Genomic DNA, 43,551 nt, shown 5'->3' with positions numbered 1-43,551 from the left:
ACTAAAATTTACCTTTCTATGAGGGTAGGTCAATTTTTGAAAAAGTAAAAAATGAAAATATTATATCTGATTTCCTGATAGTTATGCAACAAAACCATAAAAATCAGACTTTAGTCGGACAATAGTGCGAATAAATATTTAAGATTCAAACAATTACCTGGTAAAAAAAAATATTATAAATTACTTGACAAACCCAAATTAATGTCGTATATTTGTCGAGTAATTCAATGATAGCAACAATGGAAAAGCAACAGGTAAATAAGTTTAAGAATCTGATAGACGTAAACGACTATTTCCGTGATGAAGATATTTGCCGTAATTACTTGGCAAATTTAAGGTGGAACGGAAACCCTATTTGCCCTCATTGTGGACATGATAAGGCTTACGAATATCAGAACGGTAAACTTTACAAGTGTGCTAAATGCCGTCAGCAATTCACGGTTAAGGTCGGAACTATATTTGAGGATAGCAAAATACCCCTCAAAAAATGGTTTACAACGGTCTATCTGCTCACTTCTCATAAGAAAGGTATTAGTTCCCTACAATTAGGCAGAGACATTGGGGTAACGCAGAAAACGGCTTGGTTCATGTTGCACCGGATTAGGTATGCCATCAGAACAAAGTCTTTCAATGCACCAATGGGTGGTATTGTTGAAGCCGATGAAACTCTGATTGGCGGAAAGAAAGAAACAGGCACGATAGTAAAAAGACGGTAGGAACACAGGGCAGAAGTTTAGAAACCAAAACACCCGTATTCGGAATGGTTGAACGGGGCGGAAAGGTAAAAGCACAAAGGGTAAAAGATGTAAGGCAAAACACCCTGCAAGAGATCATTAAGCAACACCTGAAAGAGGGCAGTACTATTGTTACCGATGAATGGAAGGCTTATAAAAATATGCCGAATATATTTGAACATTTAACCGTTAATCATAAAGACGGTGTTTATGTTGATGGAATAGCACATACTAATACGATTGAAGGATTTTGGTCATTGTTCAAACGTGGTTATGTTGGCATATACCATTCTATGAGTGATAAACATTTGGATAAGTATTTGGATGAATTTGAGTTCCGGTATAATTCCAGAGAACTTGGCGAAACTGAAAGATTTGATGTATTTTTACAGGAGATTCAAGGAAGGTTGAAATATAAAACGCTTACGGCATGAAACAGCCAAAGAGAAAAAAGAAAATTCAGGAACCAATGATGAAACGGATAAATAAGCCGTTTGAAGAGGTTATGGAACGACTTGCAAAAACCGATTTGTCAGAGGTCAAGAAGTTAATTGAAAAGGATAAACCCACAAAGGATAAGGAGTAGTTGAAAAATGAAAGAAGGGTTTAATGAAAGAAGAATGTTTACGTGGGTTTGTTTAGTATATAGTTACCTATTAATATTACAGAAGGGGATTTAGGGGTAGGGGCTGGAACAATGGAACAATTAGTCGTATCTTTGTATAAATATCCACTACCATGTCACGCTCTATATTACTCTCCATGTTGCTGGCCTGCTTCACTTTTACAAATGCCCAGCATCTCAACGTTTTGATCAGTACTACTAATTACCCAAACGAGCCATCGATTATCATCAACCCGAAAAATACCAACCAACTTTACGGCGGAGCTAATATAGCCAGCTATTATTATTCCGATGATGCGGGTTTAACTTGGGAAGAAGGGACTATTTACTCTGCCCAGAACGGTGTCTGGGGCGACCCGGTAATGCTTTGCGACACAGCCGGGGCATTCTACTTTTTTCATCTCTCAAATCCTCCGCAGGGCTCCTGGATCGACCGGATTGTATGCCAGAAAACAGAAACTTTTGGCGGAGAGTGGAACGATGGCTCCTATATGGGCCTCAACGGGACCAAGGAGCAGGATAAGCACTGGGCTGCGGTTGACTGGAAAAACAACAACATTTATGTGACCTGGACGCAATTCGATTTATATGGCTCGGATAGTTCCGGCTATTTCAGCAATATCATGTTCTCGCGCTCGTATGATGCGGGTATGAGCTGGAGCCCGACGGTTCAGATCAACAAGGTTTCAGGCGACTGCGCTGACGACGACAATACAACGCAGGGAGCCGTGCCTGCCATTGGACCTGAAGGACAGATCTACGTGGCATGGGCCGGCCCGGCGGGTCTGGTTTTCGACCGGTCCCTCGACCAGGGAACCACATGGCTGGAAGAAGACATCTTCGTTTCGGACTTGCCGGGCGGATGGTGTTTTGATATTCCCGGCATTTCCCGGGCTAACGGATTTCCGGTTACCACTTGCGATACCAGTGGCGGACCTTACCGGGGTACCATCTACATTAACTGGAGCGACCAACGCAACGGTGATGACGATACCGATGTCTGGTTGGTCAAATCCACCGACGGGGGCAATACCTGGAGCCAGCGCGTCCGCGTTAATGACGATCCTCCCGGAAAACAGCAGTTCTTCAACTGGGTGGCCATCGACCAGACCAACGGCTATCTTTACTTCGTTTTTTATGACCGCCGTAATTATGACAACAACAATACCGATGTGTATATGGCCCGTTCTACAGACGGTGGAGAGACTTTTACGAATTTCCTGATCAGCGAAGAGCCTTTCTACCCTAACAGCGGCACTTTTTTCGGCGACTATACCAATGTGACTGCCCATAATAATGTGATCCGCCCGATCTGGACCCGATTACATAATAACCAGAGGAGCATCTGGACAGCAATCATCGACCCGACTGCTGTGGGTATTGAAGAAGAAATAAAGGACGCCATCCCGATCAGCATGGAACAAAGTTATCCTAACCCTTTTGCCGAATCCACCTGGATTTCTTTTAAACTGCACCAGGTTGCCCCGTTTTTTTTGGGAGTATACGACCAACTTGGCCGTGAGGTCGAAGTGCTTGTCAATCATGCCCAGCTTCAACCAGGAAAATATACCTACCAGTTCAATTCCTCCGGCATGAACCTTTCACCTGGCGTTTACCACTTCATGCTGGTCAGTAATGACGATGTGATGCGGCAAAAGATTGTCCTGGCAAGATAAACCTGGAATTTGGAAGGAAGATTCTTGTTGAAAGAACAAATAATCAGTAAATTTGATTTTTGTTTTCATATTCAGATTTTGATATATTTTAGATGATGTTAACTGTCAATGCAACTAAATATAATAAAGGCGACCTTTACATCGGCTTCGACCTGGGTTCAATTTCATTAAATACTGTCATTATCGACAGTGATGAAAATATCCTTGAAAATTACTATGATCATTGTCATGGACAACCTTTCCTTGTGCTCAGAAAGAGGTTGACTGATTTATTGTCGAGGTATGATACAGAACAGATCAAACAAATAGCAATTACCGGTTCGGGAGGAAAACTTGCGACACAACTCATAGGTGGGCAATTTATCAACGAGATCATAGCACAATCAAAATCCGTTTCGAAATTATATCCTGAAGTCCGGACCATTATTGAGATGGGGGGCGAAGATTCCAAGCTGATCTTAATGGAACATGGCAAGGAAAGAGAACATTCAAGTTTGTCGGATTTTACAATGAACAGCATATGTGCAGCGGGTACTGGCTCTTTCCTCGACCAACAGGCTAAACGTATCGGGGTTCCGATCGAGAAAGAATTCGGAGAACTGGCACTTAAATCAACAAACCCACCACATATAGCAGGGCGATGCAGCGTTTTTGCCAAAAGCGATATGATCCACCTGCAGCAAATCGCTACACCGGTGCACGATATCGTTGCCGGATTGTGCTTTGCTGTTGCCAGAAATTTCAAAAGTAACCTGGCAAAAGGTAAAGAGCTGGTCAAACCCATTATTTTTCAGGGTGGCGTTGCAGCAAATGCCGGTATGGTTCATGCGTTTAAAACTTTGCTAAACCTCAGTGAAGGTGAATTGACCATACCGGAATATTATGCTTCCATGGGGGCCCTTGGTGCAATTTTTTATGTCAGGGAGCACCCTCAGGATGATATGCTGTTCAGAGGGCTCAAAGACCTTGAAGAGTACCTTTTAAAAGCCAGTGGCAATGGCAAAGGAATGCCCAGGCTGGTTGAATCAACAGCGACCATCATGAAAGGTGTTACTTTCGACCTGAACGGGCAAGAAAAATATCCGGTTTACCTGGGGGTTGATGTCGGATCCCTGAGTACCAATGTTGTGTTAATCGATGATCAGAACCGTGTTGTTGCCCGGCGATACCTTCCTACTGCCAGCCGTCCGCTCGAAGCAATCAGGCAGGGCCTGACCGAAATATTTGAAGAGGTTGGCGATAAAGTTGAGGTGAAAGCTGCAGGTTCAACAGGCTCAGGCCGTTACCTTACCGGTGATTTTATTGGTGCAGATGTGATACAAAATGAGATCACAGCCCAGGCTACTGCTGCTATTGCCCATGATCCAGGTGTGGATACTATTTTCGAAATAGGCGGACAGGATTCAAAATATATCAGCATTGACAATGGGGTAGTGGTCGATTTTGAAATGAACAAAGTGTGTGCCGCAGGTACCGGCTCTTTCCTCGAAGAACAAGCCGAGAAACTTGATATAAATATCGTTGAGGAATTCGGGACGCTGGCGCTGAAGGCTGAAAATCCGACCTCACTGGGCTGCCGCTGTACCGTTTTTATTGAATCCGACCTGAATGCCAACCAGCAAAAAGGGGAGAAAAATGAAAACCTGGTTGGCGGGCTGGCCTATTCTATCGTCAACAATTATCTTCAGAAAGTCGTAGGCCGCAAAAGGATCGGTAATAAAATCTTTTTCCAGGGAGGTGTGACCAACAATAAAGGGGTTGTCGCGGCATTTGAGCAAATTACGGGCAAACCGATCATTATTCCTCCAAACTTCGATGTGACAGGCGCTATTGGCATGGCAATGCTGGCCAGGGATAAGGTCAAAGATACAGGGTCAACAAGATTTAAGGGCTTTGATGTGCGCAATGTGCCTTATAAACTCGATAAGTTTACATGCAAGGATAAAGATTGCAGCAACCTTTGTGAAATTAGAATGGTTAAGATTGAAGGCGAAAAGAGGCCTTTGTATTACGGTGGCAGATGCGAGAAATGGGAGGTTGACGACAGAAAGAAAAAAACAGACGACATTCCTAACTTATTTGTTGAACGTGAAAGTTTGCTCCTCGGCGATTACGATGAAAACAGAAATAAAGGTTCAATTTCAATTGGTATCCCCCGGGAATTGCTATTGTATTACCAGGAATTTCCTTTCTGGAGAACATTTTTTACTGAACTCGGATTCCAGGTTGTGCTTTCTAAACATACCGACAGGAAGCTTGTTTCCAAATCGCTTGAAATGCTTACATCAGAAACCTGTTTTCCGATCGAGGTTGTGCATGGACATATCATGGATCTGCTGGATAAAAAAGTGGATCATGTTTTCATACCTTTTGTCGTAAATAACAGGGCTGCTAAAAATAATCCTACTTCAAACTGCAACTGCCCGTGGATACAGTCTTATCCTTTTATGGTGAAGGCTGCATTGGCAAAACATCCCGATAAAGACAAACTACTCATCCCGACTTTTCATCCAAAATTCTTTGAGAAAGTATTCATCAAAGAAATGTCGGCATTTATGAAGCAGCAATTCGGTACAGACAGCAAAGCCGTGAAAAAAGCGCTCCTGCTTGCACGCGAAAAGCAAAATACTTTTGAAAATTCCCTTACTGTTCGTGGAAAGGAAGTTCTTGACAACCTCCCTGCCGATAAGGAAACAATGGTAATATTAGGCAGGCCTTATAATGCTGGTGACCCTGAATTGAGCCTCAGGCTTGTTGAAAAATTAATAAATCTGAATGTACTCCCAATTCCTTTGGATTTTCTTCCGCTTAATGACGAGTATATTTTCGACGATTTTCCGAATATGTATTGGCCCAGTGGCAGGAAAATACTTGCAGGTGCCAGAATGATAGCCAGGAATGATAAATTGTCTGGTGTTTATATCAGTAATTTCCGCTGTGGTCCCGACTCTTTCATTCAACACCTGGTATCTGAAGAATTAAAGGGAAAACCTACCTTACAAATCGAGATTGATGAACATTCGGCAGATGCGGGGCTTATTACCCGGCTTGAAGCATTCCTCGACAGTATCAGAAAAAAAGAAAAACAATCGTATTCGTATCAGAACAATATTTCTAAAAACTTTAAGCAGTCGACACCAACCGGCGACAGGGTATTGTACTGGCCATACATGCACGATGGCTCCTATATAGCAGCTGCCGCGGCACGAAGCTGCGGAATTGAGTCGTATGCCCTGCCTATGCAGACTCATGAGGACCTTGAGATCGGAAGGAAGTACACATCTTCAAAGGAATGTTTCCCGATGATTTGCACTACAGGCTCATTTATCAAGAAGTTGCAGGAACCCGGCACGGATGATAAGAAAATCAGCTTTTTTATGCCCGACCACAATGGCCCTTGCAGATTCGGACAGTACAACCAGTTACAGAAGGTGCTATTTGACCGTCTGGGCAGGAAAGATGTAAAAATCGTGTCTCCCTCCAATGATGGCTCGTATACCGACATAACACCGGGTAATGGTACCAAGTTCAGGTTTAATGCATGGAAGGGTTTTGTTGCTTTTGATATGATCCGCAAACTACAGCAGCAAATAAGACCCTATGAAAAAATAAAGGGAGAAACCGACAGGATTTATAATGAATCATTGGACAATATTGTCAGATGCATTGAAAATAACGCAAAAGGATTAGTTGATGTACTTGAAGCTGCAGGTAAGAAATTTGAGGCCATTGAGCGCCATAATATTCCACGTAAACCCATCGTTGTCATCGTTGGAGAAATTTTTATGAGGGATAACAAATTTTGCAGCGGAGATATTGTTAACAGACTGGAAACTGTGGGAGCGGAAACATTGATGTCCCCATTTTCGGAATGGTTCGTTTATTCGACATACAGATATACCCGCGACAGCAGATGGAAAGGTGATTACAAGGGCATACTGAAATCAAAAATACAGGAATTTTCGCAGCACGCTTCTTATAAAAAGCTTCTTCAATCGGTTGAAAATCTGATAGATGCAGATAAAGAGATATCACTCGAATCTATGTTAGAGCTAACTTCTCCTTACGTGCATAAAGATTATGACGGCGACCCGGTAATGGCTATCGGAAGTGCTTCTGCATTGGCTAAAAAAGGCGTATCCGGTATTTGCAATGTGCTGCCGTTTACCTGTATGCCAGGCACACTTATCTGTTCAATCTCCGATGTATTCAGGAAAGATCATAACAACATACCCTGGGTTGATTTTGCCTATGACGGACAAGATGATGCTTCGATTGAAACGAGGCTGCAGGCATTTATGTATCAGGTAAAGGAATATCAGCAGAAACTACTGGTACAGGCTTGAGGTTCGCCTCCTTTTTATGAAAATGCAATAATGTCTCCGGCAGGAAACATTATGAATTTATTTTGTTTCTCAGGTTATAATTAGTAATTTTGCGCCTCTTTTTTAATACTGACAGGATGGATTCAACTCTTCGAGGGATCATTGAAAAATTCAGGGATTATCTCTATAGTATGAATAGCAAGGCTGTCATCAGGTTAGATGAGATATCCTCAAAAACAGGCATACCAAAAGAAGTCTTGTTAAAATACGTTTCTGGCGAAGAAGAGCTGGTGGAAAAAGTACTCGATTTTGAACGTCACCGTTTCGAGGAGATATTTAAAATTCATGATTTCGAAGGGGTCAATGCCATCGATATCCTTCTTATCGTCAGCAAAGAGTTAGCAGAAAAGTTCATGGACATATCGCCTTCTGTAACCTTTGTCCTGAAAAATCATTTTCCTGACATTTATCAGCGACATTTCACACTCCGACGTGATTTTATCTATGAAAAGATCAAGATCAATCTGACCAAAGGCATCAATCAAGGGATGTACCGTGACGACCTCAGCATCGAGCTGGTAGCGCGTCTGTACCTCAGCAGACTGATCGACCTCCATAACCCTGATTTTTTCCCACCGGAGAAATTCTCTTTCGGCACCATCTTCAATGTCATGTTTGAAAACTTCATTCGAAGCATTGCAAAGCCGGAAGGCCTTGCATATTACGAAAAAAAGAAAAAGAACTTTAAGTTCGGAGATTGAAGCGGCAGAATTTCGAGGATTTTGAAGAACGTAAAAAGACTTTAAAAACTAAACTGGTAATGACATCAACACTTATTAAAACCGGATTGATTTTAATAACGGCTGTGTTCATTTCGGCCGGCACTTTTGGGCAAACCCTCTCGTTCAAGCTGAAGGAAGCGCAGGATTATGCGGTACAGAATAGCTACAAAGTAAAAAATGCCCAGTTTGACCTTGAAATGGCCCGAAAACAGGTTAAAGAGAACTTGTCATACGGCTTTCCCCAGGTCAGCGCAAGCGTAGATTATTCTTATTTTATTGCTTTGCCTACTTCGCTGATCCCTGCTGAATTTTTCCCTGATGGCCAACCAGGAGAGTTTATCGAGTTACAGTTCGGTTTAAAAAACAATTTAACAGGCGGAATCACCCTGAACCAGCTTATTTTCGACGGGCGCTATTTCATCGGACTGCAGTACGCTCAAATATTCGAGCAGTTGTCGATGGAAAGTCTCGAAAAATCGGAGGAAGATGTCAAACAAACCGTAACGCAGACTTATTACAATATCCTGGTAGGAGAAGAGGTACTGAAGATTCTTGATTCAACCCTGGTCATACTGGAAAAGACCCGTTATGAAACCGGAGAAATGTTTAGGGAAGGATTTGTGGAAAAAACGGATTATGATCAGTTTACTCTTACTGTGACAGATATTCAGAATTCCATCAATTCAGTACAACGGCAGAATGAGATCGGTTATAAGCTCCTGAATTACCAGATGGGGATTGATCTTGACCAACAGGTGATTCTGACGGAAACACTGGATGAACTGATCGGGAAGGCAAGTGTCGGCGCCTTGGTAGATCAGCAGTTTAATGTCGAGCAACACATTGATTACAGGTTGATTGCCAGCCAGGAAAAAATGAAAGTCCTTAGCTTAAAGAACGAAAGGGCAGCTTATTATCCCAGCCTGAAAGGCTTTTTGTTCCTCCAGGAGAACGCCCAGCGTAATGAGTTTAACTTTCTTGCCCCGGATGAGCCCTGGTTCCTGACATCCTCTACCGGTATTTCAATGCAGATCCCGATCTTATCAAGCGGTTTGCACAAGAGCAGGGTAAGCCAGGCCAAACTTGACCTGGAAAAGGTACAGAATATAAAGAAACAGGTTGCTGAAGGTCTGAACTTATCTATCACACAATCGAGGTCGGAATTCAGGACAGCGATGGAAAATTATATGAGAGAAAAGCAGAATGTTGATCTTTCCCTTGAAATATATAAGAAAACTCTCACTAAATATAATGAAGGAGCTGCGACCAGTGCTGAACTGACCCAGCAACATAACCAGTTCTTAGATTCCGAACGGAAATATTTCCAGATGGTTTTCAGTTTGCTTGATTCTAAAAACCGGCTTGATAAAGCATTAGGTAATTATTAATCAGTCATCATGATAAATTTTTTGAAAAAAATGAAATACGGGATATTAGCATTTTTTATTCTTATCCTGGCTTCCTGCAACAACCAGGAGACCGAACAATCGATCAGGGGCCAGATCACTGCTTATAGGAAAGATGCTGCTGAGCTGAACCAGAAAATCACGGAGTTGGAAAAAAAACTCAGCGCCATGAATTCTGGTGATAATAGCACCCAAAAGATCCTAGTAGAAGTGTCAGCGGTTTCGTTTGAGCCTTTCAACCATTATATAGAGGTCAGCGGCACAGCAGAAGCGGTAAAGGAAGCATTCATCTCACCGGAAGTAGCTGGCCAGGTAAGGGAGATTTATGTCAAAGAGGGTGATTATGTTGAAAAAGGCCAGTTGCTCGCTAAGCTTAATTCAGAGGTCAACGAAAGCAATATTGCTGAAATGGAATCGTCGCTGGAACTGGCTACGATTACCTGTGAAAAGCAAAAGAGACTCTGGGAAAAAGGTATCGGATCGGAGATACAGTATCTTAACGCGAAGAACAGCAAAGAATCGTTTGAGCAAAAGTTGGTAACCCTCCGGGCCCAGTTGGATATGGTAATGATCAAGTCGCCGGTGAGTGGTGTCGTGGATGAGATCTACCATAAGAAGGGAGAACTGGCCACACCCGGTTCCCAACTGATGCAGATTGTGAACCTGGATGACCTCTATATTAATGCTGATGTATCTGAGACTTACCTTGCCCAGGTGAATGAAGGCGCGATTGTGAAGGTAGAGTTCCCGGTTTATCCTGATATGAATTTAGAAGTTCCGATATACCGGAAAGGCAATGTCATCAATCCCAACAACCGCACTTTCACCGTTCAGCTCAAATTGAAAAATCCCGACCGTTTGTTAAAACCTAACATTCTTGCCATCATACATATTAATGATTTCTCCTCCGACTCAGCTGTGGTGATCACTTCAGCATTGATCAAGCAGGACATCACGGGCTCATATCTTTATATCATGGAGCAAACCAACGGTAAATGGATTGCAAAAAAGGTTTATGTAACACCGGGCAAATCATACCTGGATAAAACTATGGTGGTCAAAGGTCTTCAACCTGGCCAGCAGGTGATCGTCCAGGGATACAACCAGGTGTCCGACGGATCCGAAATATATGTTAAAACGAACAATGCTTCATAAGCGAAAGAGATTATTTCCTGCCAGTTTGGTCCTTGCCCTGATCCAAGCGGCAGGATTCATTTGGCCGGTAATGCCTTTACTGGCGCAAAAAGCAACCCAGGTCTATATTGAACATGCTGATTTTGCAAGACTTGGGACTGAAAACGGCAGAAAGTTCCGGCGCTTGATTGGCCATGCAGTCCTCCGCCAGGACAGTACTTATTTCTACTGTGACACGGCTTCCCTATTCGAAGAAAGCAACCTTCATGCGGTAGGAAATGTTCATATCAGCTACAGCGATTCAGTGCATCTTTACGGTGATTACCTGAACTATGATGGAAATACACGGATCGCCGTGCTTGATTCCAATGTCCGCATGATTGACAAACGAGCGACGCTTTATACCGATTACCTCGAATATGACCGGAACCTGGCTGTGGCTTGTTACTTTACCGGCGGGCGGATCGTGGATGCGGAGAATGTGCTTACCAGCAAAACAGGCCGGTATTTCACACAAACTTATGAATTCCAGTTCAGCGATTCAGTGGTTGTGGTCAACCCTGATTATACGATGTACTCGGATACCCTGCGCTATAATACCGAAACAGAAATAGTATTTATTGAGGGACCGACGAATATTTACGGCAAAGAAGACAAGATCTATTCAGAAAAAGGATGGTATGATACCCGCAAAAACCAGGCTGAACTTAACCGGAATAACCAGATTGTACACCTGGAACAGATACTCAAAAGCGACTGGATTTATTATGACCGGGAAAGGGAATACGGGAAAGCAAAGGGTAATGTCTGGGTGAAGGATACGGTGCAGAACATTATTCTGGAAGGCGGTATCAGCGAATTTTACAGGAGTGAAAAATATTCATACATTACCGACTCGGCCCGTGCCATTCTGATAGATCAGCGTGACTCGCTGTACATGCACGCCGACAGTTTTATCCTTGTTCTTGATTCAGCTGACAAGGCCAGGCTGTTATTCGCTCATCACCGTATGAAGTTTTTCAAGGGTGACCTGCAGGGGATGTGCGATTCACTCGTTTACCGGGTGGATGATTCTATTATTGCTTTATTACGGAAGCCGGTCCTTTGGTCAGAAGAAAATCAGCTTACCGCCGATTCCATGTGGTTGTATTTAAGCCATAACCGGATTGATTCGATGGTATTATTCAATATGGCTTTTATCATTTCACGCGACAGCTCCGAATCGTTTAATCAGATCAAAGGAAAACAGATGAGGGCCTATTTCAGGGACAACCAGCTTTACCTCATCAAGGTCCAGGGCAATGCAGAGACGATTTATTTCGTCAGGGAGGAAGATAAAGAAATGATCGGAATCAATAAATCCATTTCAAGCAACATGGCTATCATGCTGGAAGACAGGAAAATAAAAAAAATCCTTTACCTCACACAGCCTGAAGCCACTTTATACCCGGAAAAGGATGTAGTGAAAGAAGACAAATTCCTGAAGGATTTTAACTGGATCGAAGAGCAACGACCGGTGGACAGGCAAGGGATATTTATCTGGAAAGAATGATCAGAAAACCGAGACCCTGACGTAGCGTTTCGGATTCAGCCGGATATCCTCGATAAGCTGGTTCAGCTCAAAAGCAGATTTCTGCAGGTCCTTATACAATTGGTCGTTATTGATCAGCAGGCCCAGCGTCCCTTCTCCTTTATCTATGCGGGCCAAGACATTGGCCAGATCAGTAAAAGTATTATCAATATTCTGAATAACCCCTGAGATATTTGCATGCGCAAGCGTATCGCTTAAGGTAGCAAGATTGCCAAGGACACGGTTGATCTCGTCACTGTTATTATTGAGGTTCCTCGTGATCATGTCGATATTGTAAAGGATGCTCGACAAGCGGCCTGATTGAAGGAGAACAAGCGTATCGAGGTTTTGAGTCGTGTTTTCCAGGTTGCTGAAGGTGTGGCGTATACTCTTGATGCTGGCATTGAGATCTTCGATGGCATCCTTGTTAAAAATGCCCTGTACAGCTACAACCATAGTATCGATAGAAGACAGAAGGTCCTCGGCTTTCAGTTTCAATGGGAGGATCTGCTGGTTGACGGCATCTTTGAGGGTGGTCTCAACATCAGCATGAAGGGTATCGCCATTCCCGGCATAATCCGGCCCGGTGCCGAGCAGTATTTCAACGGCTTTGGACCCCATCAGGTCTTCACTGAAAATTCGGGCTGTAGAGTTTAAAGGTACCGGGAATTTATCCGTGAAAACAAGCTGAACGATGATATCTCCATCCAGGCTCGGATCAAAATATACCTTGCCAACCTGTCCGACTTTCACCCCATTGATATAAACAGGATTAGAAGGGTTCAGTCCGTTTACATGCTTATAAACAGCGATTATAACCCTTTCTTTATAAAGGATATTTTTATTCTTCAGGAAACTAAAGCCCCAGACCAGGATTGCTGTAACAAGAATAAAAAGAAAGCCGATTCTGAATTCCTTTGAAAATTTCAAACTGCCAACCTTTATTTCAGACAAATATAATTACTTTTTAATCACTTCAAGAGCTTTTTCCAAAGAAATACGCTCGTCTTTCTCAAAGCAAATAACAAATGCATCCTTATACTTTTTATTTTCTTTGATAAATTTCTGATGTTTGAGCGCATCTTCATAGGTCCTGAAATTGCCCGTAGAATATTTATACCAACTGTCCTGCCTATATTCCCGGATGTCTGGCAAATCCTTGTATTTTTTGGCATCGAAAACTTTTGGAGTGCGGGAAGAGGTGAACTGCACCCGGAAGTATATATCAGGTGGTTTAACGGCTTCCGGTTCCTTTAAATAGTCTTTGACAACCAGTGGGGCTTTGTTGTCTTTCCTTTCCATTTCTTCTTTATAATACTTGAAGGACCTGAAAATGGCTGAAGCAATATAGGCCTGTCCGTCTTCCGACATAAGGAAACGTTCATCTTCCGGGTTGGTGATAAATCCGGTTTCAACAAGCACACCTGGCATGGTAGTGCGGTAGAGGACGAGGAAGCCTGCCTGGAATACCCCCCTGTCTTTTCTCTTGACCCTTTCGCGGAATTGCCGCTGGATCTCGTCGGCCAGCATGGTGCTCTGATCCAGCGATGCATCCTGGAACATGGTCAGGGTAATATAATCTTCATCCTGGTTTGGATCGAATCCTTCATACATGTCGGCAAAATTCTCCTCGTTAAGAATAGCTGCATTCTCCAGTTTGGCTACTTCAAGGTTGGCTTCGCTTTTGTGGAGCCCCATGACATAAGTTTCCGTTCCGCTGGCAGATGAAGTTTTAGATGCATTGCAATGGATGGAGATGAATACATTTGCCTTGCTGTCGGTCGCGATTTTCGCCCGTTTGTACAACTCTATGAAAACATCGGTTTTACGTGTATAGATCACTTCAACGCCTGGGGTGTATTTCTCAATATATTCTCCTGTTTTCAGGGCGATGGCCAGAGCAATGTTCTTTTCACAGGAGTTTTGGCCAAGTGCCCCAGGGTCCTTGCCGCCATGCCCGGCGTCGATTACTACCCGGTGAACCTGGTATTGCGGATAAACTGGCAGAATGAAAACCAGGACCAGCAAGGGAACACCGAAAATATAACGTAGCTGCTTCACCTGTTCGATTAGTTTAAATATCTTTGAATTCAAAAACGGTATTATACTTGCAATAATTACAGTATTAGCCGTTATTATACAAATTTAGCCGGATAATTTGTTGGAGTATCACCTTGCCATTTAAATTATTAACAGCACCTTTGTTAAAACGGATCTTCCTGTTGACGATCTCGTTTTCGCTAGTGGCACTCACAGATGCCCGCAGCATGGGAAAGGTATACTCGTCATCGATAAGAGAAACCCCGTTTTGTCAACTTATACCCGATACCATCACAGCCAGCCTCGCTGACACATTAGTGATTGACAGCCTTGCCGCCGGCGGTTCAAAAGAGGCTTTGGATGCCAAAGTGGATTACAAGGCAAAGGATTCCACCCTTTTCGATCTGGTCAATAAGAAAGTCTTCCTGTATGGCGATGCTGTTATAAATTATAGTGACATCAACCTACAGGCGGCTTTTATCGAAATAAATTTTGAAAAAAATGAAGTCTACGCTACAGGTATGCCTGATTCCACAGGAAAAGAGGTCGGAGTCCCTGTCTTCAAACAAGGAGATCAAAGCTTCAAATCCCGGGTCATCCGTTATAATTTCAGGTCGAAAAAGGGCTTCATCAGTAAAGTCATAACTGAAGACGGAAGCGGTTACCTGCACGGGGAAACTGTAAAGAAGATGGGAGATGATATTATCAATATTTCCAAAGGCTCATACACGACCTGTAACCTGGAAGATCACCCCCATTTTGAGTTCAGGTATAATAGATCGATGGTGATCCCCAAGAAACGCATTGTAACCGGGCCTGTATACCTGGTTGTCGAAGATGTCCCAACCCCGCTGATGCTACCATTTGGCTGGTTTCCAAATAAACAGGGGCAACGTTCGGGGATCCTCCTCCCGACTTTCGGCGAATCTGCTAACCGTGGTTTTTATTTTGAGGGGGGCGGATATTATCTTTTTATCAGCGATTACCTTGATTTTAAGGTGACTGGAGATATATATACTTTAGGTAGCTGGACTCTGAGACCCAGTTTCAATTATAAAAAACGCTATAAATATTCCGGTTCAGCGAGTTTTACCTACGCCATCACTGTCAGCGGGGTGAAAGAAGCCCCCAATTACACCCGGAAGCGCGACTTTGCCTTAAGGTGGAACCACAAGCAGGATCCCAAGGCGAGGCCCAGGAGCACCTTCAGTGCCGACGTCAATATCGTCTCCTCCACTTTAAATAAATACAACCCTTCAACCACACAGGATTACCTTTCGAACACCTTCAGGTCGAGTGTGGCTTACCAGACTAATTTCGGCGGCAAATTCTATCTGACAGTGAATGCTGCGCATGATCAGAACACTTTGACGCATATCGTGAATGTAACCCTTCCGGAACTGACTTTTTCGATTAACCGGTTCAATCCGTTCAGTTCGCCTAAAAGGGTCGGCCGCACCAGATGGTACCATATTATCACGATGAATTATAACCTGAATGCAAGAAACACGGTAACTGCACTTGATTCGGTTATATTAACTTCCGCGGCGCTCAATTTGATGAAAAACGGCATCCAGCATACTTTTCCCATTTCCAGCCCGGTCAAGCTGTTGAAATATTTCAACTGGACCAATTCTATCAGCCTGACTGACAGGATGTATTTTGAATCATACCGGAAATCATGGTCGAACGATACTTTGTTCACTGAAAATGATACCATCATCGGCTACCTGGTGAAAGATACCATCAATGGCTTTAACAACCTGTTTGATTACAGTTATTCTTCCTCCCTGAGCACAAAAATTTATGGAATGATCCAGTTTGGTAAAAATTTTCCGGTCAATGCTATCCGGCATGTTTTAACCCCTACGGTTTCATTCACTTACAAGCCTGATTACGGAACGGAATTCTGGAACTATTATGATTCCTACATAGATACAAATGGAAAGGAGATCCCGTATTCAAAATATGAGGGATCACTATACGGAAGCCCGTCACCCGGTAAGTCCGGGCGGATCAATTTCTCTTTCGGCAATAATCTTGAGATGAAGATCCGTTCGCGGAAAGACACCTTGACCGGGACTAAGAAGCTGGGTATACTCGACAATTTCACTATCAATTTTTCTTATGATTTTGCCAAGGATTCGCTTAGGTGGTCGCCTTTATCGTTATCGGGCCGCACCCGGTTATTCAAAAAAATAGACATCAGTTATCGCAGCGAATTCGATCCCTATATACTTGATTCGACCGGCACGAAAAACCTGGACCAGACCGAGTGGTCTGTAAACCACCGGCTTCTCAGGCTGAAGAATACCAACTGGTCTGTTAGCCTGAACTGGAGGTTATCTTCCGAAGATTTGAAAAAAAAAGAAGATAAAAAGGTACCGGTGCCTGCTTCCCCGGGTAATGAAGCTGAACTTGAAGAAATTATATTGAGTCCTGATGATTACATTGACTGGTCAATACCCTGGGACCTTACATTCAGTTATTCTTTCAGGTATGACGCGGTACGTCGTTATCCTGATTATGTTTATGAAAGGACGACAAAAATTGTTCAGACGGTGGATGTGTCGGGCAATATAAGCATTACCCCAAAATGGAAAGTGGGATTCAGGACCGGCTGGGATTTTGAGGCTAAGGACCTTTCTTACACTTCGATCAGCATATACCGCGACCTGCATTGCTGGGAAATGCGATTCAACTGGATACCCATGGGTACGCAGAAGAGCTGGAACTTTACTATCAACGCGAAGGCTTCTATACTGCAAGACCTCAAGCTGAACAAGAAGAAGGATTTCAGGGATAATTTCTGATTTTCATTCAATTCTATACATTTGCTGATTATAAAATTAATAAATCAATATGAAGAAGATCATTCACACCACAGAAGCGCCGAAGGCGGTTGGCCCATACAGCCAGGCCGTTGAAGCTAACGGTATGCTTTTTATTTCAGGACAGATACCGATCGACCCGGCTATCGGAAAAATAGTCGAAGGCGGTATAAAAGAACAGACTGAGCAGGTGATGAAAAATATCGGAGCGATTCTAAAAGCTGCAGGTTACAGTTATGCTGATGTTGTAAAATCGACCTGTTTGCTTAACGATATGGATAATTTCGCCGCAATGAACGAAGTTTATGGCAGGTACTACGCGGAAAACCCACCGGCACGGGCCGCTTATGGGGTTGTTAGGCTTCCGTTGGGAGCAATGGTTGAGATTGAAACGATAGCAGTTAAACTTGAAATTTGAAATCTGAAATTTGGATTTTGAACTTTGAACTATGAAACGGATTTCTCTCATACTCTGCACAATGCTCTACGCTCTAAGCCTGCTGGCCGATGAAGGCATGTGGATCCCCAGCCTCCTGGGTGAACAGAAACTTGATGAAATGAGGAAAAAAGGGCTGAAGCTATCGGCTGAAGATATTTACAGCATCAACCAGGCCAGCCTTAAAGATGCGATTGTATTGTTTGGCAGGGGCTGCACGGGTGGTATTGTTTCTGATAAGGGTTTGTTGCTTACCAACCATCATTGCGGTTTTGGCAGCATCCAGCGGCATAGTTCCATTGAGCATGACTACCTGACAGGCGGTTTCTGGGCCATGAGCCGGGAAGAGGAGCTCTCTAACCCCGGACTTACAGTTTCCCTGCTCGTGAGGATGGAAGACGTTACGGATCAAGTGTTATCCGGTATAAAAGCAGGCATGAATGAAGCAGACCGGCAGAAAACGATCGATGAGGCCGGAAAAACGATCATAGCGGAAGCCATAAAAGATACCCGTTACCAGGCGGATATAAAACCGTTGTTCGGTGGTAACCAGTATTTCCTTTATGTGACGGAAGTTTTTAAGGATATTCGCCTGGTTGGAGCGCCGCCATCTGCGATCGGAAATTTCGGCGGGGATACAGACAACTGGGTGTGGCCCAGGCATACAGGCGATTTCAGCGTGTTCAGGATCTATGCCGATAGTAACAACCTGCCGGCGGATTATGCAAAAGGCAACGTCCCTTATAAGCCAAAAAAATTCCTTACGGTTTCCCTGAAAGGGGTGGATAAGGGCGACTTTACGATGGTTTATGGCTACCCGGCATCAACAAGTCAATATCTTCCATCGTATATGGTTGAATTCATAGCAGAGGGGTCCAACCCGGATAAGATTGAAATCCGCCGTATGAAGTTAGATATTATGGGCAGCAGTATGGCTTCAGATCCTGAAGTCAGGATACAATATGCTTCGAAATATGCCGGTGTGGCTAATTACTGGAAGAAATGGCTTGGCGAAAGCAAAGGATTGGAGCGGTTTCATGCCGTCGAAAAAAAGGAGGCTTTCGAACTTGATTTCCAGTCATGGGCCGACCAGAAAGGTACGACTTATTCCGGGATCCTTCCGGACTACAGACGGTTGACTGAAGAGCTAAAGCCGTTTCAATCCTGGATTGATAATTTTTCGGAAGCGGTCTGGAGCCTGGATATTATCCGATATGCTGCCGGGTTCAGAAACTTGTTAGCGATGGAAAAACCTGCGGCAGAGGACTGGCAAAAGGAAGTTGACCGGCTCAAAGCCGGTATACCTGGATTCTTTAAGGATTATGACATGGCGACAGATAGGAAACTGTTTTATGCGATGATGGATCATTTCCGCCGGTCGGTCAGCAGGAACGAATTGCCGGACATCTACCTTTTCATCGACAATAAATTTGGGGGTGATATAAATACCTACACCGATTGGGTGTATACAGCGTCTGTTTTTGTGTCGGAAGAACGCATGACAGCCTTCATGGGCGGTATTAACCCAAAAAGAGCGGGTAAACTTGAGAAAGACCCGGTTTTCAAGGTTATGATGAGTTTTTACCGGAAATATTCGGCTGATTACTTACAGCCATACCAGAAATTGATGGTCAGGCAGGATAGTTTACAGCGCATTTATATGAAGGCAATCATAGAGATGGAGGAAGACAAACTTCTTTTCCCGGATGCCAATTTCACCCTCAGGGTGTCCTTTGGAGTGGTGAATGATTACTATCCAAAAGACGGGGTCTATTATGATTACCAGACTACACTGGAGGGGATCATGGAGAAGGATGATCCCGATATTTACGATTACAGGGTTCCCGGCAGGCTGAAAGAACTTTATGAGGCAAAGGATTATGGCCAATATGGTCAGGATGGTGTGATGAATGTGTGTTTTACAGCAGCAAATCACACAACCGGGGGCAATTCCGGTAGCCCGGTGTTGAATGCCAACGGGGAGCTGATCGGTTTAAATTTCGACCGCAACTGGGAAGGAACCATGAGCGATATAATGTACGATCCTGGCAGGTGCAGGAACATCGTGCTCGATATCCGGTACTGTCTTTTTATCATGGATAAATATGCAGGTGCGGGGCACCTGGTGGAGGAGATGAACATCATTAAAAATTAAAAATTAAAAATTTAAAGTTCAAAACGCAAAATGATCGGAAAGGGGATTCTATCTTCTGGGATGGAGTCCCTGGAGTTCATTTCCTGATAATTTTTTTTATAGATTTTGCCGTCCCATCTTTGACGATAAGAAAATAAATACCGGTGGGATAGCAAGACATGTCCAGACGGAATTGATCACCTGTTTTTGTATCTGAATAGATTAATTTTCCTATAGCATTAATCAAACTTACGTCATATTTTCTGTCCGAAAAGCACGAGGATTCAATATTAATAATGTCGCCAGTTGGGTTTGGGAAAATACTGAGAGGTATAATATCTGGTTCTGATAGGCTCACATTATCCGAATAACGGTATATAAAACTTGCGAAAATATAACCATTGTTCTGTTCAAACATTTTTAATCTGTAAATATTCTCATTATAAGGAAATATGAGAGCATCCCAGGATTGGCCCTGATCTGATGTAACATAAAAGCTGCCGTTATTCCCACCGCAGTACCCGATATTTTGGTTTACAAAATCCAGGCAGTTGATTTTGTTTGAATTGTCTAATTCGATTGCTTCCCAGTTTGTCCCTGCATCAATTGTTCTGAATATATGCCCCTCTGAACATGAAATTAAACCGATTGTTTGCGTAAAAAACCCGATATCGGTAATCGTAAGACTATCATTCGTGAAGCATGGTTGCCATGAAAGACCCGAATCAAATGTCCTGAGAATTGTATAAGTTGTATCGGATGGGTAAAATGAAATTATAAATCCTGTGTCAGGGCTGATAAATAAGGGTTTCAGCAATTGCAGAGAATCCTCCCTCGTATAAAAAACCTCAATCAGGTTATTTCCTTCGATCCTGTATAAATAACTAAAAGGTCCGTTTGTCAATCCCCAGTGCTTTGCAGTCATAAACAATACACTATCATTCAGCTTACGGATATTTCTGGGTTCAATATCAAAAGAATTAAAATAACTATACCACGTCATTCCGCTGTTAGAAACCCTCTTAAAATGATCAGAATAATCTGTCCAAAAGTCTATAAAACATGTATCCCTGTTAACTGCGTACAGAAATCTGTTGAGACAAGAGGGGCCTGCCCAGAATATGTCTTTTTCTACCCAGGTTGCCCCTCCATCAACTGTCTGATAAAACCAAAGCTCACCACCGCTGCTTGGGGAGAAATATACGTAAGCAGAAAAATAACCCGTAAGCATATCGCCGAAATCCATTTTTCCTTGCTCAAAGCTTGTTCCCCAACCTGGATATGAGGGAATATTCACACGAGTAAACTGACTGAATGCGGATAGGCTGCAGTATAAACACAATAGCATTATTAACATCAATTTAATACTATTATTTTTATGAAAACTGAGGATTGAAATAATGTAATCAATATGGGCACTTAAAAAGGTTTTCATAGTAGATACCGAATTAATGACTCTGTAAATATAAGGTTTTAATGTAAAATAATCAATTATCTGATCTGATCGATGTTGATTTTTATTCTCAAATATCGGCACTTACCGTTTGCAATTAATGAGAATTTAGATGAACTTTACATTTTTGTTAGCTGAAACCCTATAACGATATTGCAAACTTTAAATAAAATCCAATGAATGCGAAAAAAAATTTCATTACAACAGTTTTACTCGTGGCTTGCCTGCATACATTAGGTCAACATTTAGCTATGACATTTGAGGACGCAAAAAAACAAGGTATATCGATTCAGTATTTAGACAGCATTTATAAAAGTGCAGTTCATGTGGATACTTCACAAGCAGTTTTTAAAACAGAAACAGAGCAAAAAGCAATGTATGAATCATACGTGAAATTGTTGCAGGACTTTGGAAAGTTTCTGACTGCAAACAATTTCATTTGGAATAATCCCACAAAGTGCTTCAACAGAATTTATTTCAGTTCGGACGGGACTATAGATTACTTTCTGTATAATTTCATGACTAAAAATGTAAAAACTGAAGACCAACTTCCGCAGGAGAAACAAACGGAATTCAACCGGCTGTTAAATTTATTTATAATCGATTATAAGATTTCATTGACAGCAAAAACAAAATTTGCACAATGCAGTCCAGCAACTTATATGCCCAAAGAATAGATGAGCTACAATTCAGATCACGATTGTGTATATAGTGATGACAAGAATAATAATTTGAAATCCAAGTAATTGACATTTATTATAGGGTTTAATACCAATATTTTAAAACTTCATATATGCAAACCATCAAACCGTAAGTAGTGTCAAAAAGAAATGAAAAAAGATCATTACCAATTATAAATTGGAACTTTAAAGATTGAGGCGCTCCGAAAAGTAATAAATTCAAAAATGCCACCAAAACACCAATTCACTAAATATCACCAAAAGTTAATTATCAATTAAATAACTTTAGTGTGTTTTGGTGTTTTAGTGCTTTGGTGGCTAAAAAGGGCCTTCCCAGAGTGAACTCAAGTTTTATTTGAAAGATTTTGAATATTTTAAGCTTCTATTTCTTCAGATAATTTTTCAAATCCTTGTAATAGTTTTCGTGAGGCCCCAACATGATCAATTCAAGGATTTCAGGAATGTAAGCATAAGCAAGCAGGAACAAGGTGTTGTTTATCCGGAATTTATAAATAAAAACCATCTTCAGATCTCCTTTTTTCTGTTCTCCAACAGCAGGATTCCGGAGGATTTCCCTGATGGCCTCATCAAGCTGAGCTTTTTGCGGTTTGGAAAGTTTCTTCACCTTGCGCTCAAATATTCTTGATTGAATGACTTTCATCAGGGCTGATTAAATTGATATTCAGAAAATTCACCGGATTCTAATTCATTAAGGCCCAATAAAAGTTCCTTTATAAGACTGTAAGGCATATCCGGGTTTTCTTCGGTGATTTTACCTATCTGTGCCCAATGCTCAATCTGCCCGGTAACGGACCGGTTTTCAAGTTTGCTGATTTTCCTGGCTGAATTGAGTAAGCTATCTGAAATTCTGACCGCTGTTGCCATGATTATGATAATTTGAAATGCAAAGATAGTACAAAACGTTGCATTTTGCAATGTATTAATCAAATTATTTAGTCAACAGAACCCTCCTCTCCGCCTTCGGCGAATCGGGATTGTCATTATTGTTTGTAAATTTACCGCCTGATTACTTTGCGTTCTTCTAATTTCTTTGCAATCCTTTGCGTGAAATTTTTATTCAGCTAAAGTTTACAAATGATATTTTATGGGAGATCATAATAAAAAAGAAAAGCTATTTTCCGAATTTCCTCCGGTTTCTGTTCAGGAATGGGAAGACAGGATATTACTAGACCTGAAAGGAGCAGATTACGAGAAAAAACTTGTTTACAAGCCCGAGGAAGGATTACAGATAAAACCATACTATACTGCGGAAGATCTGAAGACCCTGGAATATCTGACGGCTCCGTTCCCCGATTCTTTTCCTTTTGTCAGGGGAACAAAAAAAGCAGGAAACGATTGGTTCATCCGCCAGGATATTATTGTCAGCGACCTGAAACGGGCCAACGAAAAGGCTTTAGATATCCTGATGAAAGGAATTGATTCGCTGGGATTCATCCTGGAAGATGACAAAGAATATTCAAAAGATGACCTCGACCTGCTGCTGAAGAACATTTTTGCCGAAATGGTCGAAATCAATCTGCATTGCGGCCGTAACGCCCTTCAGGTCCTGAAGAACCACTATGAAATGCTTGTCCGCTATAATCGCGACTTTCAGAAGATACACGGTTCCATCGAATTTGATCCTTTCGGAAGACTGATCACCAGTGGAAATTATTATTTCTCAAAAGAAGAAGATCTTGATCAAATCCGGCAAATGATCCTGGTATCAGCTCATCTGCCTCATTTCACGGTGATCGGTGTAAATAGCGATCATTTTAACAATGCCGGATCAACTATCCTGGAAGAGCTGGCTTTCAGCCTTTCCCAGGGCGCTGAGTACCTTACACTTCTGACAGAAAAAGGCCTTTCAATCAGCCAGATCGCACCGAAGATTAAGTTCAGGTTTGCCACAGGGTCAAATTATTTCCTCGAGATAGCCAAATACAGGGCTGCCCGCCTGCTTTGGGCCCATATTGTCAAAGCTTACGGACCCAGCAAGGAGGAAGTGACCAAAATGAATATCCACGCGGTTACTTCAAGCTGGAATAAATCGATGTATGACCCTTATGTGAATATGCTGCGGACTACCACCGAAGCCATGTCTTCCATTATCGCAGGTATAGATTCCCTCACTGTCATTCCTTTCAATGCAGTATATGAAAAACCATCAGACTTTTCGGAGCGGATCGCCCGCAACCAGCAACTGCTGCTGAAGGAAGAGTCATATCTGGACAAGGTCGTAGATTCTTCTGCAGGATCGTATTACCTCGAAAACCTTACCGATTCGATTGCTGCTGAAGCCTGGAAACTTTTCCTCGAAGTGGATGCCCGCGGCGGTTTCCTCGAAGCAGTCAACCAGGGATTCATTCAGACGAAAATAGCGGAAACAGCCCGCAAACGCAATATGGATCTCGCTAACCGGAAGGATATCCTTCTTGGAGTGAACCAGTATCCCAATTTCACAGAATATAAGACTGAAAAAATATCCCCTGATGTTTTGGAGGAAAATGATCGCTCAGATAGTGAATCGGTAGTGCAAACCCTGAAGGCTTTTCGTGGGGCACAACCTTTCGAGGAGATCAGGTACCGTACCGACTCCTATGCAAAGGATCATAAACGGCCCGCTGCTTTTATGTTTCCATATGGTAATCTCACCATGCGCATGGCACGTTCACAATTCAGCCGGAATTTCTTCGCCTGTGCAGGCTTTGAGGTGATCGAAAACCTTGGATTTAAGACTATTGAAGATGGTGTGAAGGCTTTTATTAAAAGCCGGGCGGAAATTGCCGTGATCTGCAGTTCGGATGATGAATATCCTGTCATCATTCCGGAAATCGGCGGGCAACTCAAAGATAAAGCTGTGATTGTTATTGCCGGTTATCCGAAGGACCACCTGGAACGGCTGAGGGCGGAGGGCATAGAGCATTTTATCCATGTAAAGTCGAATGTGCTGGAGGAGTTGAGGAAGTTCCAGCGATTGGTGGGAATTGAAGAAAGTGGAACGGTGGAACGGTGGAACGGTGAAACAGTGGAACGGTGAAACAGTGGAACGGAAAAGCATAGAAGCATGGATGCTTGGAGAAGTATTAAAAATCCGCGTAAATCCGTTGAATCCGTGTCATCCGTGTTCTATTTTAAAGTAAGCAATACAAGAAAAAATATTCTCAATGAAACCAAATTTTCAAAAGATTCATTATAAAACATCTATCTCTTCGAAGATCAGTTCCAAAGAGTGGGAACTTCAGAATCGCATCGGTAGCGAGGAATGGATGACAGCCGAAGGTATACCGGTTAAGCCGGTTTATACAGCCGATGATCTGGAAGGAATGGAGCATCTTAATTTTGCAGCGGGTATCCCGCCATTCCTTCGCGGTCCCTATTCTACCATGTTCGTGACAAAACCCTGGACCATCAGGCAATACGCCGGCTTTTCTACTGCAGAGGAATCAAATGCATTTTATCGCAGAAACCTGGCATCAGGCCAGATGGGGCTTTCGATTGCATTTGACCTGGCGACCCATCGCGGTTATGACTCCGATCATGAACGCGTTGTTGGTGATGTGGGAAAAGCCGGGGTGGCTGTCGACTCCATCCTGGATATGAAGGTCCTATTCGACCAGATCCCGCTCAACCGCATGTCGGTTTCGATGACGATGAACGGAGCCGTTTTACCGGTGCTTGCATTTTATATAGTGGCCGGCCTGGAACAGGGTGCCCGTCTTGACCAGCTTTCCGGGACTATACAAAATGATATCCTCAAGGAGTTTATGGTCCGGAATACCTACATCTATCCTCCATTGCCTTCTATGCGCATTATCGCGGATATATTCAAATACACTTCCGCGAACATGCCTAAGTTCAACTCCATCAGCGTCAGCGGGTACCATATGCAGGAAGCTGGCGCCACCACCGACCTCGAGCTGGCTTATACCCTGGCTGACGGGCTGGAATACCTCCGGACAGGTACACAGGCCGGATTGGATATCGATGATTTCGCCCCTCGCATCTCCTTTTTCTGGGGAGTCGGGATGAACCATTTTATGGAGATCGCCAAAATGAGGGCCGCTCGTATGCTCTGGGCAAAAATCGTGAAGCAGTTCAACCCGAAGAACCCAAAATCCATGGTCTTGCGCACACATTGCCAGACATCCGGTTGGAGCCTCACCGAGCAGGATCCGTTCAACAACGTGGCCCGGACTTGCGTGGAAGCCCTCGGTGCTGTTCTGGGCGGTACACAGTCGCTCCATACAAATGCTCTCGACGAAGCTATTGCCTTACCGACAGATTTCTCCGCACGCATCGCACGGAATACACAGATCTATATCCATGAAGAAACGCAGGTATGCCGCTCTGTCGATCCCTGGGCAGGGTCTTATTATGTGGAATACCTCACTGATCGCATTGCGCGCAGGGCATGGGCGCTGATTGAAGAGGTGGAAACCCTCGGCGGCATGGCCAAAGCTATCGAAACCGGCCTGCCTAAAATGCGCATCGAAGAAGCTTCTGCACGCAAACAGGCCCGCATCGATTCGCACAAAGACACCATCGTGGGAGTAAATAAATATCGCCTGGATAAGGAAGCGCCCATGGAAACCCTTGAAGTCGATAACACCGCGGTTCGGGATTCCCAGGTGAGACGGCTGCAACAATTAAGATCCCGGCGCAACCAGGCCGATGTCGACAAGGTCCTTGATAAGATCACCCATTCATGTGAAACAGGTGAAGGCAATCTGCTCGAACTGGCCGTTGAAGCAGCCAAAACCAGGGCTACGCTCGGGGAGATATCCTATGCCTGTGAAAAGGTTTTTGGAAGATATAAGGCTGTTATCCGATCCATTTCAGGCGTTTATTCTGCCGAATCGAGGAACGACGAAAGCTTTAATAAAGCATGCGACCTGGCTGATCAGTTTGCCGCCCTGGAAGGCCGCAGGCCCAGAATCATGATTGCTAAAATGGGCCAGGATGGCCATGACCGCGGCGCTAAAGTCGTTGCCACTGGCTATGCTGACATCGGTTTTGACGTAGATATCGGGCCGCTGTTCCAGACGCCGGCTGAAACGGGCAGGCAAGCTGTGGAGAATGATGTGCATATTATCGGGGTTTCAAGCCTGGCAGCCGGGCATAAAACTTTGGTGCCACAATTGATTGGAGAGCTGAAAAAGCTTGGCAGGGAGGATATCATGGTGATTGTAGGTGGCGTTATCCCCCCGCAGGACTATGATTTCCTTCACAAAGCCGGCGTAGTAGCCATTTTTGGCCCCGGCACGGTGATTTCCGATGCCGCCATCAAATTGCTGGATATTTTGATTGAATCAAGGCAGTAAATCCTTCTCCTCCGCCTGCACCACTTCATTTGTTGTCGTGTTGTATACAAACGCAACCACAGAGCAGTTGTCAGCATTCCATCCGTCAGGTATTGTGTAAGAATAACTGTTTGTCAATGCAGATCCGGAGATAGCCTGGCCATCTGTACCTACAACATCACCCCATGTTCCGTTCATGGATCCCCGGAGAACGTGATTATGTTCATAGGTCAGATTTACTCCCTGTTCGGTTTCCTGTGGGGAAATGATACCGCTTTCAACAATGAAAACGCAAATATTATAGGTTCCGTCCATATCTTTCAGGAACTCAGTTTCCAGAAGACAATCAAGCTTTGATGTTCCGGTATTATAAGTATTGGTAATAATAATTTCGACCTGGGCCTCTAAATCGGTCTGTATTGCAGCGGCTGCCTCCCAGCTGTCTTTAAGCAGGATCCTGAATCCGTCGAATTCTGTGCGGTTTACCATTCCCATGGGATAACCCGGAAATCCGAAAAAAGAATTCAGTTCAGCACCTTCCTGGGTGCGGAAATCTGCAGTGAAATCTCCGGTAGCATCCGGTGTGGAGTAAGATCCCGCATGAATGGTCAGTAATACCAATTGTTCACCGTAGAGGGTTTTAAGGGTATGGGCTATTTCGGCAGCTTCGGGGCAATTCAGGCATTTCTGGCCTGTGTAGTCTTCAAGCAAAACTTTGCGGACTTTGTCACCCGGCCCCGGCCCGTTCCCTCCTGCTATCGCTACCAGGTAAGGCTCCTCCACGATATCACAGGAAGGGATCATAAGGGCTGATAAAGCAAACAAAGCAATTATTTTGGATATTTTTTTCATCATATTCCTTTTAAAAACTGGTGCTGATATTAAGTGTAAAACCGTTTGAGGCCGGCACCTGGCGGCAGACACCTCCGACACAAAGCAACCCTTCACGCTGGCGTCCGTATGCCAGGGAAAGGCGATGAGGCCCCTGAACGAAAGCCACAGCAGCAGTGTAATAATGCAAACGCATATCTTCATCAGGATTACCGTAATTATATTGGTCCATGATAGAGAAAAACCATTTGGGAGCGACATTGAATTCGACCATGAGCATGGCCCAGTTACCCCTGTCTTGTTTGGTCAAAAGCTCCTCATATTCCAGCCGTAACGATTTTGTTGATGACAGCTTAAAAGTAAATTCGATGTTATATTCATGGGCATGTACCATCTCAGCACCAGGATGGCCTTCAACAACTTCAATATTATAATCAATATGAATATATTCGATGTTCAACTTTACCTTCTTTCCGATCTTCTTCTCAAAAGAAGCAGAAATACTTTGATAATAAAGGTCTCCGAATTTAAACCAGGGTGCCTTGTAGCCAAGGGTCCCGGTAGAATCAACAGGAATGCTGTCTGCAATAGCCTGCTTGTCCAGCCCGTGGACCCTCGAGTAATTCAGTTCGAGCTTGGTCCCGTATTTACCTCCAAGCTTAGTACCCTTCGGGATTGTATATATAATCTGTCCCTGTATAGCTGCTTCCCCATTTAATTGAGTGGCGTAAGGATAAACGTTTTCCAGCGAGTAAACAAACTGCTTTGTCAATGGCGGGATAAAGTTAATATCGAGTACGTTATTGAGTTCGGTCATCTTCGATTTATAACTCATATTATCGATCCGTTTAGCGGCTATATAAACCCCAAGGCCTTTTTGGGAATAGGAGAGAGATGACAGCAGCGCCTGGCCGTCTTTATAGATGTAATTATTGAAAGCCGTCGGATTATTGAATTTATGCGTGTATTCCGTGTAGAAATTGAATCCTCCATTGGAAATGCTCACCCTTCCTCCGGCAGAAGCTACATTGGCTGGCAGTTGGTATTCATATTTTATCGTATCTGAAATGAGTGTTTTGGTGCGCATCTTTTCGTACTTGCTGACAAAGCTTCCACCCAGGATCACTCGTGTTTTCATTTCCTTCAGGGCGTTGAAGGCATCATTCAGCATCAGTTCCCCGTCAAAGCCGCGGACAATACCCCTGTTATCATCTGCAAACGGTTCCCAGTAATAGCGCTGCACCCCAATAAGAGCTTTAAAGTTAAGGCCTGAAACCGGGCTGTATTTAACTCTTAATCCGTTGAAGGAATTATCATAGCCCAGGTCCCATTGCTCGTAGCTGCGCAGGATCATACCCATTCCAAATTGTTCGTAAAAGTGGCCGGCTGTAATCTGAAGTTTTTCATCGCCATATTCTACAAACCAATATGGGATACCCTGTCCCTGGTAATTCGGGTCATATCCTGCAAGCGGCGGAAGATAGGCTTCATAGCGAAGGCCTGCATTGAACCGCCACATTGAGAACCGGATATCACCGTACCCATTCAACCGCATCGTTTTACCCTGCAAGACGGAGTCGGTGATCCCCAAAGCCTCGTCCGGATGATAAGTCTGGGCATCGATCTGGAAATTACCGTGAACAGTAGGATTACCGGGAATTTCCTGCGCCAGTATATATGCGGGTAAAGTCAATGCCAGCAATATAAGTATTAAAAACTTTTTCAGGATCATAGATTTTGGTTATTGATTAATCAGAAGTAATAAACCGGAAATCCTTATTTTCCTGCGGGTATCTCTTCACCGGCCGCTACTTTCTTTATTATTTCAAAAAGTTCGTTTTCTCCGCCTTCCGCATAGGAAGTGTGTTGATAAACGACCTGTTTCTGACTGTTAAGCACAAAAATATGCGGGATCATATTAACACCCATGGCACGTTTAAAATCACCGTTTGGGTCGCAATAAAACTCGTATTCCCAGCTATTCCCGTTTACCGTCGGCATCACGTTTGCCATGGACCGGGCATCATCGATGGAGATGGCCACCAGTTTCACTCCTGTTGCATCCTGCCACTCCTGGTAAACATCAGCAATGGCCGTCAATTCCCTCATGCAGGGCTTGCACCATAGCGCAAAAAAGGAAATGACTATTGGTTTACCGGCATTATCAATGCCGGACGTATTGAATTTTTCACCGGTCATGGTTTTGATATCTACAGATGGAATAGTTCTTTCAAGGATTCCTTCCTGGGCATTGAGTGTGATTCCCAGGAGAAGGATTGAAATAAGTACAATTGTTTTTTTCATATCAGATTAAAATTTATGCGTTAATCAGTTAGCTGTTACACGAAGGAACACGAAGAAAATCCCTTTGCGTATTCTTTGCGTATTCTTTGCGTGATAACATATGTGGTAAAATTATCATTACTAAAATTTATTTTATAAACACTTCTAATAATTTTACTTTTTTATCCGGGTAAATTCCAACCTGGCCCAGAATAGCAGGGATCAGGATAACTTCTCCTTTCATTACACCAATTTTCTCATCATTCCCATATCTTAGTATCATGCTGCCCTCCATGCAAATATAGATCACGAAAGAATCGAGTTCTTCATAGTTTTTTCTCAAAGGCTGTGCCAATTCAAGAAGGTTTGTAGTGAAATATGGACAGGTAACCAGGTTGACTGTTTCGTTGAGCCGCTCTTTGTACCCGGTTTTATATTCAGAATAATGGTTCAAGTCGATAGCAGCCAGCGCAAGCTGAGTATGCAGTTCCCGTCCTTTACCATTGGCATCCAGCCGGTCCCAGTCGTAAATCCGGTAGGTGGCATCGGAAGTCTGCTGGATTTCGGTCAGTAATATACCCGGCCCAAGGCTATGTATCCGGCCTGCCGGCATGAAAAACACATCTCCGGTTTTTACTTTTTCGTAATTCAGGATACCAGGTAAGGTTTTATTTTGAAGATGATCAAGGTATTGTTTTTGCGAAACTTTTTTATTGAAACCGCTGATCAATTGGGCGCCTTTGTCAGCATCGATCACATACCACATTTCGGTCTTGCCGTTGGTCTGGTTTCTTTTCCTGGCAAGGTCATCACCGGGATGAACCTGTATGGACAGCCATTCGCGGGCATCGATAAACTTGATGAGCAAGGGGAAAACGTCACCTGAAGTCTCAAAGACTTTTCCACCGATCAGGTCATCCATATAAATTTCGACCAGTTCATTGAGCTCATTTCCGATGAGGAATCCATTACTAACGGTCGTTTGCTTCCCTTCATATCCCGATAAAATCCAGGCCTCCGCACATCGGTCCTTGGGAGCAAAATCCAATCCCATTTGGGTACGGATTTTATCCCCCCCCCAGACGCGGTCGTCAAATACAGGCTTGAATTTCAGCGGATAAAGCGTGTTCATCTTTCGGAAATGAGAGGCCAAAAATAAGGTTTTTTGTTTTAGTTATTTGGATTTTTGAATAGTTAGAACGGGTTTAAATTAAGTACGAAATCCGGGGCTTTTTTTTATTAACTTTCCGGCAAAATCAAACTATGAAATCTGTAGGTGTCTTTTGTGGCTCAAGCATGGGGATCCGTCCCGGATACCGACAGGGAGCGATAGAATTGGGTGGTATCCTCCTTAAAAGGAGGATTCAACTCATTTACGGCGGTGCAAATGTAGGATTAATGAAGGTTTTGGCTGATACCGTCCTGGCCGGCGGGGGTGAAGTAATTGGCATCATGCCAAGGAGGCTGGTGGAAAACGAAGTGGCCCACCAGGGCCTCACGAAGATGCATATCGTAGAAAGCATGAGCGAACGGAAAACCTTAATGGTTGAGCTGTCAGATGCCTTTATCGCTATGCCGGGCGGATTCGGCACCTTTGACGAACTGGCCGAGGTGATTACCTACAACCAGCTGCGACTTACCGATAAACCCATTGGTATCTTGAACCTGGAGCATTATTTCGACCACTTACTGAAATTTTTTACCCATACGGCAAATGAGGGATTCTTACGGCATGAACACCGGAATAACCTGATTGTAGAAGAAAAGCCGGAAGAATTATTGAATAAGTTATCACGCTACCAGCCTGTTTCTATTGAAAAATGGATCAGGGATATCAAAGAAGAAAGTAAATAGTCGCTGGTGTTTCTCTGAATATTGGAATTGTTTAACTTAGCCATGTTTTAAAACACTTTTTCCATGCATCCTGCATCTTATTCGATTCAACTCCAAAACAATAAGGTAAAATGTACCCTTTGCCCGCATATGTGTGTGCTGGCCGACGGAAAAACAGGGATATGCCGCGTAAGGAAGAACGAAGGCGGGACGCTGGTGACCGAAACTTATGGCAAAGCGTGTTGCCTTCGGTTTGACCCCATCGAAAAAAAACCTTTGTATCATTTTTACCCGGGAAGCATGATCCTTTCGGTTGGATCAGTGGGCTGCAACCTGCGGTGTAAGTTTTGCCAGAACTGGGAGATCTCCCAGACCTGTGCCGAAGATTACCCTTATCTCAAGCCGGTTACTGTTGAAGAGCTCATCCGGATGGCTAAAGAACGCCAGGACAATATCGGGATAGCTTATACCTACAATGAGCCCATTGTCTGGTTCGAGTTCATGCTTGATATCGCCAGGAAATCCAAAGAAGCAGGTTTGCGCAATGTAATGGTCTCGAATGGTTATATCAACGCCAGCCCGTTAGCTGAGCTCCTGGATTATATGGATGCTTTCAATATCGACCTGAAGGCTTTTACGGATGATTTTTACAAACGGGTAACTTCCGCCCGGCTTCAACCGGTCAAAGATTCCATTCTCATGATCAAAAAGTACGGCCGCCACCTTGAGCTTACCCACCTGGTGATAACCGGTTTGAATGACCAGGAAGATCAGTTCGAGGAGATGGTTAAATGGATCGGCGGGGAACTTGGTCCGGAAACCCCACTGCATCTTTCGCGTTATTTTCCGAATTTTGAGATGGAAAATAAGGCTACCCCGCTCCCGAAATTGCTGCAGTTGTATGAACTTGCCACCCATTATCTCCATTATGTTTACCTTGGCAATGTGGCTGCCGACGAAGGCCGCATCACCACCTGCCCGGATTGCGGGGCACACCTTATCGACCGCATCGGTTATTCGACTTATAAAAAAGGGCTGGATGCTAAAGGAAAATGCCGTAAATGCGGGCGAAGCGTTATTAACTATATATAAACCGCTTGATGCTCCTTTTCGGTGTTTTCTGGAATTCTTTCGGATAGATTTCTACGCGTGATACGTTCATATATCCAGGCAGGCTGTGGTTGACCACTTTCAGGTGATGATCGTATAGAGCTGTCAGGTCTTTTTCCATCATCGCAACCTTTACCATCTCTTCAAAATCGGGATAGATCAGTGCAACCAGATTGTCGTTGCGCTGCACCACCAACGATTCCGCCACAAGGTATTTGTTGTTGAAATGAGATTCAATCGCTTCAGGATATATATTTTTGCCATTGGAACCGAGGATCACACTTTTTATCCTTCCGCGGATAAAGAGGTACCCTTCACTATCAAGCCTTCCCAGGTCGCCCGTATGAAGCCAACCATCATCATCGAGCATTTCAGCAGTGGCCTTGACATTCTTGTAATAGCCCAGCATCACGTTGTCCCCTTTGACCATGATTTCTCCCGATGTTGTCTCCGGATTCGGGGAATCGATCTTTAATTCCAACGTGTCGACAGTCTTTCCGGCTGATCCTGTCCTTGATTCTTTCCATCCGACATAGCTGATCAGCGGGCCGCACTCCGTCATACCATAACCGATTGTAAAAGGAAACTTCATTTTACGGAAGAATTCTTCTGCTTCCGCATTAAAAGGCGCTCCGCCGATGACCAGTTCCCTGAAGTTGCCGCCAAAAACAGCGGTGAGTTTTTCCCTTATCTTTTTAAGAATGATATTGTTGATGCCCGGGATGGCAAGCAGGATCTTCATGTACGGCTTGCTGATGACTGGAAGCACTTGTTTTTTGTAAATTTTCTCGATCACCAGTGGTACAGAGAGGATCAGTGATGGCTTTACCTCCTGGAATGCTTTGATAATGACCTGTGGTGAAGGTGTTTTTGTCAGGATGGTGATATCACAACCGAGCGTGAAAGGGAACAGGAATTCGAATGCAGCACCGAAAGTATGCGCCAGCGGAAGAAAAGACACGATTCTGTCGCCGGGGTTTAGTGGCATGTGTTCATGGGCAAAGCGGATATTGGCGGCCAGGCTGTTATGGGGCAGCATCACCCCTTTGGTAAAACCGGTCGTGCCTGACGTGTAGCTCAGAACAGCCAGGTGATCACCGGGAATTTCGGCCATGCGGAGTTTCTCCCCGTCTTTATAGAAAGAGGCAGTTATTGAACTAAGATCATTTTTTTTATAAACCGAAAGGATTTGATCCGAACTTTTAAGAAGGGAGAGGCTTGATATTGAAATAACACAAGTCACTTTGGGCATCTTTTCCGGATCGAGTTTTTCATAGATGGCATCCTCGGCAAAGAGAAGGATTGCATTGGAATGATCGACAATTTGCTGCAGATCATCGGGCTTGAAGTCGGGCAATATTGGCACGATAACGGCGCCATAGGTGACCGTAGTGATATACAGGATTCCCCAGCGGGCCGAGTTCTTCCCGATCATGGCTATCTTGTCGCCCGGTTTGATGCCGGCGTCATGAAAGAATTGGTGGATCCTGACGATATGTCCAGCTACATCATGGTAATGATAGGTTTCCCCTTGGTAATCCGTAAGGGCGCGGTAGTCCCAGTTTTTATTGATGCTGTCTGTCAGGTAACGGGAAAAGTTTTCCTTCAGCATAAGATAGTGGTATAAAAGAAATCAAAGTTAGTTAATATTCGGCATGGTAAAATCACTATAATATTTCATAAGTTTGTTCCGGCAATAATCTGTTTATGCTTATCATAGGAATTACCGGGACACTGGGAGCAGGAAAGGGAGCGATCGTAGATTTTCTTACAAAGGAAAAAGGCTTTGCCCATTTCTCCGTGCGGGCATTCATCGCCGAAGAGATCATCCGGCGCGGGATGGTCGTGAACCGGGATTCGATGGTACTCGTAGCTAACGACCTGCGTAAAAACAATTCCCCTTCTTACATAATCGACCGGTTGTATGAAAAAGCCCTGGCCCTTGGACAGAATGGCGTGATCGAAAGCATCCGGACGCCTGGCGAAGTTTATTCCCTCCGCAAGAAAGACGGATTCTATCTTATTGCCACAGATGCCGACCCGATGATCCGTTACGGAAGGATCAGTCTGCGGCAATCGGAAACCGATAATATCTCCTATCAGACTTTCCTGGATAACGAACAGCGCGAAATGAACTCCGCCGATCCTAATGCCCAGAATATTGCCAGGTGTATGGAAATGGCCGATTACCATCTCATTAACAATGGAACTATAGAACAATTGAACCATCAGGTTGAAAAGGTTTTAAAAGAAATTCAAAACAAGACTTTAGATGACTGAAAAGAAACATATCAGGCCTACCTGGGACGAATATTTCCTCGATTTAGCGCATGCAGCTGCGAAGCGGGCCACCTGCGACCGTGGCCGCAGCGGCTGCGTGATCGTGCGTGACCGCCAGGTGCTGGTTACAGGCTACGTCGGCTCTCCGAAAGGCCTCCCTCATTGTGATGACGTCGGTCACCTGATAAAAAAGGTAGTGCATGACGATGGTTCTGTTACCCAGCACTGTGTCCGCACCGTGCATGCCGAGCAAAACGCTATCTGCCAGGCTGCCCGCCGGGGGATGGCGCTCGAAGGCGGGACCCTTTATTGCCGCATGACCCCCTGCCGGACTTGCGCCATGCTCATCATTAACTGCGGCATCGAAAGGGTGGTGTGCCAGAACCGCTATCACGCCGGAGCGGAATCGGAAGAAATGTTCCGGATGGCCGGCGTTAAGCTCGATTTTATTAATAATGAGGTGCTGGATTATGAGAACCAGAAAGGGGGTTGAATGTGGTATGAGGTCTAACCCCTCGCTTTAATTCATCGATAAAAAAATCCTCCTTTGTAACAATTGTTACAATCTAGCATACTTGTATTTTCTAAGTTTGTTTTATATCTTTATAGCTCAATAAATTACTAGTATTTATAAATCTAATTCAAAATGAAAAAAGTTGCAAGAGTCCTGGTTTTACTGCTTAGCGTAATTTTTCTGTACAATTGCGGAGGAACAGGTGAGCAAAAGCAATCAGGCGGAACAGAAAAACCAGCACAGGCAGCACAAACAAATCCGGGTGACCCGATGAATAACAAAGGTATCGGCCCGGTCAGGAAGATTTTACTGGAGGAAATCAACCCAACAATGGCCGCGGAAGGTGAGCAGATCTACAAGGAAAAGTGCCTGGCCTGCCACAAACCCCAGGATAAGTTCGTCGGACCGGCACCAAAAGGTATATTGGACCGCCGCTCACCGGAATGGATCATGAACATGATCCTTAACCCGGAAGAAATGGTAAAATCAGACCCGATAGCCAAAAAGCTCCTGGTCGAGTATAACCTGGCACCCATGGCCAATCAACACCTGACTGCAGAACAAGCCAGGAAGGTGCTGGAGTATTTCAGGACGTTGAAGTAGGAGTTGACAGTTGACAGTCGGCAGTGGATTCACCTGTAGGGTTCACCGGCCGGTGAACCCTACAACTAACTAATGACTAATAACCAATGACTAATAACCGCTAACTAATAACCAATAACCTAAATAATATGAAAATCAAATCAATTCTATTTTTCAGCACTATAATGGTAGGTTTACTCTGGTCCTGCCAGCCAAAACATGGGGGACGCAACCTTGGGGAAAGCAGCAGTGATGCCGCTTCCAAAGTGTATGTTGCCCCAGGCCAGATGGATGAATTCTATGCCTTCCTGTCCGGTGGTTTCAGCGGACAGGTGAGTGTATATGGATTGCCTTCCGGGAGATTGCTGAAAGTCATCCCCGTTTTTTCTGTGGATGCGGAAAAAGGATACGGCTTTAATGAAGAAACAAAGCCTCTTTTGCAGACCTCCTTCGGCTTTGTATCATGGGATGATGCACATCACCCCGAATTATCCCAGACGGCCGGCATACCTGACGGAAGATGGCTGTTTATCAATGGAAACAATACGCCCAGGATTGCCCGGTTGGACCTGACAACATTTGAAACAGCTGAGATTATTGAAATCCCTAATAGCGGAGGCAACCACAGTTCACCATTTACCACAGAGAACACAGAGTATGTGGTCGCCGGAACACGTTTCAGCGTTCCTTTCCCGCAAAAGGATGTCCCGATCGGGTCTTTTAAGGAGAATTTCAAAGGGGTCCTCTCTTTTATTTCTGTCAATCCGGAAACCGGGAAAATGGAAATTGCCTTCCAGATATTGCTCCCGGCTTTCAGTTATGACCTGGCTCATTCCGGAAAAGGTAAATCGCACGGTTGGACATTCTTTACCAGCTATAACACGGAACAGGCCAATACGCTTATGGAAGCCAATGCTTCCCAGTACGACAAGGACTTTATCGCCGCCGTGAACTGGAAGAAAGCTGAGGAATATGTTAAAGCCGGTAAGGCAAGGGAAATGCCGGCAAGCTATTTCCATAATGTCTATGAGGATAAAACACACATGGCAACATCAGAAGAAAAAAAGACTGTCAAGGTGCTGATCCCTTCTGAATGCCCGGATATGGTCTATTTTCTCCCGACTCCCAAATCACCTCACGGCGTGGATATTGACCCAACAGGTGAATATATCGTCGGTGCCGGTAAACTTTCTGCCGATATGGCTGTCCACTCATTCACCAAAATGCTGAAGGCCATTGAAAACAAGTCGTTTGAAACCACTATCGAGGGGATTCCAGTCATTAAATACGAGGATGTGCTGGCCGGAATGGTCATAAGCGGCGGATTAGGCCCCCTGCATACGGAGTTCGATGACAAAGGCAATGCTTATACTACTTTCTTTATTTCTTCCGAAGTCGTGAAATGGAAAGTTGGTTCCTGGGAAGTTTTAGACCGGATCCCCTGTTATTATTCCGTCGGTCACCTCATGATCCCCGGAGGCGATTCGAAAAAGCCTTTTGGTAAATATATGCTGGCCCTGAACAAGATAACAAAAGACCGTTATCTACCCACAGGTCCGGAATTGAACCAGGCGGCCCAGCTTTATGATATATCAGGCGATAAGATGCAGCTTCTGCTTGATTTCCCGACTATCGGCGAGCCGCATTACGGCCAGGGCATACCGGCTGAACTTATAAAGCCAAAATCAAAGCAATTCTTCTTATTGTCAGAGAATAATCATCCCTATGTTGCTAAAAGTGAGGCCGAAACGAAAGTTGTCCGCGAAGGGAATGTGGTCAGGGTCTATATGACTGCCATAAGAAGTCATTTTGCCCCGGATAACATTGAAGGGATCCGGGTCGGTGATAAAGTTTATTTTCATCTGACAAACCTGGAGCAGGACTGGGATGTCCCTCATGGATTTGCCATCCAGAGTTCCAGGAATGCTGAATTGCTTATTATGCCGGGACAAACGGAGACACTCCTCTGGGAGCCTGACAGGCCCGGGGTATTTCCGTTCTACTGCACCGATTTCTGTTCTGCTTTGCACCAGGAAATGCAGGGTTATGTCAGGGTTTCCGCGAAAGGATCTGATGTACCGCTGAAATGGTCGACCGGTGCGACGGAATAACGGATTTTAATTAAACAAACAGGCTGCCTGGCCTGCAAAACATGTGGGACAGGCAGCCATTATGATTGTCAAAAATGAAGGCCCTGCCGCGATTATTAATGGTTCTTGCAGCAATCATGCTGATCTTTCTCTTTTTGTTTCCTATCTGGAAGATAACGCTTGTTGCGCCGCAATATCCGGGCGGTATTGCCATGTATATCTGGATTAACAAGATCACCGGCGATACTCCCGGGACCCTTCAGAATATCAATATCCTGAATCATTATGTCGGGATGAAATTCATTGTTCCGGATTCAATCCCTGAACTGAAGTACTTCCCGTTTGTTATTGCCGGAATGGGTGTACTGGCGATCTTTTTCGCGATTCTGAATAAGCGTTGGCTGTTCCTGACATGGGGAATCTTGTTTGTTGTCCTGGGGATCCTCGGTGTTTATGATTTCCACCTTTGGGAATATGATTATGGCCATAACCTGTCGCCCACGGCACCGATTAAAGTACCAGGCATGGCTTATCAACCACCGCTTTTCGGGACGAAAATGCTTCTCAACTTTAAAGCTTCTTCTTATCCCAATTGGGGAAGTCTGTTTTATGGATTATCGATGTTAATGGGATTTCTTGCATTTTTCACCGGTAAACGAAAGTCGACTTTATGAAAAAAATCTTCCTTTCAGCTGTTGTCATCCTGGTTTTTGTTGCCTGCTCGGTAGGACCCGAAAAAATAAATTACGGGGAGGATCATTGCGTAAATTGCGAAATGACCATCATGGATAAAAGATATGGAACAGAGATAGTTACGGCTAAAGGGAAAGTTTACAAGTTTGATTCAGTCGAATGTCTGGTAGAGTATTTAAAAGGGAATAAAGTAAGTAACGAAAATGTCAAACTGGTTTTGGTGACCCCATTCAATCATCCTGAACAACTGGTGGATGCAAGCACCAGCCAGGTGCTGCACTGTAAAAACCTGCCAAGTCCGATGGGGAGGTATTTGACGGCTTTTCAGGACGAGGGCGAAGCTCTTCCATTCAGGGAACAATTCGGCGGGGTATTATTTTCCTGGGACAACCTGCTCCTGGAATTCGGGAACCTCCATTAATAACCGGGATGAAAGAATGATGACAATCTCCAGGCGGATGAAAACCAGCTCCCAGGCTTTTTTATACATACTTACCTTTCTTTTATTTTCTGAACAGTCATTATTGGCCGACACCCTGTCTGTAGCATCAAATTTAGCGATAAGTAATATCACTACTGCCGTCTGTAGAGCTGAAAATGGAGATGTCATCATCGTACATGCCGGATTTTACCAGGAAGGAAATATTCTTATCAATAAAAAACTGGACATCATCGGCATTGATTTACCTGTTGTTGATGGAGGCGGGTCCAATGAAGTCTTTACGATCCTGGCGGATAGTGTGAACTTATCAGGTTTCCAGGTACAAAATTGCGGGGTAAGTTTTGTCAAGGACCTTGCCGGGATAAAAGTCGAACATCATGGTTTTTGCCGGATAGAAAATAACAGGCTTATAGATACCTTTTTTGGCATTTACCTTAAAAATGCCCATCATTGCATCGTCAGGAATAATTTTATCGAAGGCCAGGCGAAGGATGAGTTTTCTTCCGGAAATGCCATTCATATCTGGTATTCAAAGAATATCCTTGTCGAACGCAATACCTGCCGCCAGCACCGGGATGGCATTTATTTCGAATTTGTGGAGAACAGCACCATCACGGGAAATACCAGTGAGAAAAACCTTCGTTATGGCCTGCATTTTATGTTCTCGAACAACGACGATTATATAAAGAACACTTTCAGGGACAATGGCGCCGGTGTGGCGGTCATGTTTTCGCATCATATCAGGATGTATGAGAATCTGTTTGAAAAAAACTGGGGAAGCAATGCATATGGACTTCTTCTCAAAGATATCGTCGATGGGGAAATCAGGGGGAACACTTTTAATGAAAATACGGTCGGTATTTTTGCAGACGGATCCAACCGCATCAGGATGGAAAATAACGAATTCATCAACAATGGATGGGCATTGAAGATACTGGGGAGCTGCTCTGATAATGTGATCACGGGCAATAATTTTCAGTCGAATACATTTGACGTGATTACGAATAATTCAACAAATTATAATAATTACGACGGAAATTTCTGGAGTGATTACACAGGCTATGACCTTGACAGGGATGGATCGGGTGATGTACCGTATAAACCGGTGAAATTGTTTTCCCTGGTCACCGGAAGAGTACCGTCGTCGATCATCCTGCTGAGAAGCCCTTTCGTCGGCTTGCTCAATTTTGCTGAGAAGGTAATGCCTGCCATCACACCACAGACCCTGGAAGACCGGTCCCCGCAGATGCATCAAATATTATTCAAATGATTATCAGGGATTTACATAAAGCTTACGGGAAAACCGGGGTTCTGAAAGGCGTGGACATTGATTTGCCGGACGCTCGTATCACTGCTGTGCTGGGGCCAAACGGCTCCGGTAAGACAACCCTGATCAAATGTATATTAGGGATGGTGATAGGACAGCAGGGTGAGATCACTGTTGGGGGCAGGAATATTGAAGGCGACTGGCTTTACCGGCGTGATATCGGGTATTTACCCCAGATCGCCAGGTTTCCGGAAAACCTCAGGCTGAGAGAGCTGATCAGGATGGTGAAAGATATCCGGAACCAGCCTGCCTTTGATGACGAACTGATCAGTTTATTCGGATTAGAGCCTTACCTGGGCAAACCACTGCGCTATTTATCCGGCGGGACGCGCCAGAAAGTCAATATCCTGATCGCCTTCATGTTCGATTGCCATTACCTGATCCTTGATGAGCCTACCGTCGGGCTTGATCCCCTGGCGCTTATCAGGTTCAAGGATTTGCTGATCAGGAAAAAGGAGGCAGGTAAAGCCATCCTGCTTACCACGCATATGGTCAGCCTCGTGGAGGAATTGGCAGATGAAGTCATTTTCATCCTGGAGGGTAAAATATATTTCCAGGGCAAAGTTGAAAATCTTAAAGCGCAGAGCAACGACACAAATCTGGAAAGGGCGATTGCCGGCATCTTAATTAACCAGGGCCATGTTTAAAGTGCTGAAATACAGTTTTTATGACCTGAGCAGGAGCCGCTGGACCTATGCTTATTTCCTGTTCTTCCTCCTGGTAACTTTAGGGTTACTGTATTTCAGCTATGATATACCCAGGACGGTGATCAGCCTGATGAACATCATTCTGATCCTTTGCCCGCTGATCGGAACCTTGTTTGGAGCTTTGTATTATTACAGTTCAAGGGAGTTCATCGATCTTTTGCTTGCCCTGCCCTTGCCCAGGAGGTCAATTTTTCTGGGAAAATATCTTGGATTGTCGTTGTCCCTTGCCATCAGCTTTATTTTGGGGACTTCTTTGCCTTTGATATTCTTTGGGATCATGGCCAGCGAAGCGCTTGTAAACTTTTTGGTGCTGCTGATAAGCGGCGTTTTTCTCACGTTTATTTTCACCGGCATTGCATTTCTCATAACAATACGGTTTGAAAGCCCGATAAAAGGTTTTGGTGTTGCCATTTTTATCTGGCTTTTTCTAACAGTGATTTACGATGGGATTTTCCTGCTGATACTCCTGTTATTCGAAGAATATCCCCAGGACAAACTGGCGTTGGTGATGACTTTATTCAACCCGGTCGATCTTTCACGGATCCTGATCATGCTGCAGCTTGATATCTCCGCGCTGATGGGCTATACCGGGGCGGTATTCCGCAAGTTTTTAGGCACCGGTACCGGAATGTTGGTGGCTTACTGCGCCCTGATGCTCTGGGTGGTCCTGCCGGTAATGGCATTTCTGCGACTGGCGAGAAGGAAGGATTTTTGAATTCATAAATAGAACGCGGATACGAATATGAATGGGATTCCCGTTTGCACGGGAATCTTCCGGCCATATATATTTTCCTTCTTTCGTGCCTTTTGTACCACCATTCCGCCGCAGCTTTACTGCTTTAAAAACCGAGCAAATCCATCTACCGTGTAGCGGTTCAAGTATTGTAGCAGAATAATCGACCAGTTCAACCAATTACCCGGAGGGGATAAACATCTTCCAAAAAGTCGGGCTGAGTTATTATTGTTATATTTGAGAGGCCAAAACATTGCTAATGAAACTGGAACTGCTCAAACCATCGGAATCCCTCAATAAAGCTTACCGGAAAACAAGCCTCAGACGAGACCAGGTGGAATCTTTTAAAACCGGTTTCAAACGGCTTTTCAGCAGGATTAATGAGAAAGAATCTGAAGAAAACCTGAAAAACATCGTCGCTGATTTTCTGAAAGAAATCTGGTATAAGAGCGATTATGAGATTAACACCAAGGATAGGAAAGACCTTGTCATTCATAACGGAAAAACTGCTACCGAGGCGGTTGGTGTTATGCTGGAAGTAAAACGGCCAGGCAATAAAGCGGAAATGCTTTCACCGGATAAACCTAATGCCAAAGCTTTTCAAGAACTGATCCTGTATTACCTCAGGGAAAGAGTTGATCACAACAACAGCCAGATTAAACACCTGATCGCCACAAACATCTGGGAATGGTATATTTTCGACGGGGTTTGGTTTGAAAAGAACGTTTTCCGGAATAAAAAATTAAAGGAAGATTACGAAGATTATAAGATCAGCGGGCAGGATACGAGATTTTTTTATGATGAAATTGCTGCAAAATTCCTGGATTCTTTGACTGACGACATTCCATGTACCTGTTTCAACCTTAAAGATTGAGCCCCCTCTAAAAAGGGACATTTATTAAAAATGAAAAAATACTGATTATCGATAAAAATATGACTTTGGAAGATTGCAAATTCAAATTTGGTTGAAAATTGATTTGTAAAGAAAAATAATCGC

At 44.0% G+C, this 43,551-nt stretch carries 36 protein-coding genes and 1 pseudogene; 27 read left to right on the top strand and 10 right to left on the bottom strand.

Features of this window, described 5'->3' with window-relative positions; translation table 11 throughout:
• Positions 1–227 precede the first annotated feature (227 nt).
• From M0Q51_12375 to M0Q51_12335, 9 genes and pseudogenes are all read left to right on the top strand, one after another.
• Positions 228–716, top strand: coding sequence for an IS1595 family transposase (locus M0Q51_12375; GenBank protein ID MCK9400773.1), 489 nt, complete (start codon positions 228–230; stop codon positions 714–716).
• Between the two features lie 23 nt (positions 717–739).
• Positions 740–1,168 (top strand): annotated as a pseudogene (locus M0Q51_12370) (IS1595 family transposase).
• A complete protein-coding gene (locus M0Q51_12365; protein ID MCK9400772.1) occupies positions 1,165–1,320 on the top strand; it encodes a hypothetical protein in 156 nt (51 codons plus the stop codon). Before M0Q51_12370 ends, M0Q51_12365 begins: the two are co-directional and overlap by 4 nt.
• A gap of 152 nt (positions 1,321–1,472) precedes the next feature.
• Positions 1,473–3,035 (top strand): T9SS type A sorting domain-containing protein, encoded by a 1,563-nt coding sequence (locus tag M0Q51_12360; GenBank protein MCK9400771.1) that lies wholly within the window; start codon positions 1,473–1,475, stop codon positions 3,033–3,035.
• Between the two features lie 92 nt (positions 3,036–3,127).
• Positions 3,128–7,381, top strand: coding sequence for an acyl-CoA dehydratase activase (locus tag M0Q51_12355; GenBank protein MCK9400770.1), 4,254 nt, complete (start codon positions 3,128–3,130; stop codon positions 7,379–7,381).
• Between the two features lie 116 nt (positions 7,382–7,497).
• The gene (locus M0Q51_12350) at positions 7,498–8,121 is read left to right on the top strand and encodes a hypothetical protein (GenBank protein ID MCK9400769.1); all 624 of its coding nucleotides are present in this window, start codon (positions 7,498–7,500) and stop codon (positions 8,119–8,121) included.
• A 59-nt stretch (positions 8,122–8,180) separates the two neighbouring features.
• Positions 8,181–9,530, top strand: coding sequence for a TolC family protein (locus M0Q51_12345; GenBank protein ID MCK9400768.1), 1,350 nt, complete (start codon positions 8,181–8,183; stop codon positions 9,528–9,530).
• A gap of 30 nt (positions 9,531–9,560) precedes the next feature.
• On the top strand, positions 9,561–10,703 hold the full coding sequence (locus tag M0Q51_12340; protein ID MCK9400767.1) for an efflux RND transporter periplasmic adaptor subunit: 1,143 nt from the start codon (positions 9,561–9,563) through the stop codon (positions 10,701–10,703).
• A complete protein-coding gene (locus tag M0Q51_12335; protein ID MCK9400766.1) occupies positions 10,678–12,234 on the top strand; it encodes a hypothetical protein in 1,557 nt (518 codons plus the stop codon). The genes M0Q51_12340 and M0Q51_12335 overlap by 26 nt, the downstream gene beginning before the upstream one ends.
• Here the strand turns inward: M0Q51_12335 and M0Q51_12330 are convergent, their stop codons facing one another.
• On the bottom strand, positions 12,235–13,206 hold the full coding sequence (locus tag M0Q51_12330) for an MlaD family protein (protein MCK9400765.1): 972 nt from the start codon (positions 13,204–13,206) through the stop codon (positions 12,235–12,237).
• 6 nt (positions 13,207–13,212) lie between these two features.
• Positions 13,213–14,313, bottom strand: coding sequence for an N-acetylmuramoyl-L-alanine amidase (locus tag M0Q51_12325; GenBank protein MCK9400764.1), 1,101 nt, complete (start codon positions 14,311–14,313; stop codon positions 13,213–13,215).
• A 140-nt stretch (positions 14,314–14,453) separates the two neighbouring features.
• Between M0Q51_12325 and M0Q51_12320 the strand changes: the two genes are divergently transcribed.
• From M0Q51_12320 to M0Q51_12310, 3 genes are read left to right on the top strand one after another with little or no spacing between them, the layout of a single operon-like run.
• Positions 14,454–17,105 carry a hypothetical protein gene (locus M0Q51_12320; GenBank protein ID MCK9400763.1) on the top strand — a complete coding sequence of 884 codons (2,652 nt, stop codon included), beginning with the start codon at positions 14,454–14,456 and terminating at the stop codon, positions 17,103–17,105.
• Between the two features lie 49 nt (positions 17,106–17,154).
• Positions 17,155–17,541: a RidA family protein gene (locus tag M0Q51_12315; GenBank protein ID MCK9400762.1), complete on the top strand. Its 387-nt coding sequence runs from the start codon at positions 17,155–17,157 to the stop codon at positions 17,539–17,541.
• A 31-nt stretch (positions 17,542–17,572) separates the two neighbouring features.
• Entirely contained in the window at positions 17,573–19,714 is a 2,142-nt protein-coding gene (locus M0Q51_12310; protein MCK9400761.1) for a S46 family peptidase, read from the top strand.
• A gap of 76 nt (positions 19,715–19,790) precedes the next feature.
• Here the strand turns inward: M0Q51_12310 and M0Q51_12305 are convergent, their stop codons facing one another.
• Positions 19,791–20,990 carry a T9SS type A sorting domain-containing protein gene (locus M0Q51_12305; GenBank protein MCK9400760.1) on the bottom strand — a complete coding sequence of 400 codons (1,200 nt, stop codon included), beginning with the start codon at positions 20,988–20,990 and terminating at the stop codon, positions 19,791–19,793.
• Positions 20,991–21,322: 332 nt separating this feature from the next.
• Here M0Q51_12305 and M0Q51_12300 point away from each other — a divergent pair, with 332 nt between their 5' ends.
• On the top strand, positions 21,323–21,823 hold the full coding sequence (locus M0Q51_12300) for a hypothetical protein (protein MCK9400759.1): 501 nt from the start codon (positions 21,323–21,325) through the stop codon (positions 21,821–21,823).
• Between the two features lie 385 nt (positions 21,824–22,208).
• Here M0Q51_12300 and M0Q51_12295 read toward each other — a convergent pair whose 3' ends face one another.
• Both M0Q51_12295 and M0Q51_12290 read right to left on the bottom strand, forming a co-directional pair.
• Positions 22,209–22,487, bottom strand: coding sequence for a type II toxin-antitoxin system RelE/ParE family toxin (locus M0Q51_12295; GenBank protein MCK9400758.1), 279 nt, complete (start codon positions 22,485–22,487; stop codon positions 22,209–22,211).
• Positions 22,487–22,711, bottom strand: coding sequence for a ParD-like family protein (locus M0Q51_12290; protein MCK9400757.1), 225 nt, complete (start codon positions 22,709–22,711; stop codon positions 22,487–22,489). The genes M0Q51_12295 and M0Q51_12290 overlap by 1 nt, the downstream gene beginning before the upstream one ends.
• A 220-nt stretch (positions 22,712–22,931) precedes the next feature.
• Between M0Q51_12290 and M0Q51_12285 the strand changes: the two genes are divergently transcribed.
• Together M0Q51_12285 and scpA are read left to right on the top strand one after the other, a co-directional pair.
• Complete coding sequence (locus tag M0Q51_12285) at positions 22,932–24,866, top strand: acyl-CoA mutase large subunit family protein (GenBank protein ID MCK9400756.1); 1,935 nt, start codon at positions 22,932–22,934, stop codon at positions 24,864–24,866.
• 127 nt (positions 24,867–24,993) lie between these two features.
• Positions 24,994–27,150 carry a methylmalonyl-CoA mutase gene (scpA, locus tag M0Q51_12280; protein MCK9400755.1) on the top strand — a complete coding sequence of 719 codons (2,157 nt, stop codon included), beginning with the start codon at positions 24,994–24,996 and terminating at the stop codon, positions 27,148–27,150.
• On the opposite strand, the gene M0Q51_12275 is transcribed toward scpA, so the two are convergent.
• The 4 genes from M0Q51_12275 to M0Q51_12260 all read right to left on the bottom strand — a co-directional run bounded on the left by M0Q51_12275 (position 27,139) and on the right by M0Q51_12260 (position 31,375).
• The gene (locus tag M0Q51_12275) at positions 27,139–27,981 is read right to left on the bottom strand and encodes an Omp28 family outer membrane lipoprotein (GenBank protein ID MCK9400754.1); all 843 of its coding nucleotides are present in this window, start codon (positions 27,979–27,981) and stop codon (positions 27,139–27,141) included. The genes scpA and M0Q51_12275 overlap by 12 nt on opposite strands.
• Positions 27,982–27,991: 10 nt before the next feature.
• Positions 27,992–29,692: a DUF6029 family protein gene (locus M0Q51_12270; protein MCK9400753.1), complete on the bottom strand. Its 1,701-nt coding sequence runs from the start codon at positions 29,690–29,692 to the stop codon at positions 27,992–27,994.
• Positions 29,693–29,736: 44 nt separating this feature from the next.
• Positions 29,737–30,264 carry a TlpA family protein disulfide reductase gene (locus tag M0Q51_12265; protein ID MCK9400752.1) on the bottom strand — a complete coding sequence of 176 codons (528 nt, stop codon included), beginning with the start codon at positions 30,262–30,264 and terminating at the stop codon, positions 29,737–29,739.
• A gap of 127 nt (positions 30,265–30,391) precedes the next feature.
• A complete protein-coding gene (locus tag M0Q51_12260) occupies positions 30,392–31,375 on the bottom strand; it encodes a class I mannose-6-phosphate isomerase (protein ID MCK9400751.1) in 984 nt (327 codons plus the stop codon).
• Positions 31,376–31,506: 131 nt separating this feature from the next.
• On the opposite strand from M0Q51_12260, the gene M0Q51_12255 reads away from it, so the two are divergent.
• On the top strand, positions 31,507–32,097 hold the full coding sequence (locus tag M0Q51_12255) for a TIGR00730 family Rossman fold protein (GenBank protein ID MCK9400750.1): 591 nt from the start codon (positions 31,507–31,509) through the stop codon (positions 32,095–32,097).
• A 63-nt stretch (positions 32,098–32,160) separates the two neighbouring features.
• On the top strand, positions 32,161–33,168 hold the full coding sequence (amrS, locus tag M0Q51_12250) for an AmmeMemoRadiSam system radical SAM enzyme (protein MCK9400749.1): 1,008 nt from the start codon (positions 32,161–32,163) through the stop codon (positions 33,166–33,168).
• On the opposite strand, the gene M0Q51_12245 is transcribed toward amrS, so the two are convergent.
• Positions 33,155–34,798 carry an AMP-binding protein gene (locus M0Q51_12245; GenBank protein MCK9400748.1) on the bottom strand — a complete coding sequence of 548 codons (1,644 nt, stop codon included), beginning with the start codon at positions 34,796–34,798 and terminating at the stop codon, positions 33,155–33,157. The two genes, amrS and M0Q51_12245, sit on opposite strands and share 14 nt — an antisense overlap.
• A gap of 95 nt (positions 34,799–34,893) precedes the next feature.
• Between M0Q51_12245 and M0Q51_12240 the strand changes: the two genes are divergently transcribed.
• The 10 genes from M0Q51_12240 (at position 34,894) to M0Q51_12195 (ending at position 43,428) form a co-directional block, all read left to right on the top strand.
• Positions 34,894–35,466, top strand: coding sequence for an AAA family ATPase (locus M0Q51_12240; protein MCK9400747.1), 573 nt, complete (start codon positions 34,894–34,896; stop codon positions 35,464–35,466).
• Positions 35,459–35,959, top strand: coding sequence for a cytidine/deoxycytidylate deaminase family protein (locus tag M0Q51_12235; GenBank protein ID MCK9400746.1), 501 nt, complete (start codon positions 35,459–35,461; stop codon positions 35,957–35,959). Before M0Q51_12240 ends, M0Q51_12235 begins: the two co-directional genes overlap by 8 nt.
• Before the next feature lie 153 nt (positions 35,960–36,112).
• Positions 36,113–36,583 carry a cytochrome c gene (locus tag M0Q51_12230; protein ID MCK9400745.1) on the top strand — a complete coding sequence of 157 codons (471 nt, stop codon included), beginning with the start codon at positions 36,113–36,115 and terminating at the stop codon, positions 36,581–36,583.
• A 128-nt stretch (positions 36,584–36,711) separates the two neighbouring features.
• Positions 36,712–38,673 carry a Sec-dependent nitrous-oxide reductase gene (gene nosZ / locus M0Q51_12225; GenBank protein MCK9400744.1) on the top strand — a complete coding sequence of 654 codons (1,962 nt, stop codon included), beginning with the start codon at positions 36,712–36,714 and terminating at the stop codon, positions 38,671–38,673.
• Positions 38,674–38,747: 74 nt separating this feature from the next.
• Positions 38,748–39,326, top strand: a complete 579-nt coding sequence (locus M0Q51_12220; GenBank protein ID MCK9400743.1) for a hypothetical protein — start codon at positions 38,748–38,750, stop codon at positions 39,324–39,326.
• Positions 39,323–39,766, top strand: a complete 444-nt coding sequence (locus tag M0Q51_12215; protein MCK9400742.1) for a nitrous oxide reductase accessory protein NosL — start codon at positions 39,323–39,325, stop codon at positions 39,764–39,766. The genes M0Q51_12220 and M0Q51_12215 overlap by 4 nt, the downstream gene beginning before the upstream one ends.
• Before the next feature lie 16 nt (positions 39,767–39,782).
• Positions 39,783–41,057 carry a nitrous oxide reductase family maturation protein NosD gene (locus M0Q51_12210; GenBank protein ID MCK9400741.1) on the top strand — a complete coding sequence of 425 codons (1,275 nt, stop codon included), beginning with the start codon at positions 39,783–39,785 and terminating at the stop codon, positions 41,055–41,057.
• Entirely contained in the window at positions 41,054–41,761 is a 708-nt protein-coding gene (locus M0Q51_12205; protein MCK9400740.1) for an ABC transporter ATP-binding protein, read from the top strand. The genes M0Q51_12210 and M0Q51_12205 overlap by 4 nt, the downstream gene beginning before the upstream one ends.
• On the top strand, positions 41,754–42,536 hold the full coding sequence (locus M0Q51_12200; protein MCK9400739.1) for an ABC transporter permease subunit: 783 nt from the start codon (positions 41,754–41,756) through the stop codon (positions 42,534–42,536). Before M0Q51_12205 ends, M0Q51_12200 begins: the two co-directional genes overlap by 8 nt.
• A 277-nt stretch (positions 42,537–42,813) precedes the next feature.
• On the top strand, positions 42,814–43,428 hold the full coding sequence (locus M0Q51_12195; GenBank protein MCK9400738.1) for a hypothetical protein: 615 nt from the start codon (positions 42,814–42,816) through the stop codon (positions 43,426–43,428).
• The last annotated feature ends 123 nt before the right edge of the window (positions 43,429–43,551 follow it).

Source organism: Bacteroidales bacterium (genome assembly GCA_023229505.1).
In the GTDB taxonomy this organism is placed as follows: Bacteria; Bacteroidota; Bacteroidia; order Bacteroidales; family JAGOPY01; genus JAGOPY01.
The sequence above is the reverse complement of the archived record's forward strand: the minus strand, read 5'-3'. Positions and strand labels throughout refer to the sequence as shown.

Excerpts from the sequence above, each read along its gene's own strand:
- M0Q51_12275 (MCK9400754.1), bottom strand. The coding sequence starts at position 27,981 with ATGAAAAAAATATCCAAAATAATTGCTTTGTTTGCTTTATCAGCCCTT.
- M0Q51_12340 (MCK9400767.1), top strand. The coding sequence starts at position 9,561 with ATGAAATACGGGATATTAGCATTTTTTATTCTTATCCTGGCTTCCTGC.
- M0Q51_12215 (MCK9400742.1), top strand. The coding sequence starts at position 39,323 with ATGAAAAAAATCTTCCTTTCAGCTGTTGTCATCCTGGTTTTTGTTGCC.
- M0Q51_12220 (MCK9400743.1), top strand. The coding sequence starts at position 38,748 with ATGAAGGCCCTGCCGCGATTATTAATGGTTCTTGCAGCAATCATGCTG.
- M0Q51_12365 (MCK9400772.1), top strand. The coding sequence starts at position 1,165 with ATGAAACAGCCAAAGAGAAAAAAGAAAATTCAGGAACCAATGATGAAA.
- M0Q51_12335 (MCK9400766.1), top strand. The coding sequence starts at position 10,678 with ATGTTAAAACGAACAATGCTTCATAAGCGAAAGAGATTATTTCCTGCC.
- M0Q51_12265 (MCK9400752.1), bottom strand. The coding sequence starts at position 30,264 with ATGAAAAAAACAATTGTACTTATTTCAATCCTTCTCCTGGGAATCACA.
- M0Q51_12240 (MCK9400747.1), top strand. The coding sequence starts at position 34,894 with ATGCTTATCATAGGAATTACCGGGACACTGGGAGCAGGAAAGGGAGCG.
- M0Q51_12295 (MCK9400758.1), bottom strand. The coding sequence starts at position 22,487 with ATGAAAGTCATTCAATCAAGAATATTTGAGCGCAAGGTGAAGAAACTT.
- M0Q51_12315 (MCK9400762.1), top strand. The coding sequence starts at position 17,155 with ATGAAGAAGATCATTCACACCACAGAAGCGCCGAAGGCGGTTGGCCCA.
- amrS (MCK9400749.1), top strand. The coding sequence starts at position 32,161 with ATGCATCCTGCATCTTATTCGATTCAACTCCAAAACAATAAGGTAAAA.
- M0Q51_12300 (MCK9400759.1), top strand. The coding sequence starts at position 21,323 with ATGAATGCGAAAAAAAATTTCATTACAACAGTTTTACTCGTGGCTTGC.
- M0Q51_12355 (MCK9400770.1), top strand. The coding sequence starts at position 3,128 with ATGATGTTAACTGTCAATGCAACTAAATATAATAAAGGCGACCTTTAC.
- M0Q51_12235 (MCK9400746.1), top strand. The coding sequence starts at position 35,459 with ATGACTGAAAAGAAACATATCAGGCCTACCTGGGACGAATATTTCCTC.
- M0Q51_12200 (MCK9400739.1), top strand. The coding sequence starts at position 41,754 with ATGTTTAAAGTGCTGAAATACAGTTTTTATGACCTGAGCAGGAGCCGC.
- M0Q51_12290 (MCK9400757.1), bottom strand. The coding sequence starts at position 22,711 with ATGGCAACAGCGGTCAGAATTTCAGATAGCTTACTCAATTCAGCCAGG.
- M0Q51_12205 (MCK9400740.1), top strand. The coding sequence starts at position 41,054 with ATGATTATCAGGGATTTACATAAAGCTTACGGGAAAACCGGGGTTCTG.
- M0Q51_12375 (MCK9400773.1), top strand. The coding sequence starts at position 228 with ATGATAGCAACAATGGAAAAGCAACAGGTAAATAAGTTTAAGAATCTG.
- M0Q51_12360 (MCK9400771.1), top strand. The coding sequence starts at position 1,473 with ATGTCACGCTCTATATTACTCTCCATGTTGCTGGCCTGCTTCACTTTT.
- M0Q51_12255 (MCK9400750.1), top strand. The coding sequence starts at position 31,507 with ATGAAATCTGTAGGTGTCTTTTGTGGCTCAAGCATGGGGATCCGTCCC.
- M0Q51_12345 (MCK9400768.1), top strand. The coding sequence starts at position 8,181 with ATGACATCAACACTTATTAAAACCGGATTGATTTTAATAACGGCTGTG.
- M0Q51_12260 (MCK9400751.1), bottom strand. The coding sequence starts at position 31,375 with ATGAACACGCTTTATCCGCTGAAATTCAAGCCTGTATTTGACGACCGC.
- nosZ (MCK9400744.1), top strand. The coding sequence starts at position 36,712 with ATGAAAATCAAATCAATTCTATTTTTCAGCACTATAATGGTAGGTTTA.
- M0Q51_12245 (MCK9400748.1), bottom strand. The coding sequence starts at position 34,798 with ATGCTGAAGGAAAACTTTTCCCGTTACCTGACAGACAGCATCAATAAA.
- M0Q51_12350 (MCK9400769.1), top strand. The coding sequence starts at position 7,498 with ATGGATTCAACTCTTCGAGGGATCATTGAAAAATTCAGGGATTATCTC.
- M0Q51_12285 (MCK9400756.1), top strand. The coding sequence starts at position 22,932 with ATGGGAGATCATAATAAAAAAGAAAAGCTATTTTCCGAATTTCCTCCG.
- M0Q51_12230 (MCK9400745.1), top strand. The coding sequence starts at position 36,113 with ATGAAAAAAGTTGCAAGAGTCCTGGTTTTACTGCTTAGCGTAATTTTT.
- M0Q51_12210 (MCK9400741.1), top strand. The coding sequence starts at position 39,783 with ATGATGACAATCTCCAGGCGGATGAAAACCAGCTCCCAGGCTTTTTTA.
- M0Q51_12195 (MCK9400738.1), top strand. The coding sequence starts at position 42,814 with ATGAAACTGGAACTGCTCAAACCATCGGAATCCCTCAATAAAGCTTAC.
- M0Q51_12270 (MCK9400753.1), bottom strand. The coding sequence starts at position 29,692 with ATGATCCTGAAAAAGTTTTTAATACTTATATTGCTGGCATTGACTTTA.
- M0Q51_12310 (MCK9400761.1), top strand. The coding sequence starts at position 17,573 with ATGAAACGGATTTCTCTCATACTCTGCACAATGCTCTACGCTCTAAGC.
- scpA (MCK9400755.1), top strand. The coding sequence starts at position 24,994 with ATGAAACCAAATTTTCAAAAGATTCATTATAAAACATCTATCTCTTCG.